This window comes from Corynebacterium sp. HMSC072G08 (assembly GCF_001809185.1).
In the GTDB taxonomy this organism is placed as follows: domain Bacteria; phylum Actinomycetota; class Actinomycetes; order Mycobacteriales; family Mycobacteriaceae; genus Corynebacterium; species Corynebacterium phoceense.
The window spans coordinates 54,666-112,336 of record NZ_KV796428.1 but is presented as its reverse complement, the minus strand read 5'-3'; the positions used below and the strand labels follow the sequence as shown (position 1 = coordinate 112,336).

43 protein-coding genes and 1 pseudogene (2 of these 44 cut by a window edge) are annotated in these 57,671 nt (G+C 62.9%); 25 read left to right on the top strand and 19 right to left on the bottom strand.

All coding sequences use genetic code 11. The annotated features are described in order from the left end of the window. Positions 1 to 1,064, top strand: the 3' portion of a protein-coding gene (ppc, locus tag HMPREF2559_RS07875; RefSeq protein WP_070540201.1) for a phosphoenolpyruvate carboxylase. The gene continues 1,657 nt to the left of window position 1, outside the view; 1,064 of the gene's 2,721 nt are visible here — the last part of the coding sequence; the start codon falls outside the window, past its left edge; its stop codon occupies positions 1,062 to 1,064. 76 nt (positions 1,065 to 1,140) lie between these two features. Here the strand turns inward: ppc and HMPREF2559_RS07870 are convergent, their stop codons facing one another. Further along, a complete protein-coding gene (locus HMPREF2559_RS07870; protein WP_066510811.1) occupies positions 1,141 to 2,331 on the bottom strand; it encodes a saccharopine dehydrogenase family protein in 1,191 nt (396 codons plus the stop codon). Between the two features lie 172 nt (positions 2,332 to 2,503). On the opposite strand from HMPREF2559_RS07870, the gene sucC reads away from it, so the two are divergent. Continuing rightward, complete coding sequence (gene sucC / locus HMPREF2559_RS07865; protein ID WP_066484947.1) at positions 2,504 to 3,718, top strand: ADP-forming succinate--CoA ligase subunit beta; 1,215 nt, start codon at positions 2,504 to 2,506, stop codon at positions 3,716 to 3,718. Between the two features lie 30 nt (positions 3,719 to 3,748). Then, on the top strand, positions 3,749 to 4,666 hold the full coding sequence (gene sucD / locus HMPREF2559_RS07860) for a succinate--CoA ligase subunit alpha (RefSeq protein ID WP_066484952.1): 918 nt from the start codon (positions 3,749 to 3,751) through the stop codon (positions 4,664 to 4,666). Between the two features lie 197 nt (positions 4,667 to 4,863). Here sucD and HMPREF2559_RS07855 read toward each other — a convergent pair whose 3' ends face one another. The 3 genes from HMPREF2559_RS07855 to HMPREF2559_RS07845 form a co-directional block, all read right to left on the bottom strand. Then, positions 4,864 to 6,939 carry a M3 family metallopeptidase gene (locus HMPREF2559_RS07855; protein ID WP_068801601.1) on the bottom strand — a complete coding sequence of 692 codons (2,076 nt, stop codon included), beginning with the start codon at positions 6,937 to 6,939 and terminating at the stop codon, positions 4,864 to 4,866. A gap of 45 nt (positions 6,940 to 6,984) precedes the next feature. Beyond that, positions 6,985 to 7,359, bottom strand: coding sequence for a hypothetical protein (locus HMPREF2559_RS07850; protein ID WP_066484959.1), 375 nt, complete (start codon positions 7,357 to 7,359; stop codon positions 6,985 to 6,987). Between the two features lie 222 nt (positions 7,360 to 7,581). Further along, positions 7,582 to 8,919: an amino acid permease gene (locus HMPREF2559_RS07845; RefSeq protein WP_246818465.1), complete on the bottom strand. Its 1,338-nt coding sequence runs from the start codon at positions 8,917 to 8,919 to the stop codon at positions 7,582 to 7,584. A 282-nt stretch (positions 8,920 to 9,201) separates the two neighbouring features. On the opposite strand from HMPREF2559_RS07845, the gene HMPREF2559_RS07840 reads away from it, so the two are divergent. After that, positions 9,202 to 10,602 carry a phytoene desaturase family protein gene (locus HMPREF2559_RS07840; protein WP_148138797.1) on the top strand — a complete coding sequence of 467 codons (1,401 nt, stop codon included), beginning with the start codon at positions 9,202 to 9,204 and terminating at the stop codon, positions 10,600 to 10,602. Here HMPREF2559_RS07840 and HMPREF2559_RS07835 read toward each other — a convergent pair. Continuing rightward, positions 10,599 to 13,562, bottom strand: coding sequence for a restriction endonuclease (locus tag HMPREF2559_RS07835; protein ID WP_070540198.1), 2,964 nt, complete (start codon positions 13,560 to 13,562; stop codon positions 10,599 to 10,601). The two genes, HMPREF2559_RS07840 and HMPREF2559_RS07835, sit on opposite strands and share 4 nt — an antisense overlap. A gap of 12 nt (positions 13,563 to 13,574) precedes the next feature. Then, the gene (locus HMPREF2559_RS13270; RefSeq protein WP_066484975.1) at positions 13,575 to 15,536 is read right to left on the bottom strand and encodes a site-specific DNA-methyltransferase; all 1,962 of its coding nucleotides are present in this window, start codon (positions 15,534 to 15,536) and stop codon (positions 13,575 to 13,577) included. A 188-nt stretch (positions 15,537 to 15,724) separates the two neighbouring features. Here HMPREF2559_RS13270 and HMPREF2559_RS07825 point away from each other — a divergent pair, with 188 nt between their 5' ends. Then, positions 15,725 to 16,531 carry a MerR family transcriptional regulator gene (locus tag HMPREF2559_RS07825; RefSeq protein ID WP_070540196.1) on the top strand — a complete coding sequence of 269 codons (807 nt, stop codon included), beginning with the start codon at positions 15,725 to 15,727 and terminating at the stop codon, positions 16,529 to 16,531. 158 nt (positions 16,532 to 16,689) lie between these two features. On the opposite strand, the gene HMPREF2559_RS07820 is transcribed toward HMPREF2559_RS07825, so the two are convergent. Further along, entirely contained in the window at positions 16,690 to 18,906 is a 2,217-nt protein-coding gene (locus tag HMPREF2559_RS07820; protein WP_066484980.1) for an NADP-dependent isocitrate dehydrogenase, read from the bottom strand. A 281-nt stretch (positions 18,907 to 19,187) separates the two neighbouring features. Here HMPREF2559_RS07820 and HMPREF2559_RS12770 point away from each other — a divergent pair, with 281 nt between their 5' ends. Continuing rightward, positions 19,188 to 19,595: a hypothetical protein gene (locus HMPREF2559_RS12770; RefSeq protein WP_148138796.1), complete on the top strand. Its 408-nt coding sequence runs from the start codon at positions 19,188 to 19,190 to the stop codon at positions 19,593 to 19,595. Then, the gene (locus tag HMPREF2559_RS07815; protein ID WP_068801595.1) at positions 19,582 to 20,805 is read left to right on the top strand and encodes an MFS transporter; all 1,224 of its coding nucleotides are present in this window, start codon (positions 19,582 to 19,584) and stop codon (positions 20,803 to 20,805) included. The genes HMPREF2559_RS12770 and HMPREF2559_RS07815 overlap by 14 nt, the downstream gene beginning before the upstream one ends. Before the next feature lie 54 nt (positions 20,806 to 20,859). On the opposite strand, the gene HMPREF2559_RS07810 is transcribed toward HMPREF2559_RS07815, so the two are convergent. The 5 genes and pseudogenes from HMPREF2559_RS07810 to HMPREF2559_RS07790 all read right to left on the bottom strand — a co-directional run bounded on the left by HMPREF2559_RS07810 (position 20,860) and on the right by HMPREF2559_RS07790 (position 25,939). Further along, entirely contained in the window at positions 20,860 to 21,777 is a 918-nt protein-coding gene (locus HMPREF2559_RS07810) for a siderophore-interacting protein (protein WP_066484984.1), read from the bottom strand. Positions 21,778 to 21,803: 26 nt separating this feature from the next. Continuing rightward, entirely contained in the window at positions 21,804 to 22,616 is an 813-nt protein-coding gene (locus HMPREF2559_RS07805) for an ABC transporter ATP-binding protein (RefSeq protein ID WP_066510845.1), read from the bottom strand. Between the two features lie 49 nt (positions 22,617 to 22,665). Then, positions 22,666 to 23,718, bottom strand: a complete 1,053-nt coding sequence (locus HMPREF2559_RS07800; protein WP_070540194.1) for a FecCD family ABC transporter permease — start codon at positions 23,716 to 23,718, stop codon at positions 22,666 to 22,668. Then, on the bottom strand, positions 23,715 to 24,812 hold the full coding sequence (locus HMPREF2559_RS07795; RefSeq protein ID WP_246817221.1) for a FecCD family ABC transporter permease: 1,098 nt from the start codon (positions 24,810 to 24,812) through the stop codon (positions 23,715 to 23,717). The genes HMPREF2559_RS07800 and HMPREF2559_RS07795 overlap by 4 nt, the downstream gene beginning before the upstream one ends. 18 nt (positions 24,813 to 24,830) lie before the next feature. Beyond that, positions 24,831 to 25,939, bottom strand: a pseudogene (locus tag HMPREF2559_RS07790) (iron-siderophore ABC transporter substrate-binding protein). A gap of 323 nt (positions 25,940 to 26,262) precedes the next feature. Here HMPREF2559_RS07790 and HMPREF2559_RS07785 point away from each other — a divergent pair. The 7 genes from HMPREF2559_RS07785 to HMPREF2559_RS07755 all read left to right on the top strand — a co-directional run bounded on the left by HMPREF2559_RS07785 (position 26,263) and on the right by HMPREF2559_RS07755 (position 32,592). Then, the gene (locus HMPREF2559_RS07785) at positions 26,263 to 27,450 is read left to right on the top strand and encodes an MFS transporter (RefSeq protein WP_082723170.1); all 1,188 of its coding nucleotides are present in this window, start codon (positions 26,263 to 26,265) and stop codon (positions 27,448 to 27,450) included. Between the two features lie 131 nt (positions 27,451 to 27,581). Continuing rightward, positions 27,582 to 27,866: a hypothetical protein gene (locus HMPREF2559_RS12465; RefSeq protein WP_066510857.1), complete on the top strand. Its 285-nt coding sequence runs from the start codon at positions 27,582 to 27,584 to the stop codon at positions 27,864 to 27,866. 10 nt (positions 27,867 to 27,876) lie between these two features. Next, positions 27,877 to 28,788 carry an exodeoxyribonuclease III gene (locus HMPREF2559_RS07775; RefSeq protein ID WP_066485011.1) on the top strand — a complete coding sequence of 304 codons (912 nt, stop codon included), beginning with the start codon at positions 27,877 to 27,879 and terminating at the stop codon, positions 28,786 to 28,788. 115 nt (positions 28,789 to 28,903) lie between these two features. Continuing rightward, positions 28,904 to 29,095 (top strand): hypothetical protein, encoded by a 192-nt coding sequence (locus tag HMPREF2559_RS07770; protein ID WP_066485014.1) that lies wholly within the window; start codon positions 28,904 to 28,906, stop codon positions 29,093 to 29,095. A 167-nt stretch (positions 29,096 to 29,262) separates the two neighbouring features. After that, the gene (gene trpS, locus HMPREF2559_RS07765; RefSeq protein ID WP_070540192.1) at positions 29,263 to 30,315 is read left to right on the top strand and encodes a tryptophan--tRNA ligase; all 1,053 of its coding nucleotides are present in this window, start codon (positions 29,263 to 29,265) and stop codon (positions 30,313 to 30,315) included. A 58-nt stretch (positions 30,316 to 30,373) separates the two neighbouring features. After that, entirely contained in the window at positions 30,374 to 31,468 is a 1,095-nt protein-coding gene (locus tag HMPREF2559_RS07760) for a YhjD/YihY/BrkB family envelope integrity protein (RefSeq protein WP_066510863.1), read from the top strand. A 161-nt stretch (positions 31,469 to 31,629) separates the two neighbouring features. Beyond that, the gene (locus HMPREF2559_RS07755; protein ID WP_066510876.1) at positions 31,630 to 32,592 is read left to right on the top strand and encodes an RDD family protein; all 963 of its coding nucleotides are present in this window, start codon (positions 31,630 to 31,632) and stop codon (positions 32,590 to 32,592) included. A gap of 48 nt (positions 32,593 to 32,640) precedes the next feature. On the opposite strand, the gene HMPREF2559_RS07750 is transcribed toward HMPREF2559_RS07755, so the two are convergent. Beyond that, on the bottom strand, positions 32,641 to 34,008 hold the full coding sequence (locus tag HMPREF2559_RS07750; protein ID WP_066511005.1) for a D-alanyl-D-alanine carboxypeptidase family protein: 1,368 nt from the start codon (positions 34,006 to 34,008) through the stop codon (positions 32,641 to 32,643). A gap of 39 nt (positions 34,009 to 34,047) precedes the next feature. On the opposite strand from HMPREF2559_RS07750, the gene HMPREF2559_RS07745 reads away from it, so the two are divergent. From HMPREF2559_RS07745 to HMPREF2559_RS07735, 3 genes are all read left to right on the top strand, one after another. Then, a complete protein-coding gene (locus HMPREF2559_RS07745) occupies positions 34,048 to 35,058 on the top strand; it encodes an amidohydrolase family protein (RefSeq protein WP_230384210.1) in 1,011 nt (336 codons plus the stop codon). 127 nt (positions 35,059 to 35,185) lie between these two features. Beyond that, a complete protein-coding gene (locus HMPREF2559_RS07740) occupies positions 35,186 to 35,695 on the top strand; it encodes a hypothetical protein (RefSeq protein WP_141759156.1) in 510 nt (169 codons plus the stop codon). A gap of 2 nt (positions 35,696 to 35,697) precedes the next feature. Further along, positions 35,698 to 36,741, top strand: a complete 1,044-nt coding sequence (locus tag HMPREF2559_RS07735; RefSeq protein ID WP_070540186.1) for an alpha/beta hydrolase — start codon at positions 35,698 to 35,700, stop codon at positions 36,739 to 36,741. A gap of 133 nt (positions 36,742 to 36,874) precedes the next feature. Here the strand turns inward: HMPREF2559_RS07735 and HMPREF2559_RS07730 are convergent, their stop codons facing one another. The 3 genes from HMPREF2559_RS07730 to HMPREF2559_RS12765 all read right to left on the bottom strand — a co-directional run bounded on the left by HMPREF2559_RS07730 (position 36,875) and on the right by HMPREF2559_RS12765 (position 39,492). After that, on the bottom strand, positions 36,875 to 38,113 hold the full coding sequence (locus tag HMPREF2559_RS07730) for a hypothetical protein (RefSeq protein ID WP_066485038.1): 1,239 nt from the start codon (positions 38,111 to 38,113) through the stop codon (positions 36,875 to 36,877). Between the two features lie 106 nt (positions 38,114 to 38,219). Next, complete coding sequence (locus tag HMPREF2559_RS07725; protein ID WP_066510883.1) at positions 38,220 to 39,185, bottom strand: C40 family peptidase; 966 nt, start codon at positions 39,183 to 39,185, stop codon at positions 38,220 to 38,222. Between the two features lie 4 nt (positions 39,186 to 39,189). Continuing rightward, a complete protein-coding gene (locus HMPREF2559_RS12765) occupies positions 39,190 to 39,492 on the bottom strand; it encodes a transducer protein Htr23 (RefSeq protein ID WP_141759155.1) in 303 nt (100 codons plus the stop codon). Positions 39,493 to 39,561: 69 nt separating this feature from the next. Between HMPREF2559_RS12765 and upp the strand changes: the two genes are divergently transcribed. The 4 genes from upp (at position 39,562) to HMPREF2559_RS07705 (ending at position 43,802) form a co-directional block, all read left to right on the top strand. Further along, the gene (gene upp / locus HMPREF2559_RS07720) at positions 39,562 to 40,197 is read left to right on the top strand and encodes a uracil phosphoribosyltransferase (RefSeq protein ID WP_066485047.1); all 636 of its coding nucleotides are present in this window, start codon (positions 39,562 to 39,564) and stop codon (positions 40,195 to 40,197) included. Positions 40,198 to 40,333: 136 nt separating this feature from the next. Continuing rightward, on the top strand, positions 40,334 to 40,726 hold the full coding sequence (locus HMPREF2559_RS07715; protein WP_066485050.1) for a helix-turn-helix domain-containing protein: 393 nt from the start codon (positions 40,334 to 40,336) through the stop codon (positions 40,724 to 40,726). Between the two features lie 89 nt (positions 40,727 to 40,815). After that, complete coding sequence (locus tag HMPREF2559_RS07710; RefSeq protein WP_083297808.1) at positions 40,816 to 42,066, top strand: amidohydrolase; 1,251 nt, start codon at positions 40,816 to 40,818, stop codon at positions 42,064 to 42,066. A gap of 275 nt (positions 42,067 to 42,341) precedes the next feature. After that, positions 42,342 to 43,802, top strand: a complete 1,461-nt coding sequence (locus HMPREF2559_RS07705; protein WP_371325679.1) for an NAD(P)H-quinone dehydrogenase — start codon at positions 42,342 to 42,344, stop codon at positions 43,800 to 43,802. Between the two features lie 218 nt (positions 43,803 to 44,020). On the opposite strand, the gene HMPREF2559_RS07700 is transcribed toward HMPREF2559_RS07705, so the two are convergent. Then, a complete protein-coding gene (locus HMPREF2559_RS07700) occupies positions 44,021 to 45,334 on the bottom strand; it encodes a short-chain fatty acyl-CoA regulator family protein (RefSeq protein WP_066510885.1) in 1,314 nt (437 codons plus the stop codon). Between the two features lie 221 nt (positions 45,335 to 45,555). On the opposite strand from HMPREF2559_RS07700, the gene HMPREF2559_RS07695 reads away from it, so the two are divergent. From HMPREF2559_RS07695 to HMPREF2559_RS07680, 4 genes are all read left to right on the top strand, one after another. After that, on the top strand, positions 45,556 to 47,079 hold the full coding sequence (locus tag HMPREF2559_RS07695) for an MmgE/PrpD family protein (RefSeq protein ID WP_070540182.1): 1,524 nt from the start codon (positions 45,556 to 45,558) through the stop codon (positions 47,077 to 47,079). Between the two features lies 1 nt (position 47,080). Continuing rightward, positions 47,081 to 48,010 (top strand): methylisocitrate lyase, encoded by a 930-nt coding sequence (gene prpB, locus HMPREF2559_RS07690; protein WP_066485079.1) that lies wholly within the window; start codon positions 47,081 to 47,083, stop codon positions 48,008 to 48,010. A 192-nt stretch (positions 48,011 to 48,202) separates the two neighbouring features. Continuing rightward, positions 48,203 to 49,354: a bifunctional 2-methylcitrate synthase/citrate synthase gene (locus HMPREF2559_RS07685; RefSeq protein ID WP_066485081.1), complete on the top strand. Its 1,152-nt coding sequence runs from the start codon at positions 48,203 to 48,205 to the stop codon at positions 49,352 to 49,354. A gap of 316 nt (positions 49,355 to 49,670) precedes the next feature. Further along, positions 49,671 to 53,102, top strand: a complete 3,432-nt coding sequence (locus HMPREF2559_RS07680; RefSeq protein ID WP_070540180.1) for a pyruvate carboxylase — start codon at positions 49,671 to 49,673, stop codon at positions 53,100 to 53,102. Between the two features lie 186 nt (positions 53,103 to 53,288). On the opposite strand, the gene HMPREF2559_RS07675 is transcribed toward HMPREF2559_RS07680, so the two are convergent. Together HMPREF2559_RS07675 and HMPREF2559_RS07670 are read right to left on the bottom strand one after the other, a co-directional pair. Continuing rightward, positions 53,289 to 56,105, bottom strand: coding sequence for a class I SAM-dependent DNA methyltransferase (locus tag HMPREF2559_RS07675; RefSeq protein ID WP_070540177.1), 2,817 nt, complete (start codon positions 56,103 to 56,105; stop codon positions 53,289 to 53,291). Between the two features lie 239 nt (positions 56,106 to 56,344). Beyond that, positions 56,345 to 57,671: the 3' portion of an acetyl/propionyl/methylcrotonyl-CoA carboxylase subunit alpha gene (locus HMPREF2559_RS07670; RefSeq protein WP_066485091.1), read on the bottom strand. The gene runs 452 nt beyond the window's last position; 1,327 of the gene's 1,779 nt are visible here — the last part of the coding sequence; the start codon falls outside the window, past its right edge — the gene reads right to left on this strand; it ends in the stop codon at positions 56,345 to 56,347.

Sequence of the window (57,671 nt, the reverse complement as noted above, 5' to 3'; positions counted from 1 at the left end):
GCGCTCGTGGCGACGTCCAGGAAGTCATGCTCGGCTACTCGGATTCCAACAAGGACGGCGGCTACCTTCAGGCGAACTGGTCGCTTTACGACGCGGAGCTCGAACTTGTCGAGCTGTGCCAGCGCCACAATGTTGAGCTGCGTCTGGCCCACGGCCGTGGCGGCGCCGTCGGCCGTGGCGGCGGCCCGACCTATGACGCCATCCTTGCCCAGCCCAAGGGTGCCGTCTCCGGTTCTGTTCGCATCACCGAGCAGGGTGAGGTCATCTCCGCGAAATACGGCGCGCCCGAGACCGCTCGCCGCCACCTCGAGGCCTTCGCGGCCGGCGCGCTCGAGGCCTCCCTCTTTGATACCGAACCCATCGCCGACCCAGAAGGTTCTTACGCGCTCATGCGCGAGCTCTCCGCGCGCTCCGGCGAAAAGTATCGTGAGCTCATCGGCGACCCGGGCTTTATCCAGTACTTCACCGAGTCCACTCCGCTCCACGAAATCGGCGACCTCAACCTCGGCTCCCGCCCCGCGGCCCGTAAGCAGACCACCGCGATTTCTGACCTCCGCGCCATCCCGTGGGTGCTCTCTTGGTCGCAGTCGCGTACCAACGTCCCCGGCTGGTTCGGCGTAGGCACCGCGCTTTCCGGTTGGGCAGGGGAGAACGCCGCGCGCTGGGATAAGCTGCGCGAGCTCTACCAGACCTGGCCCTTCTTCCGCGCCGTCTTGTCCAACATGGCGCAGGTCATGACCAAGGCGGAGATCGCCCTCGCGCGTCTCTACGCGAACCTCGTGAGCGACCAAGACGTGGCCGACCGCATCTACACGCTCATCGCTGACGAGTTTGAGCTCACCCGCGAGGTCTACCTCAAGGTCACCGGCAACGCGGACCTCACGGCGGAAAACCAGCGCCAGGCTCGCTCCCTGAAGCGCCGTTACCCGTACCTCCTGCCGCTCAACGCGGTCCAGCTTGAGCTGCTGCGCCGCTACCGCGCTGGCGACGACTCCTTCCTCGTCTCGAAGACCATCCAGGTGACGATGAACGGTCTCGCCACCGCCTTGCGCAACGCCGGCTAAGCCCGGGCGTAGCTGCAGAAGCTATCAACACAGCCCACAACGCGTCCCTCGCGGGGGCTGGGCGCTGTGGATGGGATTATTGGCGGACGCGGAATCGCATGCCGTGGGAATCCAATGCCTCTATATAAGGGGCGCCGAGCGCTGTTGCCGGCGTGAGGACGCCGCCTTCGCCAGGATGGTTCACGAGGGTGACGGCTGCTTCGGTGAGCATCATGGCGGTTGTCTTGTACCCTGGGTCGCCCTCGGCGGACACCTCGGTGACATAGACATGACCGTCTTCGTCTTTGCCGTAGTGGGCGATGGTGAAGCCACCCTTCTCAATGTCCTTGGGGCCGTCGCCTGGTTCGGGGATAAAGCGGGAGAGGGGCTTGCGCAGGCTGGGAATCATAATCAGTGCGAAGCCGGCGACTGTCGCGGCGTGGAGGAGCTGTGCTTTTGCTTGACCCAGGAGTCCTTGGCCGGTGGTCATCGCCTCGCGGTAGCGCAGGCGCTCGCCATAGGCGTGATTCATAAGCGAGTTGGAACGGCGCACGACGCGCGTATTGAACATGGCCATGAAGAATGGGCCGACCCATTGGCCCACGAGCTCGTCGTATTCCACGAAGCGGTCAGGCTCGGGGCCGAGGTCGGGCTCCTGCTTGTGGTCCGGCGAAAGGGAATGGGGGCTGTGGAGGATTGCGCCGCCCTTGGGCATGCGCTTCGCGTCGGCGCTGACTTCGCGCATGGAGTCGATCGTGCCGCCGGACAGGCCACCGGAGAGTCGTTCCACCGACATAGTGACCTCGGTGAGCGGGCGGTTCGCGTGCTGGTGGAGGTAGAACATGCCCATGTCGGAGGGAACGGAGTCGAATCCGCAGGAATGGACAATGCGGGCCCCGGTCTCCTGGGCGACCTCGTGCCAGTTGTCGATGCTGCGGCGGATGAAGAGCGCCTCGCCGCAGAGGTCTACGTAGCCGGTGCCGTTCTGGGCGCAGGCGGCGACCAGGTTATCGCCGTACCGCGTGTACGGGCCCACGGTTGTGATGATGACCTTCGCGCGCTTGGCGAGTGCATCCATGGCTTTGGCGTCCATGGCGTCGGCAACGATGACGGGGTAGCCCAGTTTCAATCCGTTGACTCGCCCGGCACCGCGGGCGGCAAGCGCCACCTTGAGTTCGGGATGGTTCGCCTTGATATAGCGGGCGGTGATTTTGCCGACGAAGCTCGAGGCTCCGAAAAGGATGATGTCAAAGTCGCGTTCCGACGTGAGATTTGTGTCCTGTGCCATAGCTGGTAAGTCTATCGAAGCGCGCGGGCATCGGGGTCGTGGAGTGGGCGGTTGAAGGGACGGGCAGGCGTGAAAGATTAACTTCTTTGCCAATTTCTCTGCAAAAGATGCTCGCAAAATTTAGGATAGGTGAGGCATGACACACTTCTAAGAACTTGTGAACGGAGGAATTGTGGATCTCTACGAGTACCAAGCTCGTGACCTCTTCGAAGCGCATGGAGTCCCCGTGCTGGGCGGCATCATGGCGACCTCGGCGCTGGAAGTGCAACGTGCCGCGGCAAAACTCATGAAGGCGGGCAGCGAGCTCGTTGTCGTCAAGGCCCAGGTGAAGGTCGGCGGACGCGGTAAAGCGGGCGGCGTGAAGGTCGCGCGTAGTCCAGAAGAAGCAGCAGCCGTTGCGGATGAGATTCTGGGTCTCGATATCAAGGGGCATGTTGTCCGCAAGGTGATGGTTGCCCAGGGTGCTGACATCGCTGAGGAGTATTACTTCTCGATTGTGCTCGACCGCACGAAGCGCCGGTACTTGGCCATGCTGTCCAAAGAGGGCGGAGTGGAAATCGAACAGCTCGCGCAGGAGCGTCCGCATGTGCTTATCCGCCGGAGCTTCTCGCCGCTCGACGGCATGACGGACACACTCGCGCGCGACATGGCGTACGAGGCCGGGTTCGATGAGGCGGATATCCCGCAGCTCGTGCCGGTCTTCAAGAAGCTGTACGAAGTCTACGTAGAGGAAGATGCCTCGCTCGTGGAGGTCAACCCACTGGTGAAAACCAACGATGGAAAGATTCTGGCGCTCGACGGTAAAGTCACCCTTGATGAGAACGCGAGCTTCCGCCATCCCGACCACGCTGAGTTGCAGGACCATTCGGCCACAGACCCGCTCGAGCTCAAGGCGCAGAAGATGGGGCTCAACTACGTCAAGCTCGACGGCAACGTCGGGATCATCGGCAACGGCGCTGGCCTCGTCATGTCCACGCTCGACGTCGTCGCGTACGCGGGGCACAAGCTCGCCGAGGGCGATGACGTCGCCGCCAAGCCCGCGAACTTCCTCGATATCGGTGGCGGCGCGAACGCGGAGGTCATGGCCAACGGTCTTGAGGTTATCCTCGGCGATCCCCAGGTCAAGTCGGTCTTCGTTAACGTCTTCGGCGGGATTACCGCCTGTGACGAGGTCGCCAAGGGCATCGTTCAAGCCTTTAAGATTCTCGCCGCCGATGGCATCGCGCCCAAGCCGCTCGTCGTGCGCTTCGACGGTAACAATGCGGAGCTGGGCCGGCAGATCCTCAAAGAAGCAGCGCTCGACCACCTCGAACAGGTCGACACCATGGATGCGGCTGCACTGCGCGCCGCGGAGCTCGCCTCCCGCACAAACCTTGTTGCTGTCTAACCCTATTCCGAGAACCAGAAAGAGACTTCTATGTCGATTTTCCTTGATGAAAACTCTGCCATCATCGTCCAGGGTATGACGGGTTCCGAAGGCATGAAGCACACCCAGCGCATGCTCGATTCGGGCTCTCGCATCGTCGGCGGTGTGAATCCCAAGAAGGCCGGCGAAGAGCTCGAGTTCAATGATGGCGTGACCATCCCCGTCTTCGGCTCCGTGCGTGAGGCCATGAAGGCCACCGGCGCGAACGTGTCTGTCATCTTTGTCCCCGCGAAGTTCACGAAGGCCGCAGTCGAGGAGGCCATCCACGCGGAAATGCCCCTCGTCGTCGTCATCACCGAGGGCGTGCCCGTGCGCGATACTGCGGAGTTCTTCGCGCTTGCCCGCGAGAAGGGCACCACCCGCATTATCGGCCCGAACTGCCCGGGGCTCATCACGCCGGGCGTCTCCAATGCTGGCATCATTCCCGCGAACACCGCGCCGAACCCCGGCAAGATCGGCCTCGTTTCTAAGTCCGGCACGCTCACGTACCAGATGATGTACGAGCTGGGTGACCTCGGATTTAGCACCTGCGTGGGCATCGGCGGCGACCCGATTATCGGCACGACGCACATCGCGGCGATCGAGGCCTTCCAAGCTGACCCGGACACCGAGGCCATCATCATGATCGGCGAGATTGGCGGTGACGCGGAGGAATACGCCGCCGAGTACATCCGCGACCACGTGACCAAGCCCGTCGTCGCCTATATTGCGGGCTTTACCGCGCCCGAGGGCAAGACCATGGGCCATGCCGGCGCCATCGTCTCGGGCGGTTCCGGCACCGCCGAGGGCAAAAAGTCCGCGCTCGAGGCCGCCGGCGTCAAGGTGGGTAAGACCCCCACTCAGGCCGCGGAGCTCATGCGCGAGATCCTCGTCGGCTCGTCCGCGAGCTTGACCTCGGCGAGCCGCTAGCTTTCCGATGCCGCCGCGCGCTGGGCCGTCCCTAGCGCGCAGCGTGGGCATGGCGTGAACATGCTGTTCACAGCCTCTATCGGTCGAATTTTCGGCGATTTATCGGTCGAATTTTCGGCGATTTATCGGTCGTATTTTCCGTCCTGAATCGGTCGAATTTTCCGTCTAGTCGGGCCTGTGTCGTTAGGCGTGTGCAGTTAGTCGGTGGCGCCGGACAGGCCGCGGCGGGCGAGCAGCGGGGCGACGTCCTTGTCGCGGCCGCGCAGCTCGCGGTAGGCCTCGGTGAAGTCGCGGGACGCGCCCTTGGACAGGACGAGGTCGCGGAAGCGCTGGCCGGCGGCGCGGGCGGCGGCATCGGAAGCCTCGGGGCCCGCGGCGTTTTCTTCCTTGAACCAGGAGAAGCCGTCGGCGTCGAGGACCTCGGCCCACAGGTAGGAGTAGTAGCCCGCGGAATAGCCGCCGGCGAAGATGTGATTGAAGTACGCGGAGCGGTAGCGCGGCGCGATGTGCGGGTTGTGCAGGCCAGCGTCGTCGAGGGCGGCGCGCTCGAAGGCGTCGATGGACTCTTGGGATGCGGCGATGGCGGCGGCATCGGCAGGCGTGAGGGAGTGCCAGGCAAGGTCGACGATGGAGGCAGCGAGATACTCGACGGTGCTAAAACCCTGACCGAAGGTCTGGGCCTCGCGGACCTTGGTGAGCAGCTCGTCCGGGATGACCTCGCCGGTCTCCACGTGGCGGGCGTAGCGCTTGACCATGGCCGGGTCGAGGGCCCAGTTCTCGTTGATCTGGGAGGGGAATTCTACCCAGTCGCGCGGGACGCGGGTGCCGGAGAAGGTGGGGTAGCGCACGTCGGAGAGCAGGCCGTGCAGTGCGTGACCGAACTCGTGGAAGACGGTGTGGAGCTCGTCTTGGCTCAAGCGTGGCTGGGAGCCGTCCGCGGGCTTGGTAAGACCCATGACGTTGACGATGACGGGCTTGGTGCCCAGCAGGTGGGACTGGCCCACGAACTCGCTCATCCACGCGCCGCCGCGCTTGGAGGGACGGCCGAAGTAGTCGGTGAGCAGCAGGCCGATGCCGCTATCGCGATCAGCGGTGGGGTCTTGGCCTTCGTCGAAGACCTCCCATACGCGCACGCCCTCGGCGTAGCCTTCGAGGTCCTCGCGCGGGACGACGGTGATGCCGTAGAGGCGGTGGGCCGCGGCGAAGACTCCATCCTTGAGAACGCGGTCGAGAGGGAAGTACTGGCGCAGCTCGTCCTCGTCGAGGGAGAAGTCGCGGGCGCGAACCTGGGATTCCCAGTAGGCCCAGTCCGCGGCACCGAAGTCCTCGTTGTGCAGGGTGGCTTCCTCGGCGAGCAGCTTTTCTTCGCCGGCGGCGTTAGCCTCGGCGGCAGGGGCGAGCTCGACGAGCATGCGGCGGGCGGCCTCGGCGGTCTGCGCGGTCTCCTCGGCGATGACGTAGTCCGCGTGGGTGTCGTAGCCGAGCAGCTGCGCGCGCTCGGCACGCAGGCGCGCCATCTCGGTGAGCACGCTCAGGTTATTCTCGCTGCCGCGGGCGCGCGAGGCCTCATAGACCTTGGCGCGGGCGGCCGGATCGGCCAGGCGCGCGAGCTCCGACTGGACGGTGGGCAGCTCGAGCGGGAGCACGTAGCCGTCTTGGCCTACCTCGTTGGCGTAGGCCTTGGCGGCCTCGATGCGATCGGCGGGCAGGCCTTTGAGCTCTTCCGCGCTGTCGAAGTGCACGGCGCGCTCGCGGGTGGACGCCATGAGGTTGCGGCCGAACTCCTCGGAGAGCGCCGAGAGGCGCTGGTTGATGGTGGAGAGCTGCTCTTTCTCTGCCGCGCCGAGGTCCGCGCCCTGGCGCGCAAAAGTCCGCAGCAGGTGCGCGTGGAGGCGTTGCGACTCCTCGTCGGCCGGCGGGGTCGCCTCTTTGAGGCGGGCGTAGAGGACCTCATTCTGGTAGATCGCATCCGAATGCGCGGCGACCTGCGGCCAGACCTCCGCGGCGATCTCTTCCATCTCGTCCGTGACATCCGTGCCCGACAGGTTGCCGAAGATGGAAAGCACGCGCTCTAAATCCTGGCCAGCGCGCTCGAGGGCCTCGACGGTGTTTTCCCACGTCGGGTCGGCCGTGTTGTCGACGATGGCCTTAATCTCCTCGTCGTGGCGGGTGAGTGCCTCGGCGATGGCGGGACGGAAGTGCTCGACCTTAATCTCCGCAAACGGCGGGAGCTGGTAGGGGAGCGTGGAGGGGGAAAGAAGTGGATTAGTCATGCGACTAATCTACCGATTTCCTCGTACCGGCGGCAGGAGAATCCCTTAAAACACGAGCTGTTCGGGCCAAGGAAGTTCGACCTTGTGGTCGTCGAAAGGAGCGACTTCGAGCTCCACCGGGATTCCGCCTGCGATGTGCAGCAGCACCATCGCCTCGGGGCAATCGGCGGTGAGCACGTAATCGGAGCCTTGCGGGACGGCCTTGCCGTTGGCGTCGCGACGCGGCTCCGGCGGCTCTTCACCTGCCGTGAGATAGACCGTGGGGCACGTGCCACATCCACAGTGCTTGTACACCTTGAGTTCCGGCACGCGCGCAGCAATGGCCTTGCGCTGCTCCGCGCTCAAGGAATGCATGGCGTCCGAGGCATGCGCCAGCATGGCGTAGACGACGTCGGATTCAGAAGAAAACAGGGGACGCATGATTATGCCTTTCGTAGGGGGTGCAGGATTCATACGCTAGCAGGGGCCCTCGACATGGGTTGGTGCGTGCGGTGTGCGGCAGGGACGTGACCGTTAGAAGAGGAATTTTCTGCGTCAGAAGCAAGAAACAGGCAAAGAATTGAATTTTTGCATATATCTAGGTCATGGACTCGGAGGAGACGTGAAAACAGCGAATTCAGGCCACAATCGAGGCTTGTGAGGTTAATGAAGCAAGAAAGCCTCTGAGTCGAGCAAAGAAATCTGCGTTGCTTGGCAACGCGGAGACGCCGAGGCCATGCGGGGACTCGGCGTCGAAAGGGTAAACGAAACGCTAGAACATCGTGACCACGGTTGTGGCCAGCACAATGAGACCATGACCGTGACGAAGACATTGGTGGCGCGGCCGCGGTACTGCTCGAGGGCTGGGACGTAGTGCACGCAGAGCATGGGCAGGAGGTAGGTGAGGAAGGTAAAGAAGATGCCGCCCACGAGCGTGATGAGGCTGAGAATCGAGGGGTTAAAGACTGCGGCCAGCGAGACCGTGACGAAGATAAAGAAGTACGTCCACAGGTCGAAGGCGCGGGGGCTAAGCCGGCGCGTGAGTCCCGGCATGGCGAGCTCTGCCAAGTACTGGGTGCCCTCGATGGTGCCCAGGGCGTGGCCGAAGTAGCTCGACGCCACCGCGCAGATGACGACGACGGGCGCCATGTAGGACAGGAACGGGTTGTCCGTGACGTTCGCGAAGTAGGAGAGGACGGGCAGGTTTTGAGCCTCGGCCTCAATCATGCCGTCGGCACCCATGGCTAGCGCGGAGGACCATACGAAGAACATGGTGAAGACCGTGAGCAGGATGGTCGAGTTGCGGATGGCATTCGCCGTGGGGCGGCCGTCCTTGTGCGCGGCGACGCAGAACTGCGAGAGGGCCGCGACGTAGGAGAACGCGAAGACAAGCACCGGCAGGATGAGCAGGATGGACGTGAGGATACCCAGCGCACTATGGTCGCCGGCCTGCATAAAGGATGCGAAATCCCACTGCGGGATGAGGTAGAGCGAGACCGCGCCCAAGGCAAAGATGAGCGGGTAGACCACGAGATTCGCCGCGGCGAGCATCACCTTGTTGCCAAAGGCGAGCGCTGCCGTCATCAGCCCCACGCACAGCGGCGCGAGGATCCACCGGGAGATCTCCGGCCCGTGGAATTGGTTGACGATGAGGCTTTCCACCGTGTTCGTAATGGAGACGCCGTAGATGAGCACCACGGGGAAGACGGTGAACCAGTACATGGCCGCGAGCAGAATGCCCTTATTGCGCCCGAAAAACTTGGTGAGCACCATGAGCACGTCCGCGCCGGGAATAGGCGAGTGGTTCATGATCCACGAGAACGCATGGTGCGAGAAATACGTCATCGGGCCGATGAGGAGCGTCGCGATGAGCAGCGGGATAAAACCAAAGCTGCCGGCCGAGATAGGAAGGAAGAGGATGCCCGCGCCCACGGCGGTGCCGAAGAGCGTGATGGTCCACTGCGCATTAAAGGAGCGCTTGGACGTCGTTCGTTGATCCACTATGACCTACAATTCTTTGCCGGTTTTCTTTCGTCGGATAATGCTACTCATTGTTCGATAATGTCTTGGTTCCGCCCCGCTCAGCGGACGCGGCAAAGGTCATCTCCCGCGGCGTGACGAGCCTGCGGCGATGGATACAGACAGACGCAGCGCGTTAGTCGAAAGCCGGATCCCGGACACGCCATCGAGAGGCGTTTATGCCGAGGTTGCTCGCCATAGTGCAGAGTAATGACGAGCAGCGTCGCCATTACTGGGGGCTTGGACTCGCTGTATTCTGGCCGCATGACCACTCTCCGCAGCGCCGCCGTCGTGGGCGCCGGGCCCAATGGCCTCACCGCCGCGGCGGTGCTGGCGCGCGCCGGGCTGCGTGTCGAGGTCTTCGAGGCTGGTCCCGCGCCGGGCGGCGCCGCGCGCAGCGTCCGCTTCTATGACCGGACGATTGACCTCGGCGCGGCCGCCCATCCCTTCGGCGTCGCGAGCCCAGCCTTCCGTGCGTTGGGTCTCGAGGACCACGGCCTCGAATGGGCCCACCCGCGTTATCCGCTCGCGCATCCCTTTGATGATGATCCTGCGGCCCTGCTGCATCGGGACCTCAACGCCACCGCGCGGCGTCTTGGCGTCGATGGTCCCGCCTGGCGTGCGCTGCACGCGCCCATTGCGCAGCTTTCCGATACCCACCTCGCCAACGTCCTGCGTCCCCTCACCGGCGTCCCGCCGCACCCGCTGGCCATGGCACGCTTCGGCGTGCGCGCCGCGCCGCCCGCGAGTGCGCAAGCCCGCGCACTCTTCCGGACGGAAGCAGCCCGCGCGCTCTTCATCGGCTCGGCACTCCACGCGCTGTGCTCGCCGACCCTGCCGTTCACGAGCGCTTTCGGCGTCCTCTTTGGCGCGCTGGGCATGACGACGGGGTGGCCCGTGGCGCGCGGCGGCTCCGGCGCCATTACCGATGCCCTGGCGAGTGTCCTCGCGACCCACGGCGGCGTTATCCACACTGCTCATCCCGTGACGGATATGCGGGAGCTCACCCGCTTCGATGCCGTCGTGCTCGCGCTCACCCCGCGCCAAGTGCTCGGCTTGCGCAACCTCATCGTGCCGGAACGCCGCGCACGGGTCTTGCGCGATTGGCGCTACGGCCCCGGTGCGTTCAAGATCGACTACGCACTCGATGGCCCAGTCCCGTGGCGGGACCCGGCGGTAGGGGAGGCCGGCACCGTTCACCTCGGCGGTACCGTGCCGGACCTCATCGCCGCCGAGCGCGCCATCGCGCGCGGCGAGATGCCCGCCCGCCCCGTCGTGCTCGTCGCCCAGCAGTCTGCCGCGGATCCTGGACGCGGCCACACGCTGTGGGCCTATGCCCACGTGCCTCACGGTTTCACTGGCTCAGCGCTCGAACACATCGAGGGACAGCTTGAGCGCTTCGCGCCGGGGTTCACTGCCCACGTGCTCGCCCGCCGCGTCATGAGTCCGACGGACCTCGAGACATGGAATCCCAACCTCGTGGGCGGCGACATCGCCGGCGGCGCCATGACCGGCACGCAGCTGTTCCTACGCCCCGGTTTTGTGCGCAACCCTTACCAGCTCACGCAACGGGTGTTCCTCGCGTCTGCCGCCACCGCGCCCGGCGGTGGTGTGCACGGCATGCCGGGGTGGCACGCCGCGCACGCGGTGTTGCACAGCGCCTAGATATTCCAGTGCCCTGGGGCGTTCTTGGAATAGTTCACGCCTATCGCTGCAAAGTGGACCTCTGCTGCATCAATCTTCGCTTGTTCGCTGGCGCGGATCTTGTTTCGATCCATCGTGGACTTGGTTTCGCGAATCATATACAGCTTGTCTTCGCCGTCCACACGCTTAACAATCGCCCAGTCCGGGTTATACGGGCCGACGGGAGTGTCGATCTTGAACTTCGGGGGCAGTTTCACAAATAGCTTGATGTCGTCGTTGCCGTCGAGCAGCTTGGCGAACTGCCGCTCCGTGTCAGAGTCATAGACCACGTAGTCATAGTCTGTCTTTGTCTTGTTCTTGACCTCATAGAGGTTTTCGAGGAAGTGCTGCTTTTCTTTCACTCCGTCTTCGCGCAGCTCCGACAAGGAATAGACGCTGCCATCGATTTTCTCGTATTGCACGCCCTTGGTCACAAGCATTGAAAGCTCGGTCTGGATGATGGTGCGCACCATTGCAACGAAGTCATTCGGATTACCGATGAACTCGTCGAGCCGATCGCTTTGTAGAAGGATATCGATAATTGTCCTGCGGGTGAGCGACGTCGCCTCTTGGAGCTCCGTCACGATATCTGGGAGCTGGAAGCTCCCTCGGAGGTCGGTGGCGCGCGGACTACTAGTTTCTTCGCCCTCCGTGCCGCCACGGGAGATGGTCAGCTTGGCCTTGGTCACCTGCACTCGCAGCGGCTCGATCTCTGGGGCATTCTTGATCCCTTCGACCGCGTTTTCAATGAGCTCATCGCGATCGACGGAGACGCTGAAGGTTGTGCGCTGAGTGATGGTCTTCCAGAACTCTGTGAACTCGGGAGACTCGAAATACAGTTCCTTGTTGAGCGTGCGTGTCGTGCGATGACGGATAGGTTTGATATGAGTTCCGATGCTCGCGCGCTTCATGAGGGCAAGCACTTCGTTTTCAACGTCACTGAACTCGTCGCTGAGCTCAAGGGCGAAGCCGTCAGCATTGGGGGTGAAATCCTTGGTAAGGCGACCGTCCTCGTCGAGGAAACCGCGGTCGTTCAGCTCCTCCCAAATACGCTCCGAGGTTGCGTAGCCGATGTTTTTATCGTCCTCGGAGTCCGGCCGTCGAATCTTCGCAAAGTGGCCCTTGCCAATGAAGCCGATGGCAACGCCCGCCTTCGTGTATTCCTTTTGGAGATTGCTGGCGAACTGTTGGTAGGACTCGTTGGCGACGACGGTTAACTGCGCGACGGATTGATCGGACAGCCGCACGCCGTCCTGGTCCACAGGTAGACGCAGACCGCGGCCGATCGTCTGGCGACGTTCGGTCTCCGAGCCCATCTCGCGCAGCGTACAAATCTGGAAGACGTTAGGGTTGTCCCAGCCTTCGCGCAGCGCCGAGTGAGAGAAGATGAAGCGTACAGGTTCGTCCTCGCTGAGCAGGCGCGCCTTGTCTTTCATGATGAGGTCGTAGGAGTCCTCGTCATTCTTCGATGTGCCGCTCGTATCGTCGTAGACGCCTTTCTTAATCTGTGAGAAGTACGCGCGGCGCAGCTCGACGGGATCTTGCGGCAGCAACTCTTCGTAACGAGGAGACCGCGCACGTTCTTCGATAAATAGCTCGTCGAACCACTGCGCGAATTTGCCGTTCGCGGTGTCATTGTCGGCGCCATCGCCGAGGTAGCTGTGGACCCTGTCGACGAAGAAGAGGCTGAGCACCTTGATGCCTTGCTCGCGCAGCATCGACTCACGGCGGAAGTGCTCACGGATGGTTTCTCGGATCATTTCGCGGTACACAGCGTCGTCATTGGAACCGATGGACTCGCCGACACGAAGGATGCCGTGGTGGGTAAGTTCCACGAAGCCGCCCGCGTCGAGGTTGATCTCGTTGATGCGCCAGTTGTTCTCGTACGCCGGGTTACCCGTGACTTTCGCTAGATCCTGGTTCGTTGTGACGTTCTTTTCCTGACGTTTGAACGAACCGTCCTTCTTGCGGCAGTCGAGTTCGAGACGGGCTTGCCACGGCTGGCTCTTCACCGACACCACCTTGATATACGGCTTGGCGTCGTTTCCATGCTCCGTGGTCTCCGCCACGACGATTTGCTTGACCAGTCCTAGCTCGTGCGCGTCGACCGGATCGAGCCGGTAGACCACGTTGCGGGTCTCGCGGTGCGTCGCGCTGTAGCGCAGCATGAACGCAGGGTTGAGTCCCTCGAGCGAGGTCTTCGCAAGATCGGACTCCATGTTCTGCGGTTCGTCGAGGATGAGGACGGGTTGCGTCGCGCGGAGGAAATCGATGGGGCGCAGGCCGTTGAGCTTGTCACGAGTCTGGTGCATGATGAGGCGGTCGCCCTTGCTGCGCACAGAGCTAATCGTCATGATCATGATCTGAATGCTGGTGGACGTCGCAAAGGACTGGACTTGCTCGGCGTCCTTGCCGCTGTAGACCACGTGATCGAAGGGCTGATCCGGGTAGAGCTGCCGGAAGTGATCGGCCATGAGCTCGATGCTCGTTTTCACGCCCTCGCGAATCGCAACGCTGGGGACGAGGATGATGAACTTGGTGAAGTTGTACTTCCGTGCGAGCTCGAACACGGTACGCAGATAGACGTAGGTCTTACCCGTACCGGTCTCCATCTCAATATCGAACTGCCGCCCATCCTTGAGCTCAGTGGCAGGCTCTAGCCCATTGTGATTCTGGATCTCCTGCAGATTGCGCAGGATTTGGTCGTCACCCACCACCAGGTTATTGCCCACTGCGCCGATCTCTGCACTGACATCGATGTTAAAGAGAGCGTCGTCCTCTTCTCCGTCGAGGGTCGTCGCTGCCAGGTCGACAGGCTGGCTTGGAAGGTTCAAAGAAGAGACGAGGCTGCCGGCATCTTTCGGCTGTCCCTTGAACAACTCCGTGACCGAGTTGATGGCGGCGAGCTGATAGTCCTGCTTCGGATCAAACTTGAATTTCATGATGAGTGCTCCTTACACAGTCCGCAGCTCGACGTTGTGTGTTGCACAGATCTGCACCACATTGGTCTTCAGCTCGTCGTCTCCCTGGAAAGCATCCTCCAGAATGATGAACTCAGCTGGCGCAGTCGCGACGGCTGCTCGTAGTTGCTCGACGCTCGGTTTTACATGCTCGTTAAGGTACAGCAGGAGGCAGGTGCGGTCCTCCCCGGCGGCGGCATGCTGCTCCCCAACGATGGTGTACGGCAGGTCATCGATGTCGATGTCGCGAATCGATTCGACGAGAGAGCGCCCCTGCTTGAGGAGGATTTCCACGAGGAGATCCTCGGGATCCGCATTGTCATTGCTGCTGCCGCGCAGGTCGATCAGGGTCTGGCTCAGCGTCTCGGCGTCGATTCCTGGCTGGGGCTGCCACTTCTTAAAGTTGGTATCGGCGAGCGTGTAAGAGCGGAACCCAGCATCGAATTCTTCGGCGGCACGCCTTACGCGTTCGCGAGACAACGAGGAAATCGTCGGTTCGAGTTTCAGCTCCGTGCAGAACTTATACCCTTCCTTTTGCTCCTTGTTCTTCTCATGCAACGGCTCCGGAAGCTGCACCAGAATGAAGCGCCGGTTGCCACCATCTTCGGAGTTCTGTTTCATGACGGCGTGACCCGTTGAGCCAGAGCCCGCGAAGAAGTCGAGCACGATGTCGTTGCTCGCTGGCTGCGTGGTCAGCGCCAGAATGCGCTGCAAGAGCTTGAGCGGTTTCTGGCCATTTCGGAAGCCTTTGACGCCGTTGGTTTCCTTGTTGAGGTTGATAGTGGAGATATCCGTCCACAGATCGCAGAGCGACTCTTTCAGATAATCGCTGAGGAAGAGCATCTGCTTGCCTTCCCACCAGATGTACTCGATGCCCGTGGGAGACGTCACGCGTGCAATAGGAGTGTCGAAGGCCATGTCGCTGAGCGAAGCGTTGTTGGTGCGATAGACAACGCGCTCCGCGTTCTCGACCTTAAACTTCCGTACAGCGTCTGCAGTAGTGGGAAGTCCCTGCTCGACCATGGCGTCTTTGACGGAGGTGAGAACCCATTCCTCGGCCGGGGCGCTGGGGTTGATAATAATTTTGTTGTAGTACTTGAGGTACTTGTCCAGCGTTCCATCAGCAGAGCCACTCTTGGGGACGTCGACACGATTGAGCGATGCCCGCGTGTGGTCGCGCGTGCAGAGCACCACATATTCCTTGATTTTGGGCAGGCGCTTGTCGACGTGCGACATCTTCACGCCCGAGGTCTCACTCGATTTCACGGGAATGGTGTTGATGACGTTGTCCTCACCGAAGATCTCGCGGCACATGGTCACGAGGTTGGAAAGCTCGCTGTCATCGATGCTGATAGCGATGTAACCGTCAGGAGTAAGCAGATTGCGCGCAAGTTTGAGTCGCGGATAGAGCATGTTGAGCCAGTTGGAGTGGTACCGGCCTTCGGACTCGGCATTTGTGGAGAGCTTCTTGCCGTCGCTGCTCGTCTGCTGCGACCACCCGAGATAGTTCCTGATGCCGTCTTTGAAGTTATCCGGATAGATGAAGTCATGGCCCGTGTTGTACGGAGGATCGATGTAAATGAGCTTGATGTGGCCGTGATAGTGCTTCTGGAGCACCTTGAGGACCTCGAGGTTATCGCCTTCGATGAAGGCATTCGTCGCAGAGTCCCAGTTCCTGGACTTGCCCTTTTCCGGACGCAGCGTTGCAGAAGTGGGCAGCTGGGCGGCACGCATGGCGCGCTTCTTCCCCGGCCAGAACAAGCCAAAGCGCTCCGCAGTTCCGGATGCGTCGCCGCCTAGAAGCTCAGTGAGCTTGTCGATGTCGATGGTGCCGTCGGCGACGGCTTCAGGGACAAGGTGTGCCAACTGCGCAGCGAGCTCGGTGCGGAAGTCCGGACTAACGCCCGATACCTCGTGAATCGTGTCCGTATCGGTGTTCAGGGCGTCCTGGGCCATGAAATGTCTCCTTTGCGTGTTCGACCTGTGCGCCCTTACCAGGATAGGGAGCTAGGCGACATAGGCGCGGAAAGTTCGCATTTCTTTTCTACGATTGGGATGCCTGCAGTCGATTCCGTGCTCATGACGTCACGCGCGTGACGCTTAAGACTTGACCCTCACGTAGCGTAAGGGACTGTGATGGGTTCATGAGCAACGACAACAAGTTTGACGGCGAGGGCCGCGGTGTTAGCGATGCCGCAGCCGTCCTCGGCGTGTCCGTGCGCACCCTGCACTATTGGGAAGAACGCGGACTTGTGGTGCCGAGCGCTCGTACGTGGGCGAACTACCGCGTGTATTCCGACGCAGACATCGCACGGGCACAGCGCGTGCTGATCTACCGTGCGACGGGCATGGCACTCGCCGATATTGCGCGGGTACTCGACGCTGAGGGAACGTCCCTCGAGCACCTCGCTCGACAACGCGCATTGCTCATGGACAAACGGCACAAGCTCGACGAGATGCTTGATGCCCTCGACTATCTCATGGAGGAAGAAATGAAGGATACGAATCTCAGCGTTGACGAAATCGCCACGGTGCTGGGCGACGCTCACTTTGCCGAGCACCACGAGGAAGCAGAAGAGCGCTACGGCGGCTCGGATGATTGGGCGATATCGCAGAAGAACGCTGCGCAGCGCACGGCGGAGGACTGGGCAGACCTCAAGTCGCGCACCGATGAACTCGAGGTCCGCTTGGCGGCGGCATGCGGGGCCGGCACGACGCCAGAGTCCGAGGAAGCTCGTGCGCTCGTTGAGGAACACCGCACGCTGCTGTGCGAGCATTTCCCGGTAAGCCCCGCGAAGCACGTTCTCATCGCGCGCGGATACACCGCTGACCCGCGCTTTCGAGCTCACTACGACGAGCGGCAGGCTGGGTTAGCGGAGTGGCTGCAGGCCGCGATCAATGCGGCTGCGGCAGCGCAGGGTGTCGACCCGGACGCAGCCGTGTGGGAATAGCCGTGTGGGAATGACCGAAGCCCGCTCGCGGCCTTGGGCCGCGACGGTGACGCGGTGCTGCGCGGGGCCCAAAGGGGCATCGGCAAGCTCAGAAAACGGGGGACGACCCCACCTCCCGGGAATGAGGGAGGTGGGGCCGAGTCTGTGGAGAAGAAGGACTACTTCTTCAGTGCGTCGATGATCTCGTTGTACGCAGCGACCGGGCGCATGACAGCGTTGAGCTTGTCCTCGTCCGGAGCGTAGTAGCCGCCGAGGTCAGCCGGCTGGCCCTGGTTGTCGATGAGGGCCTGAGCGATCTCATCAGCCTTGTCTTCGAGAGCCTTGGCAATCGGAGCGAAGTGCTCGGCGAGCTCAGCGTCATCAGACTGCGCAGCCAGTTCCTTGGCCCAGTTGAGGGTGAGGAAGAAGTGGGAGCCGCGGTTGTCGATCTCGCCGACCTTGCGGGACGGGGACTTGCCCTCGTCGAGCAGGGTCTCCGTAGCCTTGTCGAGAGCGGCGGCGAGGACGCCAGCCTTCTCGTTGCCGTGAGCGTTGAGCTCGTGGCGGAAGGACTCGGCCAGGGCGAGGAACTCGCCGAGGGAGTCCCAACGCAGGTGGTTTTCTTCCTCGACCTGCTGGACGTGCTTCGGAGCGGATCCGCCTGCACCGGTCTCGAAGAGGCCGCCGCCAGCCATGAGCGGAACGACGGAGAGCATCTTCGCGGAGGTGCCCAGCTCGAGGATGGGGAAGAGGTCCGTGTTGTAGTCACGCAGAACGTTACCGGTCACGGAGATGGTGTCCTCGCCCTTGCGGATGCGCTCGACGGACGCCTTGGTTGCGGAGACCGGATCCATGATCTCGATGTCGAGACCCTCGGTGTCGTGGTCCTGCAGGTACTTCTTCACCAGCTCAGTGATGTTGCGGTCGTGGCCGCGCTCCGGGTCGAGCCAGAAGATGGCCTTCATGCCGGACAGGCGAGCGCGGTTGACGGCCAGCTTGACCCAGTCCTGGATCGGGGCGTCCTTGGTCTGGCATGCGCGCCAGATGTCGCCAGCCTCGACGTCGTGCTCGATGAGCACATCGCCAGCGGAGTTGACGACCTGGACCTTGCCGTCAGCAGCAATCTTGAAGGTCTTATTGTGGGAGCCGTACTCCTCCGCCTTCTGCGCCATGAGGCCGACGTTCGGGACGGTACCCATGGTGGTCGGGTCGAAGGCGCCGTTGGCCTTGCAGTCCTCGATGACGGCCTGGTAAACGCCAGCGTAGGAGGAGTCCGGGATGACAGCCAGGGTGTCCTGCTCCTCGTTGTTCTTGTTCCACATGTGGCCGGAGGTGCGGATCATGGCCGGCATGGAGGCGTCGATGATGACGTCAGACGGAACGTGCAGGTTGGTGATGCCCTTGTCAGAGTTGACCATGGCCAGGTCCGGGCCGTTTTCGAGGGCAGCGTCGAAGGCAGCCTTGATCTCCGCACCGTTCTCGAGGTTCTCGAGGCCCGCGTAGATGGCGCCCAGGCCGTTTTCGCCGTTGAGGCCAGCGGCGAAGAGCTCCTCGCCGTACTTGTCGAAGACGTCAGCGAAGAAGGCGCGGACAACGTGGCCGAAGAGGATGGGGTCAGAGACCTTCATCATGGTGGCCTTGAGGTGAGCGGAGAAGAGGACGCCCTCTTCCTTGGCCCGCGAGACTGCGTCTCGCAGGAAATCGTCCAAGGCCTTGGCCGACATGAAGGTGCCGTCGATGACCTCGCCCTCGAGGACCTTGAGGCCGTCGAGGAGGATCGTTTCGTTCTGATCGGCGGAGCCGATCAGCTTGATGGTCAGGGTGTCAGCGGCCGGCATGATGACGGACTTCTCGTTGTGGCGGAAGTCGTTGTCAGCCATGGTGGCAACGTTGGTCTTGGAATCAGCGGTCCAAGCGCCCATGCGGTGCGGGTTCTTCTTAGCGAAGTTCTTCACGGCGATGGGGGCGCGGCGGTCAGAGTTGCCCTCGCGCAGAACCGGGTTGACGGCGGAGCCCTTGACAGAGTCGTAGGCGGCGGCGATGGCCTTCTCTTCCTCGGTGGACGGGTTATCCGGGTAATCCGGGAGCTTGTAGCCCTCAGCCTGGAGCTCGGCGATGGCCTTCTTCAGCTGAACCAGGGACGCCGAGATGTTCGGCAGCTTGATGATGTTGGCTTCCGGCGTCTTAGCGAGCTTGCCCAGCTCTGCCAGAGCGTCATCGACCTTCTGGTCGCCGAGGGTCTCCGGGAACTGTGCCAGGATGCGGCCGGCCAGGGAGATGTCGCGGGTCTCGACCTCGATACCAGCGGTGGAGGCGAAGGCCTCAACGACGGGCTTGAACGAGTAGGTAGCCAGCAGCGGAGCTTCGTCCGTGCGGGTCCAGATGATCTTTGCCATGATTCTCCTAAATAAAGTTGAAAAAATCTTCGACGCTTAAGAATACCTGTTGTACGGTGTGCCTGCGACACGTTGGGTGGGTTTTGTGAGCGTGGTTAACCCCGTTTGAGCGGGGCGTAGTGCACATAGCTCGCAGTGAGTCTGGCATAGATAGAAGAGTGTGCGATGTGTTCGTGTAATGGAGATGTACGGGCTTAGCTTTTAAGTATCGAACCCCCTTGGAATGTGAAATGTGTATCATTACTATCGCTGGAGTACTTCCGTCACATAGAGGAGCGTTGATGTTCACGTTCGAAACGTTTCCCGAAATAGTTGCAGTAGGGGGTTCGACCCCTTCTAGGCTTCAAGGTCGAGAAGCCGTTGCCGACAGTAAAGTTTCAATCCGGCTTGCTAATAAGAAGTCTTTGGAGAAATGTCTTCATCAGCTTGAGGTGTCCGACGCTCGGCTGGTTGAACGAGGCCCAAGGGTTCCGGACCCGTATGATTGGCAGTTCGTTATCAAAGAAGTTTTCCAAGATGGAGACGCGGTCGTCTACTCTGGAGTTGCTTGGTACGACATCGACTATTTCAATGAAAAAGAGTGTATTTCAAGACCCGCGACATTCCACTATGTTCAGTTCTATGGGGGCAGACCAAGCCGATGTATCGGTCGAGCATTGGATAAAATCAGCCTAAATGCAGCTCTTTAGAAGAGGTGGCGGCGAAGGGCTTTGTTTGGCTTATGCTTTGACCGCCACCTATTTTTTAATGTCAATGTGCGGGGCTATGACTAGCCTCTCAATTTCGCTCCACTTCGCCGAGCTTAATAAGGGTGAACTGTTAGTAGCGGGCATCTTTATCTCCGGAACCTGCGCCCAAGTTTTCGCAGTCCCCTTTCTGAGCCCGCTCTTCAACAAATTCAGCAGCTACCACATAGCGCTTTCTGCTCTGATTTTGGACCTATTGGGCTTATTGTCAATGGCAGCCTATCCAGAGCCAGTGGTTCTCATTCTCGGAAACCTCGTCACTGCATGTTTAAGTGGACTTTCAATCCCCTCCATTTTTGTCATTGTTGACTCGCGAGCCGGCGAAGGACAACAAGCGAAAGTCTTCTCCCTCTTAGATACAGCGCGCCTTGGCGGCGGATTCCTCGGGCCACCGCTAGGAGGAGTACTTCTTGACCAGAGAAACTTGCAGACAGCTCTCTTCGTTGAAGCTTGCGCCGTGGCATTCTCGCTGTTTGTCTTTTTCATCCTTTACACATTTACGTCCAGAGACAATCCACTTTCGCCTCAGGATGGAGAAGCCGCGCCGAGCTTTTTTCAAAAGGTGCTCGAAGCTCCTTCTCTCTTGCTAAAAAATAAAAGCTCTAGGTCCGCGCTAACCAGTATTTGGGGAGCGATCATCTGTACCTCGGTTTTCAACGTTGCGCTTGTCTTCTATGTGACAAAAACCCTCCACGCCAGCGGTACGTTGTATGCGATCGTTGCTCAGGCTTTTATCGTGGGCCGCATCTTTGGCGCACGGTTTTCAGCTCGCCTCAACTCAAATAACGCCAAAAAGGTCCTGACCGGGGCGGGTTTCACTATGGGGTGTTTTATAGCCTTACCTGGAATTATTCCCTCATTATGGCTCTGTATTCCGTGCTTCTTTCTTGGGGGAGTCTGTAATGCCGCTCAAGTGGCCGCACTACGAATCGTTATTGTCGGAGCGGTACCTGAGGGGGTTAAGCCCAAAGCGCTTTCTACAATGGGATCAATTAATAGCTCCGCGATGCTCATTGGATACATCATTGGGGCGCCGCTAGTAAGCACTATCGGCCCAGCTGCGGCGCTTGTCGTATCCGGAATCGGCACCTCTGTACTCACAGTAGGACCAGCCCTAAAAACTATCGTGTACAACGCCCTCGACAACAACTAGGTCCACGACATTCAATATGTCGTCAAAGTAGTGAGCGAGACTAATTAAAGAGGGTTAGTTTTCGGCGCGGCCGCGCTTCCAGTAGCCCATGAAGGACACTTGCTCGCGGGGGACGCCAACCTGCTTGACGAGCATGCGACGCATGGTGGTCACCAGCGTGGACTCGCCGGCGATCCAGAAGTAGGCGTCAGGAGCCGGCGAGGCGGTGTGGGCATCGGAGCTGGCGTCGAGGGGTTCGCCGGAGGCCGAGAAAACGGGGGTTTCCCACACCGTTTCCTCTGGACTCATTCCGGTGGGGGAGTACTCGGGAACCTCGGTTTTAAGCAGCTGCGCGGCGGCGGTGAGGAGTGCCTCGCCGTGCGGGCGGGTGCCGCGCGCGTAGTAGCGCACGTCCACGCCGTTGGGCGCGGCGAGGATCTGCTGGTCCTGGGCGTAGGGGACCTCAATGTGGGCAGTGCCGGTGAGTCCCACAGGAGTTGACGGCCATTCATCGATGATGCGCGCGATGGCGGGTAGGGCCGTCTCGTCGCCGAAGAGATGAATCTGGGAGGCGGAACCTGGAGAGAACTCGATGCCGCCACCGGAGGCATCGGAAAGCGGCGGCGCGATGACGAGGATTTCATCGCCGGGGCGCGCGGCCTGAGCCCACGCGCAGGCGGGGCCCGTCGCGCCAGGGGCGGTGTGCAGGACGAAGTCCACGTCAATCTCACTGCCCACATGGTTGCGCACGGAGTAGGTGCGCATGGGGCCGCGCGCGGCGGGATCGAGACTGCGCCAGTGGTCGAACCAATTGGCATCGCCCTCGGGAAGCGCAGGCAGTCCTTGAGATCCAGGGAAAATGAGCTTAATGCGCAGGTCGCGGGTGGGGCCGGCGGGGCCCATGTCTTCCAAGCCACCCAGGCGGATGCGCTGGAACGACGGGGAAATGCGCTGAGTGGAGACCACGTGGGCGCGGAAGGCGAGGAAAGGCATAGCTTCCTTTCTACTAGGCGAGTTGATTAGTGGGTGGTGGATGGGGTGGAGACGCGATGGCGGCCGATGGGCATGACTGCGGGTGCGCCGGAGACGGGATCGCGCACGATGGTGGAGTCGATGCCGAAGACCGCGCGGACGGTGTCTTCGGTGACGACGTCTGCAGGAGTGCCGTGGGCGAGGACTCTGCCGTGGGAGACGGCGATGAGCTCGTCCGAATAGCGCGCGGCGAGGTTGAGATCGTGGAGGACCATGACGATGGTGGTCCCGCGTTCCTCGTTGAGGTCGACGAGGAGATCGAGGACGTCGAGTTGATGCTTGACGTCGAGGTATGTCGTGGGCTCGTCGAGGAACAGCACGTCGGTGCGCTGTGCGAGCGCCATGGCGATCCACACGCGCTGGCGTTGGCCGCCGGAGAGTTCGTCGACGCTGCGCTCGGTAAGTTCTGTGAGACCGGTGGCCGCGAGGGACTGGGCGACGATGTCGTAATCCGCCTGCGACCACTGGCCGAGGAAATTCTGGTGCGGCGAGCGGCCGCGGCCGACGAGTTCGGCGACGGTGATGCCTTCGGGCGCGGTGGGGGATTGCGGCAAGAGCCCCAGGGTGCGCGCAAGTTCCTTGGTGGGAACCGACGAGATGTCGCGGCCGTCGAGGAGGACTGAACCGCCCGCGGGCTTGAGCAGACGCGAGAGCGTGTGGAGCAGCGTCGACTTACCGCAACCGTTGGGTCCGATGATGGAGGTGATGCGGCCCGGCGTGACGGTGAGACTGAGATCGTCCAGGATGGGCGTGCCGCCGTAGCCGACGGTGAGCGAATCCGCGCGGAGTTCGGAGTGCATGGAAGCTCTTTTCTTTGTAGGTGGGTTTATCGGGCGTTGCGTTGTGTTGTTACCGGCGGGCGCGGGTGAGCAGATAGATGAGGAAAGGCGCGCCGAGGGCGCCGGTAATGACGCCCACGGGGTAGCGGGTACCCAAGGCGAATTGCCCCGCGAGATCGGAGGCGAGGACGAGGACAGCGCCGATGAGACCGGCGGGCAGCGGAGAGGTGAGCCCTCCCGGGTAGAGCCGAGTGGCGATGGGTCCGGACATAAAGGCCACGAAGGCGACGGGGCCAGCAGTGGCGGTGCCCACGGCGATCAGCGTGACGGCGCCGGCGATGAGTGCGACCCGCACGACGCCCAGGCGCAGGCCGAGGCCGGTGGCGAGGGCATCGCCAAGCCGGAGTACCGCGAGTTGGTGGCGGCCGATTGTCATAAGCGGTACGCAGAGCGCGACGGTGAGAAGCAGCGGGGCGCCGCGCTCCCAGCTCATCGTGTTGAGAGAGCCGGTGATCCAGCGGGTGGCGGTTCCGAGGTCCCATGCCGCGGCGCGGGAGAGCTGGTACGTCACCCAGGAATTGAGGATGGCGGAGATGCCAATTCCGATGAGAATGAGCCGGGTACCGGAGAAACCTGACTTGAGGCTGAGCAGGTAGATCACCGCGGCGGCGACGAGTGAGGCGGCGAGCGACAAGGCCGAGACGGCGGTCTGTGACCAATGGAAGGCGACGATGCCCGTGACGCCCGCGGCGGAGGCCGCCGAGGAGATGCCGATGATGTCAGGCGAGGCAAGCTGATTGCGCAGCATGGTTTGGAAGGTGGTTCCTGCGATGCCAAACGCGAGGCCCACGGCGACGGCGACGGTGGCGCGCGGCAGGCGCAGCTCGCCGACGCTAAAGGACGCGCCGGGGACGGTCTGCCCGGCGATGACGCGGGCGATGTCGCCGAGCGAGTAGGTCACCTCCCCGAAGACGAGGCTGGCGAGCCATAGGCCGCCGACGAGGAGGACCAGGACAGTGGTGCGCAGAGCGTGCGAACGTGCACGACTACGGCGGGCGGCGCGGATGTCGTGGGCGAGTTCGTGCTGCGTGCGGGGCGCGGGCGTGGTGGTCGTGGAGGTCATGCGAGTTCTCGTATCTTCGTGCGGCGGATGATCCAGATAAATAGCGGAGCGCCGAGGAAGGGCATGAGGATGCCCACGGCGAGCTCTTCGGGCCGGGCGATAAGCCGACCCACCGTGTCCGCGACGGTGAGGACGACCGCACCGCCGAGCGCGCACGCTGGCAGGAGGACGCGGTGATCGGTGCCCACGAGCACGCGCATGAGATGCGGGACGATGAGCCCGATGAAGGCGATGGGGCCGGCAAGCGCCGTTGCACAGCCGCAGAGGATAACCGCGCCGATGGTTGCGAGAAGCCGCGTGCGGGCGGCATGGAATCCCAGACCGCTGGCGAGACTATCGCCCAGCGCTAGGGCGTTGAGCCCGTGCGCGCAGTAGGCGGCGATGCCGGCGCCGAGGAGTAACAGCGGGGCCGCGGCGGCGAGGTGTGGCCATTGCGCGCCGCCCACGGAGCCGATCTGCCAGAAGCGGAAGGTATCCATGACGTCGGCGCGGGGGAGCACGATGGCAGAGACGAGGCTGGAGATGGCCGCCGCAGTGGCCGCGCCCGCGAGCGCCAGCTTGAGCGGCGTCGCTCCGCCGCGGCCGAGCGATCCCACCGCGTAGACGAAGGTCGCGGCCAAGAAGGAACCGACGATGGCCACGGCCATGGTGCTGAATGGGCGGACGAGCCCGAAGAACGTGATGCCAGTGACGACGGCGAGCGATGCCCCAGCGAGCACCCCGAAGATGCCGGGATCGGCGAGCGGATTGCGGGTGACGCCTTGAAAGACCGTGCCCGCGACGGCGAGGCTTGCGCCAACGAGGACGGCAAGGATCGTGCGCGGCACGCGGACATAGGCTGCCGCCTGCGCCGCAGTGTCAGCGTGTCCCTGCAACGCGGCGAGGGCGTCGGTCACGCCGATGACGCGGACGCCAAACATGACAGACGCAACGACGGCGAGTACGAGCGCGAGGAGCGTGCCGGCGAGGACAAGGCTGGCGCGGCGGGCGTGCGTGCGGGTGCCTGAGTCCGGGCCTGAATCGGTGCTTGGGCGGGGACGCGGGCGGTTCGGGGATTCGGTGGTCTCGGGAAGACGGGGCATCTGGTGCGTCACGGCGGGTTACTGTGCTGGTTACTGGGCGGCGTCGTTGAGGAGTGAGAAGTAGTCGTCGATGGTGGCCGGAATGGACAGCGGCGACTCGTTGGATGCGGCACCCAGCGGTCCCTCCGGCAGCCAGGCGACGTGGCCATTCTTGATGGCGGGGATCTTGGACAGCAGCGGGTCTTTTTGCATGTCCTTGAGCGCCTGGGCGTCGGCCTCCGCGCTGCCCTGGGAGTAGGAGACGAAGAGATCGACGTCCTCGAAGAGCTCTGGCTGCTCCGCGGAGACCTCGACCCAGAAGGAGTCGGCGCCCTCGGTGTTGTCCTTGACCACCTGCGGCACGGCGAGGCCGTGGTTGGCGAGGAAGCCCATGCGGGGATCCTCGGTGGTGTAAAGCCCACCTTGGACGGATCGGAGGCGCCGCCGAAGGAGGTAAACAGCACCTTCTTGTCCTTGAGATCGGGGTAAGAGTCCAAGGTCGAAGAGACCTCTTTATCGAGGGCAGCGAGCAGCTCTTTGCCCTCGTCCTCCTTGCCCAGGGCCTTCGCATTCATAGTGACCATGTCCTCCATCGAGGTGGTCCACGGCTGGGTGGGGTAGGCGACGACGGGTGCGATCTTGGACAACGTGTCGTAATCCTCCTGCGTGAGTCCCGAGTAGGAGGCGAGGATGACGTCCGGCTTGGTTTCCGCGACCTGCTCGTAGGGAATGCCGTCCGTCTCATCGAAGAGAACAGGGGTCTCCGAGCCGAGCTCGGTTAGCTTGTCTTCGACCCAGAGCAGGATGCCATTGCCATCGTCGTCGCCCCACGTCACCTTCGACATGCCCACGGGGGCGATGCCGAGGGCCAGCGGTACTTCGTGGTTGCCCCAGCCTACGGTGGCGACGCGCTGCGGGGCGGCCTCGATGGTGGTCTCGCCGAAGGCGTGCTGGACGGTGACGGGGAACGCCGCGGCGGAGTCAGAGGAGGACTGTGCGTTGGGCGCGGATTGGGAGTCAGAGCCGCCAGGGGTGGCGGAATCCGCGGACGAGCATCCGGTGAGCGCGAGCGAGAGACACGTGAGCCCAGCGAGCGTTGCGGTAAGCGGGCGCGCACCGAGACGTGAGAACGTGCGAGCGGAGGAACGTGCGTGAGCCATAATCAGAGACATCCTTCATGGTAAGTAAGGCTTGCATTGTTTAGGTGAGCCTACACTACCGCCTACGGCCTGTGGGAAAGAAAGGCGCAGCCTACCGGGGGATATCGGGCGGGCGGTGAGTGCACCATGTCACACGTGGTGAGTCATGTCTGATTCGTCGTGAATGTCGCTTCCAACTTACGAAGAGCACTCATAATTAGCTAACGTCCTTGCTCGTGACTGACTCCTCCGCAAAGACTGACCAGCGTAAGCATCCCCGCGACCCCAACGCCCCGCGCGTGCCGCGCCAGACCGAGATTTCCTCGACGCGCCGCACCCTCGTCATGCTTGCCATGGCGCTGGGCGCATTCGCTATCGGCACGACCGAGTTCGTGTCCATGGGCTTGCTGCCGCTTATCGCGCACGATTTCGGGATGTCTGAGGACTCCGCGTCGATTCTTATCTCTCTCTACGCGCTCGGTGTCGTGGTGGGCGCGCCGGTGATCTCCGCGGTGACAGGCAAGCTCCCGCGCCGCCGCCTGATCCTGCTGCTCATCGCGTTCCTGCTCGTGGGCAACCTCTTTACGGCGTTGGCGCCCAACTTTGCGGTGCTCGTCATCGCCCGCTTTGTTGCTGGCCTGCCGCATGGCGCGTATTTCTCCGTGGCCAACCTGTCCGCGGCCTCCATGTCCCCGGCGGGCGACCGCGGTAAGGCCATGGCGTTTGTGGGCATGGGCCTGGCTGTCGCCACCGTCGTGGGTGTGCCGGCCGCACAGGCGCTCGGCCAGGCCATGACGTGGCACGCGGCGTACCTCCTGGTGGTCATCATTGCGCTCGCGACGATGGTCCTGCTTTACTTCCTCATGCCACACATGACGAAGATGCAACAGACCTCCCTGGCCACGGAGATGGGCGCGTTGAAGAACTCCCAGGTGTGGCTCACGGTCTTCATGGGCATCGCCGGTTTCGCGGTCATGTTCTCCATCTACACTTACATCACGTGGACCATGACGGAGGTCGCTGGCATGGACGCGAAGTGGACGTGGGCCGTGCTCATGGCCTACGGCATTGGCATGACGCTGGGCAATGGCGCCGGCGGTGCCATGGCAGACCGCAACATGGACGGCGCCATCCTCATCGCGCTCACGTGCATGCTGGGCCTGGCCGTCGCCTTCTACTTCGCCGCGCACAATGCATGGACCGGAGCCCTCGTCTTCGGCGTCCTCGCTTTCTTCGGCTCCGTCCTCGTGCCCTCGCTGCAGCTGCGCCTCATGGAGGTCGCCGGTGATGCCCAGGCGCTCGCCTCTGCGCTCAACCAGTCGGCCCTTAACATCGCGAACGCGATGGGCGCCGCCATCGGCGGCATTGTCGTGGGCGCCGGTTTCTCCTACAACTCGACGGCGCTGGCCGGTGCCGCGCTTGCCCTCGTGGGCGTTTCCCTGTGGTTCGTCACGATGTGGGATAAGCGCCGCATCATGCGTCGCGACCCGGAGGCGTTTGCGCCCAAGGTCAAGATCGTCGAGCAAAGCTAAAACGCACTCACTCGCACTGTACGCAAGGACACCATATACAAGGACACCACGCGGATAGTCGAAGAATCCCAGCCCACCGGCCGGGCGCCCCGCCGCCGGCTCCACCGCCGCCCCATTCCCGCCAGACGGAGATGGGGCGGCGTCGCCGTACCATCGCCATGCTCGCCATGGCACTCGGCGCCTTCGCGCTCGGTACCACGGAATTTACCTCCATGGGCTTGCTGCCACTCATCGCGGCGGACTTCGGGGTGAGTGAGGACACCGCCTCGGCCATCATTTCGGCCTACGCGCTCGGTGTGGTTGTCGGCGCGGGCTTGGGCTTCGGCTCGCCGGCGCTTGCTGGCGCCGCGCTCTCAGCCGCCGCCGTCGTCCTCTGCGTCGTGGCCGCGCGCTTGGCCCGCTCGTCCGCCCGCTAGAGTAGGCGGCATGACTTTTACCATCGCTTCCGTCAACGTCAATGGCATCCGCGCCGCTTGCAAGCAGCGCAACGAACTCAACCCGGGCATGAACGCCTGGTTGGCCCAGACCCCGGCGGACGTTGTGCTCATGCAGGAAGTGCGCGCGAACCCCAAGGAGACGGAGAAGGCCCTGGCGCCGTCGCTCGAGGCGGGCTGGCACCTGGTTCAGGCTGAGTCGGATGCCAAGGGCCGCGCTGGCGTGGGCATCCTCTCCCGCACGGAGCTTTCCGATGTCTCTGTGGGTTTCGGTTCCTTTGCATCTTCCGGTCGCTACATCGAGGCCACCGTCGCCAACGGCGAGCGCGTCGCCTCCCTCTACCTGCCCAGCGGCGACACGGACTCGCCCAAGCTGGATGAGAAGTACCGCTTCCTGGACGAGTTCGCGGATGTGCTCGAGGAGCGTGCCAACGAGTTTCCACAGATGGTCATCGGCGGGGACTGGAATATCTGCCACCGCGCGCAGGACCTGAAGAACAACAAGGCGAACGAGAAGAAGGCTGGCCACCTGCCGGAGGAGCGCGCCTTCATGGACTTCGTCTTTGGCGCATTCCCGGATTCTGAGCCGCAGGTCAAGGCGCGCCTGGGCGAGTACCACGGCGTGGTGGAGTACGCGACGAAGACGGATTGGGCGGCTCGCGCGGCCGGCCATGAGCCGGTGTGGTTTGACGCCGCGCGTCGCCTCCAGCCGGAGCTGGAAGGCCCGTACACGTGGTGGACCTACCGTGGTCAGGCCTTCAATAACGACGCAGGGTGGCGCATCGATTATCAAGCCGCGACCCGTGCGATGCTCGACCGCGCCGTGCGCACCTGGGTCGACAAGGCCCCGAGCGTCGAGGAACGCTGGTCCGATCACTCGCCGCTTGTGGTGGAGTACCGCTAAGGCTACCCCCGCGCGAGCGGCCGAAAGCGGGCATTAATGGATTGAAGCGTGTGCCGGGTGTTAAACTCTGTGACGTCTATATCATTCTTTCCTCGCGAGAACTTGGAGCAACTGCATGGCACGCGCAGCAATTGAATTCATCCTCGGCGCTGTTATCTTGGCCGCCGCCATCTGGTGGTTTAGCGTCGAAGGCCCGTCCTTCCTGTCCCTGGCACCGATGGTCCTCATGGGCGTAGGCGGCGCACTCATGGTCGCTGGTTTCTCTAACGCGCTGGATACCCACAGCCCGACCAAGCGCAAGATCTAGTTCTCGCGTTCACGACGCTGAGCCGCCCTTCCCGTTTCGGGAGGGGCGGCTTTCGCTCTGTGGGGGAGTTGCGCACGCCGGTGGGTGTTGACATAAAGAATGGCCGTGTAGCGCGAGGCTAACCCTGGGCCTTGCACGCAGGAGGCCGCGCACTACACTGAATGACTATGACTGAACAGAATTCTGCAGCAACCGCGGGGAGCACCGACGCCGCGACGCACCGCGTCCTCTCCGGTATCCAGCCCACGGCGGATTCCTACCATTTGGGTAATTACCTGGGAGCCCTCAAGCAGTGGATTGACTTGCAGGATTCCTTCGAGGCCTTTTACTTCATCCCGGACCTGCACGCCATCACGGTGGAGCAGGATCCCGAGGCGCTGCGCCAGCGCACCATCGCCGGTGCCGCCCAGCTCATCGCCCTGGGCATCGATCCGGAGAAGTCCACGCTCTTCGTGCAGTCCCACGTTCCGCAGCACACGGAGCTCACCTGGGTCCTGCAGTGCCTCACCGGTTTTGGCGAGGCCTCACGCATGACGCAGTTCAAGGACAAGTCCGCCAAGCAAGGCTCGGACCGCACCTCCGTGGGCCTGTTTACCTACCCCATGCTCATGGCGGCGGACATCCTGCTGTACTCGCCGGACTTCGTGCCGGTGGGGGAGGACCAGCGCCAGCACCTCGAGCTCACGCGCAACTTGGCCGAGCGCTTCAACGCCAAGTATGGCGAGACCTTCCGCGTGCCCGAGCCGTTCATCCCGGAGGGCTCCGCGAAAATCTACGACCTTCAAGATCCGACCTCTAAGATGTCGAAGTCGGGTTCGAACCCGAAGGGCATCATCAACTTGCTCGACGATCCGAAGACCTCGGCCAAACGCATCAAGTCCGCCGTCACGGATGATCTGGGTTCTGTCGCCTTCGACCGTGAGACCCAGCCGGGCGTGTCCAACCTCCTTATCATCCAGTCCGCGCTTACCGGCGAATCCGTGGATGCCCTGGTCGAGAAGTACGCAGGTCAGGGCTATGGTCACCTCAAGGTCGACACTGCCGATGCCCTCCAAGCGTTCACCACGCCGCTCAAGGCACGCTATGAGGAACTCATGGCGGACCGCGGCGAGCTCGAGTCCATCCTTGCCCGCGGCGCGGAGCGCGCGCAGGAGATCGCGCAGCCCCTGCTCGATAACGTTTATGACAAGGTTGGCTTCCTCCGCCCCCGCCGTGGCTAGGACCACGATATTCTAGGACGAGTAACTTATTTCTTTCTAAGAAAGGACTCTCGTCCGCATGACAGCAGCGTCATCTCCGTCTACGAAGAACGACGAGGCACGCACCGACGTGTACGGCATTGAACGCGCATATGATGACGAGCCAGGTGCCGTCGACAAAGTGCGTGAGCGTTCGCCCTTCGTCGACCACATCATGCGCACGCTCGATCGGTACGGGTCTGAGGGCGGCAACCAGTTCGCCGCAGCCACCACGTACTACTCGGTGCTCGCTATCTTCCCGTTGCTCATGCTGCTTACCGCGGGTGCGGCAACGGTCTTGGCATCGCGCCCCGATCTTTTTCAGCAATTGCAGGACCGCATCACCGAGTCTGTCTCGGGTGATTTAGGCTCGACACTCAACGAGGTTCTTGAAACCGCCGTCGATCAGCGCGGCGCCATGTTCGGCATCGGTGGTCTGACCACCCTGTGGTCCGGCTTGGGATGGATGAACAACCTGCGCGTTGGTATCTCCGCGATGTGGAAGATCGACGCGAATGAAGGCGGCACCTTCATTCAAAAGAAGCTTAGCGACTTGCTCGGCCTCATCGGTTTGCTCGTCGCGCTCGTCATCGCCTTCGGCGTTACCGCAGCCGGTTCGTCTGGACTCACGCAGAAGGTTTTCGACTGGGTGGGCATTGAATCTTTCCCCGGCATGAATATCGTGATCTTCCTCGTCGGCCTAGTGGTCGGTCTCATTGCGAACTTCCTCGTGTTCGGGTGGCTCATTGTCATCCTGCCGCGCACTAAGGTGCCGAAGAAGTCCGGCCTCATGGGTGCCCTTATCGGCGCCGTGGCCTTTGAGGTCCTCAAGCAGCTGTCCACCGTCATCATGTCCTCTGCTGCAGGCAACCCGGCGGGCGCCGTCTTCGGCCCCGTCATTGTCCTCATGGTTGTCATGTACCTCGTCTGGCGCGTGGTGCTCTATGTCTCAGCCTGGACGGCGACGACGGAGGAGTCTCTCGTCAACGCCGAGGACGTGGACGTCCCCGCACCGGCGATTATTCGTGTGCGCAACGAGATGAAGAGCGGTCCGTCCACGGGCACCACGCTGGGCATTGGCGCGGCTCTCGGCGCGGTGGGCGCCGGTCTCGTGGCCCTGCTCCGCCGCAAGTAGCTCATCCGCACGTCACCCCGCCGTTCGCTCGAGCGAGTCGTGGCGCGGGCGATAAAATAGCGCCACAAACACACCCAGCAGAGTCTCTGCGGCACCCCGCGCGGCGCTCTCGCAGCGCGATGGGGTGCGCAGTGCAGCAACGAAAGGATCCGTGAGCGTCCATGCATGCACCGAACCTCTACACCCACTTTGGTCTTGATCCGCAGGAGAACTCGACTGCTCTGGGCGTATTGCTTTCGGCGCGCGACGCGCGCCTGTCTCAGCAGGGCTATTCCACGTCGGCGGATACGCGGCGTGAGACGAATATCGGCTACGGCATCCTAGGCAACGACGAGGCCCGCGCGCTTTACGATGAAGCGCTCCGCGCTGGCCGTGGCGTCACGTGGGCGCAGTTGCAGTACCTCTGCGACTTTGGCACGTGGCCACAGGACTACACGGGGTGGACGGAACCCGACCACGACACTAACGCGCAGGCCGCCAGCGCCCCGCAGCCGCACCAGCACGCACAGCCGGGCCCTGCGCAGAACCCTTATGGCCAGTACGCCCAGCTCGATCAACCTGCGGTGAACCCGTACGGTTCTTCTCTTAACTTCGCACACACGCCGGGCGTGGGGCCGAATAACAACGTGCCCAGCCCCGCGCACCCAGTGTGGGGACAGCCCACCGGCGTCGTGGATTACGGCGCGGTCGCGCAACGCGCCACGCCCGGCACTCGCTGGGCAATGGGCATCGTGGACGGTTTCCTTGCCACGATGGTCGGCGGTGCGGTGCTTGCGCCGCTCAGCGTATTCGGCGACAGCGGAGACGCCATCGCTGCGCTCCTCTTCTTCGTCGTCTTCTCGGCGTACTTCATCCTCCCCGAGGTGCTCTGGGGCGGCAGCCCCATCAAGCTGGCGGCAGGCTACGAGGTGCGCGACGTCGACACGCACGAGCGGCTTAGCCCGCGACAGGCGATGAAACGAAACTGGTTCCGCCTCGTCAACATCGTGCCGGGACTCGGCCAGCTCGTCGGTTTCATTGGTGGACTCATCAGCGTCGGCACCATCTCGCCCGATAACGGCATGCTGGGTGCCCACGATCGCTTCGCCCATGCCGAAGTGGTCAAGCGTTCGTCGCGCCGCTAGACATACGAATGTTCATCCGGGAGCCGCGGCATGTGCGCGGGACAAAGGCTAGCGCTTGTGGTGGCGACCCGTCGTCCCGCGGAGCGTGAGCACCGCGGCGATAAGCGCGAAGAGCCCGACGAGGCCCACGATGAGCCAGCTCATCCACGGCTTGAGATCGTCGAGGACTGGGTCGTAGGCGTGTGCGCGCGCTGAGGTGGTGGGGGCATCGGAAGGCTCCGCGGCGTTGGGCGCCACAGGGTCCTGCGTGGCCGTCACCGTGGGGGTCGCGGAAGGATCCTCGGCGGGTGCCAGCGTGCCCACGCCCTGGCCGGGGCGGACGTCATAAGACTCGTGGAGCAGTTTTTGGGCCTGCTCCCACGCGCGGGGGCCGTGCTCCACGGTGGTATTGAGGATGATCGCCATGAGGCGACGGCCGCCGTGGTTGACGGCGCCGACGAAGGTATGGTGCGCGTCATCCGTGTATCCGGTTTTGCCGCCGATGCCCTCCGGATCGTTCATGAGCAGGCCGTTGTCGTTCCACAGCTCATAGCCGGGCAGGTCGCCGTAGCCGGGGAAGTCGACGTGATCCGTGTTGACCAGGCGCGCGAAGGTGGGGTTGCGGTACGCGGCCTGGTAGATGAGGCCTAGGTCGTAGGCCGAGGTGGACATGCCTGGCGCGTCGAGACCGGAGTAGCTCGCGGCGACGGTGTCGGTGGTGCCCAGCTCGTGGGCCTTCTTATTGACCTTGTCGAGGGTCGCCTTATCGCCGCCCAGGGCTTGGGCGAGCGCGTGCGCGGCATCGTTGCCTGAGGCCATGACGAGGCCTTGAAGAAGTTGCTCGATGGTGTAGACACCGCCCTCGCCAATGCCCACGGCGGAGCCGTCCGCGTTCGCGTCCTCCGCGGTGGCGGTGTATTTCTGGTTGAGGTCGAGTTCCTCGATGGCGACGAGTGCGAGGAGCACCTTGATGATGGACGCCGGGCGGTAACGCCCGTGCGGATCCTTCATCGCGATGATCTCGCCTGAGTCAACGTCTGCGACGAGGAACGCCGCGGCAAGGACGTCCTTGTCCACCGTGAAACCCTTCGGCGCTTTCACGCCGCAGTCGCTGGTCTGCGTAGCCGGCAGGGGAGTGGGCGCAGGTTGGCCCGGCGCGAGACGCTCCGAGGTCGTCACCGGCTCTGGCGGCACGAGGGACTGCGGACACGTATCCGTGTTGGGTGCCTCCGTGCGGTAGGTCGGGGTGACGGACTCTTCTGTGGCGTCGCCTTCCTCGCCCGCCTGGTCGCCAGCGGGGCCGCCTGCGGGGTCGCCTGGGGCCGGTGCCGTGGCGGCAGGATCCTCCTGCGCACGGGCGGGGGCGGGGCTGAGGACTGGGGCGCTGAGCGCCGCGGAACACACCGCGGCGAGCGACAGGGTGGCGAGCTTTTTCATGACGTGAAACATCTTAGGCGCCCGCCTACGATGGTGGGCATGCATGACGCACCTTTGATTAGCCCGGAAAATAAGGACTCGGACCGCGACACCTTCGCTGGCCTGCCGAAAGTCACCCTCCAAGAGCATGTGCCTTCCGATGCCGCCACTCCCGCAGACCTCACGGCGGCCACGGCCGCCGCGGTGGCGGCGTTGGCCGCCGATAATGTCGTCTACGCGGAGCTGCGTCTCCATGCGGAGACTTATCCTTTCAGCGCGCAGGAGGCTGTCGATGCCGCGCTTGCCGGGCTCGATCACGCGGGGATCGACGCCCGCCTCGTGATCATGGGCTTGCGTGGGTCCACCACCCTGCAGGAGTTGGCCGCGCTAACCGTCGCCGCCGCACGCAAGGACAAGGCTGACCGCGGCACCGAGGGCGCCCGCGTCGTCGGCTTTGCTCTGGGCGGCGATGTGGCGCAGCCCTTACCGGATTTGGACGCGCTCGTTGCCACCCTGCGCAGGGGCTTCCTTCCTTTCGAGCTTCACGCTGACGGCGAGCTCGACGATGTTGCTGCGGGCGTGCAGGCGGGCGTGAACCGTCTCTCCCACGCGACGGCGCTGGTAGATGACTTCACCGCGAACCTTGACGGCATCGCTCCGGGCGAGGTCTCCGGCTGGGTGTGCGACCGACGCATCCCGGTGACCTTTAGCCCCGCGGTAGAAATCATGCGCGGCCAACTCGAGGAGTTGTCCGATCACCCCTTGCCGCTTCTGCAGCAGCTGGGCTTTACGTGCACTATCTCTGCCGGACTGCCGGAGGTGGGCACGCTCACCGACCAGTTCGTCGCGCTCAACGAGACGTTTAGCTACGGTCTCGAGGAGTTCTTCGACCTCACCGTCAAGGCCGTGGAGAACGCCTTCGCTCCGCAGGTCGTGCGTGAGAAGCTCCTGGAGACGACCATCCTGCCGGCCTACGAGGAACTCGGCGACCCCGAATTCGCCGAGGACGCTCTCTTCCGCGGCGAGGACGCGGACGGTGCTAGCGACCACGATCACGGTCATACGCACTAGCCCGATGTCTCGCGCCCGGCACGCTTCCTGAAGACGGCCTGCCAGGAACCGACGAACACGCTGTTCAATGCGCCAGTGGCGCCGCGGTGGGGTGCCATCGCGCCGTGACGCGTGTTCAATGGGGGGCATGTCTTCAGCGTCAAACACTGCGTCTTCGGTGCTTATCATCCTGCCTGGCGAGGGGGCCTTTGATGCCGCTGCCTTCGTCGACACGCACCGTACTGCGAAGGCGGCTGGGCACTATGTTGTGCTTGCCACACCGGGCGGGGTACAGCCACAGGTAGACGAGACCGCGCTCCAATCCTTGGGCCCTGACGCGGCGACGCGGGTGCGCGGCTATCTGGAGGAGTGCACCCTCGCGTTGCTGAGCCCCCGCGCGCTGCACACCGTGGACGAGGCCTCCTTTGCCCAGGTGATTATCCTGGGCGAGCCCGCCGTGGGGCAGGAGATTCACCGCTTCGCCGCCACACGCCGCGCTGCGCGACGACCACTCACGGTTCTGGGCGGTGAACGCGCCACGACCGCGCAGCCCCCTGGCTCCACAGAATCCGCGACACCGGCGGCGCCGGATGCGCCTGATGCCGACGTCGTTTCCCTCGATGCCGTGCGCCGTTGCCGCACCCACACGAAAGAATAGTGATGTCCCTTACCTGTTCCCGCTTCGCCTCCCGCGCCCTCGTCAGTGCCGGGGTCCTTGGCGCGCTCGGCGCAGCCGCCGCTCTGGTGCCGCAATGGCGGGCTGACCGCAGCGCCGTCTCGCCGACGCTGCGCACGCCCGCGACGTGGGTCCCGTTTACGAATGTGCCAGGCGCAGTGGCTATGACGATCGCAGGACTGGGGCGCCGCGCCGTCATGGCGCAGCCCACCGGCGACGATGTGCAGGCCTCCCGCCTGCGTGTGCAGTCACCCGAGGGCGTGTCCTGCGACGTACACGTGCTCGTGCCGGACTCTGTGGATGCCGCGGCGGATGCACCCGACTGGGGCGACATACCGGTCATGGTGTGGACGCACGGTGGCGGACATTTGGTCGGTGCGCCGGAGATGTATGACACTCGCAACGCGGCCATCGCGCGAGCGCTGGGCGCCATCATCGTGGCACCGTATTACCCCAAGGCCCCGGCGAATCCCTTCCCGGCGGACTTTGACGTCTGCTACGCGGCGCTGCGCTGGGCACAGGAACGCACCTCCGGCCCCGTGGCGGTGTGTGGCGATAGCGCCGGCGGTGGACTAGCCGCAGGCCTTGCACAACGCGCGTTCGATGAGGGCCATCCCATTGTCTTCAACGGGCTGGTCTATCCCATGCTCGACCACCGCACGGGACAGCGCCCCGTCGAGGGCGGGCGCGGGCACTTTGTCTGGACGGCTAACTTCAACCGTGCGGCGTGGGCTGCGTACCTCGGCGCTGATCACCTTGAGAGGGAGCCGGAACCCTATGCGTCCCCCGTCGAGCGCGGCGACTTTACCGGCATGCCGCCGACGTGGATTTCCATCGGCACGCTCGATCTCTTCTACGACGAGTCGCGTGCCTACGCGGACAAGCTGCGGGAGGCGGGCGTTCCCGTCGACTTCGTGGAGGTTCCCGGTGCCTACCATGGCTTTGACGCGCTCGTGCCGAAGTCACCGGAGACTGCCCAGCTCACCGCAAACCTCATCGCGGCGCTGCGGCCGTACCTGCTTCCCTAAAGCGCGGAGGAGAACATGTAGTCGCACAGCAAACGCCCGCTGCCCACGTCGATGACGTGGGGCAGCGGGCGTTCGGTGTTCGCACGGCGCCGGGGTGACCGACGCAGTGCTCTAGCAGCGGTTATCGTGCTGTTTAGAACTTGGAGAAGCGCTTGATGAGCATCTCTTCCAGGCTGCGCCAAGCGGAGGAATGATCGCTGTATGGCTTGGACGGCACGTAACCAGCATGCTCCGTGGAGCCGAGCATATAACCCAGGTAGTCCTGGAAGCGCGGGTTCGCCAACATGAAGGAGTTAATCGAGTCGTCGCCGGCCCAGTCTGCGGCGTCCGCGCAGATTTCGTAGGCACGAGCGAGCTGGTCGTTGTCCACGGCCTCCGGACCTTGCTCGATGTCGCGCACGAGGTTGTTAAACGTGTACTGGTTGTCCGGGTGAACCTGGACCTCAAGCTCGCCGGCGTTGGCGGCGGTGATGATGTCCTCCCACGTGGACACATGGGCGAGGTCATGGTCATCGTTTTCCATGATCCAGCGCACGAGCTGCTTCGGGGTGGGGAAGGAGTAAATCTCGCCCCATTTGCCCAGGAAGACCGGGCGCTCGCCCAGATAGGTGCGCAGCGTGTAGACGGTCTTACGGTCGATGGTGATCTTCACCGGGTCGATACCAGCGGCGGCCCACACCGACTTGTCGTACGGATCCGCGGCGGCGGCTTCGGCCTTGCGGGCTTCCTCGTCCTCCTGACGCTTCTTGGCCGCGGCAGCGGTGGCGGCGGAGATACGCGCGGCGGCGTCGGTCACCTTATCCTCACTGAAGTCCGTGGTGGGAACGACCTTGACGTGCTTGTCGAGGTCTTCGATGATCTCTTTCCAGTTGGTGAGGATGACGCGGCCCACGCCGGACCACTCGCGCAGGCCTTCATCGCCCGTGTAGTGCTCAGAGCCGCGCACCGTGTTGCGCAGGATGGAGTGCGTGGCGAAGAAGATGGTGGTGTGCTCGGCACCCGCGACCGAGGCGAGAGCCTCGGCGACCTCCAAGTCACGTGCGACGGTGGACACGGCCTCGTGGCCGGGGCGCTCCGCCAGCTTGGCAGGCATGCCGATGAGGTCGTAGTCATCGCGCGGCGCGACGGAGACGCGGTTCGCGGGCCGCGAGTTGAAAGCTTCCCAGTTGGGGTGATCCAGCAAGTCGTGACGCTGGCCTGACTCCAAGAACGTCAGCAGCTCGGCCTCGGTGCGGAAGAGGAGGATCGACTCATCATCGCCCAAGAAGGCTTGCCACTCCGTGCCGTTCTGGCGCCACTTCGGGGCCCACAGGGTATAAAAGTCGCCCTCAGTCAGCGAGAGCTTAATCGGTACGATTGCGCGGGTGCTCATAAAAGCTCAGTCTACCCAACCGTGCGCGACGGATGCGCACGCGATCGCACTAGAGCAGAAGCGGCTTGTACCCATGCCGAGGCTGCGCCCATAAACTTCGGTGGAATTAGCCGGTCGGTCGCCAAAAGCCCTTAAACGCCATGCCCATGTTGGTGGTGCGCAGCGGGTTGGTCTGGACGGGGCTTCCGGCCTCGACGATCTGGCCGTCACCGGCATACATGGCCACGTGGCCGTCCCAGACGACGAGGTCCCCGGGCTGGAGCTCTGCGGCGGTGACTTGGCGGCCTACCGTTTGCTGCTCGGCAAGGCGCGGCAATTCGATGCCCGCCTGGCGCCACGCCCATTGCGTCAATCCGGAGCAGTCGTAGCCACCGGCGCCGGTCCCGCCCCAGGTATACGGAGTGCCGATTTGCGACAGCGCCGCGTTGACGGCGGCCTGACCTTGCGCGGAACTGCTGGAGCTGCTGGTGGCCGGACGTGCACTGCTGCCAGCGGTGGTGTCTTCCAGCGCAGCGGGGCGAATCTCGGGCGCGGCGGAGGGCGCGGGCGCGCCGGGAAGTGCACGGGACTGCTCCGACTTGAGCGAGTCTTTGGCGACGTGGCCTTCCTCGCTTACGGCCGAGGCGACGGCGCGACCGGCTATCTCTAGAAGGGGACGGGCGAGCGGAATGAGCTCATGGACGAGTTGCATAATGCGCTGCCCGGCCTCCGCGAGGCCACGCATGGCCAGCCCTTGCAGGGCGGCGCGGGCAGCCATCTGTGCAGCCGGATTGGGAATGAGCAAGCCCAGCGCCATGGGTACCGCCTCTTGGAGAAGTCGCAGGCCCAAGGCGAAGAGGTCACGAATGCACCCAAAAGCGAGTTGGCGGGCCTCGCGCTGCAGCTTTTCAATCTGCGCCGAGTCCGCTCGTAGCGAGTCCACGGCACGCAGGATCTTCTCTGGTGTGCCATCCGTGATGCGGGCCAGTTCGTGCACGCTCGAGACATCCGGCATGCGTGGCGTGGGGACGGCGGGAAGCTCGGCGGGACGCAGCGCCGAAATCTGGCGAATGGCGTCCATGATGACCATCATGAGCTCATCCCTCCGTTCCTGGACGTGGGGGGACGTTCTCGTTGGCGAAAGCCGCAGCGCCATCGCTGTCCACGGTGAGTGCTGCGTGCGTTGTCACGACGGCGACTTCTGCGAGATGTGCCAAGTCGGAGCGCATCATTTCGTCACGCGCGGCAACATTGTGAAACGCTGCGGTGAGCGCCGAACAGAAGTCACTGAGGCAGCCGCCCGGCAGTGAGGGCAGTGCCAAAGGTTGGGGTAGCGACTGTTGATCGAGGTCACGGGCAAGAGAGCGGGTTACTTCGGGGTCCAAGGTAAAAGTGTTCATGCCTCATTGGACTGTGCTGCGCGCCGAAAGGTTCCCACAAAATTTAAAAAAGCTTTTAGAGTAGGGGGCATGGATATCCACGTTGTAGACCACCCACTGGCTGCCTCCCGCCTCACGCTCATGCGCGACGCGCGCAGCGATAACGCCGCCTTCCGCGCTGCTTTGAAAGACTTGGGCACCATGCTCGTCTACGAAGCCGCGCGCGACCTGCCCGTTGAGCACTTTGACTGCGTGACCCCCGTGGACACCGCGCAAGGCACGCGCCTGCAAGACCCGCCGATCATCGTTCCCATCATCCGCGCTGGCCTGGGCATGATTGACCCCGCCTTGTCCATGATTCCGGATGCACAGGTTGGTTTCATCGGCATGGCCCGCGACGAGGAAACGCACGAGCCGGTGCCGTATCTCGAGGCGCTGCCGGAAGATCTGTCAGGCCGTACGGTCTTCGTTGTGGATCCCATGCTTGCCACGGGTGGTTCGCTGCTCCACGCCCTGCGTCTGCTTGCCGCGCGTGGTGCGACGAATATCACGGCTATTTGCATGGTCTCGGCACAGGAAGGCGTGGATGCACTGGCCAACTCCGGTCTGCCGGTGCGTCTCGTGACCGCCGTCATCGACCCTTCGCTCGACGAAGACGCGTACATCGTGCCGGGGTTGGGCGACGCTGGCGACCGCCTCTACGGACCACGCAATATTGACCTTTAAGCCGCAAGCAGCGGCCGCTGAGCTGCGGTGACGTAAGTGTTTCGCCGCAGCGGTGGCGCGTTCGTGGCCGTCGTTTTAGAATCCCGGGGTAGAAAGCCCGCGCTGGGGTGCGCGGGTCCGACTACTCGGGGGACACATGACTTTCGCTGTCGAACGACTCATGTGGTCAAGCTATGGCCACGGCTTTTCCATCACGCTCCAAGCGCTGCGCGAGGGCAGGAAGATCTCGCAGCAAGCGCTCGCAGACATCACGGGCTTATCGCGCAACCAGATTTCGAACCTAGAGCGAAACGATCATTACGGGGAGGGGCTCGCGGACCCACGCTTGTCCACCATCTATAAGCTGGCGCTCGGGCTTGAAGTCCCGCCGGCATCGTTGCTTCCTGGTGCGGCGCGCATGGTGGAGGAAATCTGCGCGCTGGATGGAGAGGATGACTGGACGCTCCTCGTGAAGCCGGAACACATCGCACCGTTTCCATCGGATTACGTGAATCGCCGGCGTTTTAGCGGGAAGTGGGCTTTCGAATAGCCCGGGGTTGGCCGCATTAAAACCGGGCCAGATTTTCTGTACCGCTTGGTCTAGTCTAGACTCGTTGGGAAAGACCCAGGAGGTACCTCATGAACGCTCGACCGAGCTCGCATTACGCTCACGCGGATACGTCGATTGACGTCTTCGGCGAGGGGCCGGGCGATGTCTCGCGTTTCGTGGCGGCCTGGTTCGATGCGCACCGCGCCGAGGTCATCGGCTGGCGCCGCCACATTCACCGCCACCCAGAGACGTCGAATAACGAAGTCGAGACCACGCGCTACATCGCGAAGATTCTGGAGGAGTGGGGCGTGGAGCCGCACCTGTTCCCAGAGACCGGTCTCATGGCCGACCTGGGCCCGGACAGCGAGCAGGGCCGCGTGGCCTTCCGTGCGGATATCGACGCGCTGCCCATCCAAGAAGTCACGGGGCTGGAATTTACGTCACTGAACAAGGGAGTCTCCCACTCCTGCGGGCATGACGTCCACACCACGGTCGTGCTGGGGCTCACCTGCGCGCTGAAGGAATACGACGAGCAGCACGGTCTGCCTGTCGGCGTGCGCGTTATCTTCCAGCCGGCGGAGGAGACGTGGGCAGGGGGTGCCACGGACGTCGTGTCCTGGGGCGCGCTCGAGGGAGTGCACTCCATCTTTGCCATTCACGCCGAGCCCAAGCTGCGCGTGGGACGCATCGGCGTGCGCGCGGGGGCTATCACCTCGGCCACGGACGTCGTCGAGCTTGAGGTCAAGGGACCGGGTGGCCACACGTCCCGCCCGCACTTGTCCGCGGACGTCATCTTTGCCCTTGCCAAGGTCGTGACCGACCTGCCGGGGCTGCTGTCGCGCCGGGTGGATCCGCGCACCGGTACCGTGCTGGTCTTCGGCCAGATCAATTCTGGTTTTGCGCCCAACGCGATGCCGGAGACGGGCACGCTCACCGGCACCATGCGCACGGCGGACATCACCGTGTGGCGCGGCATGCAAAAGCTTTTCAGCGAACTTGTCCAACAGGTCCTCGCTCCCCTCGGCGTGGAGTACGACCTGCAGTATCATCGCGGCGTGCCGCCGGTGCTCAACGACGACGTGGCGACGGCCGCGCTCACCGCGGCGGCCGCGGCCATCGATCCGCAGTGCGTGGCCCAGGCCCCGCAGTCTTCGGGCGGCGAGGATTTCTCGTGGTACCTCGAGCATGTCCCAGGCTCCATGGCGCGCCTGGGCTGCTGGTCTGGCGAGGGCGAGCAGTATGACCTGCATATGGGCGATCTCATCGTGGACGAGCGCGCCCTCGGTGTGGGCATTAAGCTCTTCGGATCCGTCGTCGATCAATTCGCGGCAGCAGAGTAAACCGCTCCACGGAACTGGCGGTCGAAGCTCAGCCGCGTTACCCAGCGTGCGGGAGGTGACCTGCGGGCACTACACTGTGGGATGAGTGTGCCTGCCTCACGGTGGTCGTATAATGCGCATGCGTTTCCACGTTCGGAAGCGCGGCGGAGATCTGTGCGTCCGTGGCGGAGGCAAAGCACCAAGGCATTACCGGCGAGGACCAGGTTGATACTGGAGTTAGCCGCATTCCCCATGACGTGTTTGACGTGAGATCTCATAAGGAGCGAGAAATAAAAGTGACCCAGGATAAGGCTGCTGCTCAGACTGCCCAGGTGACCGAAGACACCCCGCGCATTGTCATCATCGGCGGTGGCCCCGCCGGGTACGAGGCCGCAACGGCCGGCGCCAAGTACGGCGCCCACATCACGCTCATTGAGGAGCAGGGGCCCGGTGGTTCCTCCGTGCTCCTCGACTGCGTTCCGTCTAAGTCCTTCATCGCCGGCGCGAACATTCAGACGGACTTCCGCCGTGCGGATGCGATGGGGCTTAACGATCAGCTCAGCTCGCTGCAGCTGAAGCTCGATGCTCTTAACGAGCGCGTCCAAGCACTGGCCGCGAACCAGTCTGCGGACGTGCGCGCGGGCCTGGAGAAGATCGGCGTGAAGGTTATCGACGGCCGCGCGAAGTTCTCTGAGGACCAGACTGGCGTGCGCGGCGCGCACCACTTCGTCGACGTTACGCATGCCGACGGCACCGAGGAGCAGCTCGAGGCGGACCTCGTCCTCGTTGCTACAGGCGCCACCCCGCGCATCCTGCCGGGCGCACAGCCGGACGGGGAGCGCATCCTCACCTGGCAGCAGGTCTATGACCTCAAGGAGGAGCCGGAGCACCTCATCGTCGTCGGTTCCGGCGTCACCGGTGCCGAGTTTGTTTCCGCCTTCGCGGAGATGGGCGTCAAGGTCACCATGGTCGCTTCCCGCGACCGCATTCTGCCGCATGATGACGCCGATGCCGCAGATGTGCTCGAGACCGTCCTCGCCGAGCGCGGCGTGGAACTGGAGAAGAATTGCCGCGTGGAGTCTGTCGTGCGCACCGAGGACGGCAACGTCGTGGTGAAGACCCAGGACGGCCGCGAGATCCATGGCTCCCACGTCATCATGTCCATCGGCTCTGTCCCCAACACCAAGGACTTGGGCCTCGAACACGTCGGAGTCCACACCCAGAAGTCCGGCCACATCAAGGTCGACCGCGTCTCGCGCACCAATGTTGACGGCATTTACGCGGCGGGCGATTGCTCGGATCTCTTCCCGCTCGCCTCCGTCGCCGCCATGCAGGGCCGCATCGCGATGTACCACGCGCTGGGCGAGGGCGTGTCCCCGCTGCGCCTGAAGACCGTGGCCACCGCCGTGTTCACCCGCCCCGAGATCGCCGCCGTGGGCTTCACCCAGGCCGAGATTGAGGCAGGCGAGGTTGCCGCGCGCACCATCATGATGCCGCTCAACACCAACCCGCGCGCGAAGATGCGCTCCCTTAACCACGGCTTTGTCAAGCTCTTCTGCCGCGCCACCTCCGGCCGCGTCATTGGCGGCGTCATCGTCGCGCCGACCGCCTCGGAGCTCATTTTGCCCATCGCCGTTGCCGTGACCAACCAGCTCACGGTCAACCAGCTCGCAGACTCGTTTGCGGTCTACCCATCGTTGTCGGGCACCATCACGGAGGCGGCGCGCCGCCTCGTTGCGCACGACGATCTGTCCTAATCAGGGACCCAAGGTGCTCAGCCCACGCTCCAAGAGCGTGGGCTTTGTCGTGCGCAGAGCTTGCCGATGCCCCCTGATGCGCCATCGATTTATCTCCGAGGTTTCCGCATACCGGTGAGCTGTGGGACCGCCTCGGTGCCGCGCGCGGCGAGACGGGCTGTGAGGTGGAGGGGAAAGGGGGCATCGGCAAGCTGGCGCAAGCGTGTCGAGCCTGCGCCTTAAATGGTGTCGTACGCCTGGTCCGCCGTGGTATTGAGATTCAGGCGGATGGTGCGGCCCAGCTGCGGGAAGGCGCGCTGCGGGCAGTCGGTACGCGGGCAAGCGAGACAGCCGGGGCCGATAGGCGTGGCGGCGGAGGGGGAGAGGTTGAGGGCGTCCGCGTAAACAAGCCGATCGGCCTGCGTGATGTCGCAGCCAAGCCCCACTACGAACTCCTTGCGCGGGGTGCCGAAGGATTTGGCGGGACCCTGGACGTGCCGGGCAATCCAGAGGTAGGTGTGGCCATCGGGCATGGAGGCGACCTGGCGGGTGATGCGGTTGGGGGTCTCGAAGGCGCGGTGGACGACCCAGAGCGGGCACGTGCCGCCGGAGCGGGCGAAGTGGAAACTCGTGGAGGACTGGCGTTTGGAGATATTGCCGGCGCGGTCTGTGCGAATGAAGGAGAAGGGCACACCCGTGTTGCCGGGGCGCTGGAGAGTGGACAGGCGCTGGGCAGTGGTCTCGAATCCGGTGCCGAAGTCACCGGCGAGCATGTCAATGTCGTAGCGGGATTCCTCTGCCTTGGCGAGGAACTCGTTATATGGCATGGTCACCGCGGCGCCGAAGTACTGGCCGAGGCCCAGCCTGCCGATGTCGCGCGCGACGCCTTCGGGCAACTCGGAGACGAGGTTGTCGCAGAGGTCTTGATAGGCGAGCAGGCAGTACTGGAGCGACATTTCGAACACGAGCTGGGCCTCGGTGAGCCCGCCGCGCAGATTGAGCTCGCGGCGGACCGGATCGAATTCGCGGCGAGGGCCGGTGCGGCCAAAGCGCACCGAGACGCCGAGTTCCTCTTCGAGGAGCGAGGCAAGGCGAGCCCGACGGAAAACGCGCTGGCCAAGCTGGCCGGCGAGTTCCTCCGCGAGAACATCGAGTTCATGGATGTAGTTGTGCGCGTTATAGAAAAACTCGCGGACGGCTTCGAAGGGGCCTTCTTGCTCGCGGGGGACGAGGGCGGCGGCGCGGGTGAGTCCCGGCATGAGCTCAGGAAACCGGCCGGCGAGGTCTGCCAATGTGTCTTCTTCCGCGCCGGGGAAGAGGAGGCGCAGCTCCGTGATGGCATGCAAATCTTTTTCTGTGGAGAAGTAGCTGGGGTCCACATTAAAGCGCTGCGATAGCTGCATGAGCACGGTCACAGTGAGTGGCCGTTGGTCGTTTTCGAGCTGGTTGAGGTAGCTCGTGGATAGCCCCAAAGTCTTGGCCATGGCGACTTGCGTCAGCCCGCGTTGCTTGCGGAGCGCGTGGATTCGTGCCCCCGCGTAGTGCTTGCTCATGGATGGTGCTCCTTCAGATCTGCGTCCTGGCTGCGAGTTTTACAGCTTTTACAGAGTATGCATAATAATGCCACAAATTTACGCAAAGGTCACTTGTGGCCTAGGGCACGTCGAAAAAAGTAATGTGATTGCTATCGCAACAACGCGGTGCCACAGTGCGTCGCTCGCTTTCCTTGCGATGCACTCCACGCTTCCACACTTAAAAAGGAGTTTAAATTCCGGTGATTAATCACGAAGTACGCACCCACAAGTCCGCCGAGGATTTCCCGATTGAGGAGCACCTCGCCTACAAGATCGCCAAGGTTGCCGCGGACAAGGTCGAGGTTCCGGCCGACACCAAGGACATGATCATCAACCGCATCATCGACAACGCCTCCGTTGCTATGGCGTCCGTCGTCCGCGGCCCGGTCACCTCCGCCCGCGTCATGGCTCAGTCGCATCCTCATTCTTCGGATGCGAGCGGCAACGGGTCCACCGTCTTCGGTGTTGATGGTAAGTACTCCGCCGAGTGGGCCGCACTCGCCAACGGCACCGCCGTCCGCGAGCTCGACTACCACGACACCTTCCTCGCCGCCGAGTACTCCCACCCGGGCGACAACATCCCGCCGATCCTTGCCGTCGCACAGCACAAGGGCCTCACCGGCAAGGAACTCATCCGCGGTATCGCTACCGGCTACGAGATCCAGGTCGACCTCGTCAAGGGCATGTGCCTTCACGAGTGGAAGATTGACCACGTCGCTCACCTCGGCCCGTCCGTCGCCGCTGGTATCGGTACCATGCTGAACCTCGATGTCGACACCATCTACCAGGCCATCGGCCAGGCTCTCCACACCACCACCGCGACCCGCCAGTCCCGCAAGGGCCTGATTTCCTCCTGGAAGGCCTCCGCTCCGGCATTCGCCGGCAAGATGGCCATCGAGGCTGTCGACCGCGCGATGCGCGGCGAGGGCGCCCCGGCTCCCATCTGGGAAGGTGAGGACGGCTTCATCGCATGGATGCTGCACTCCCCGGAGCGCACCTACACCATCCCGCTGCCGGCCGAGGGCGAAGAAAAGCGCGCCATCCTCGACACCTACACCAAGGAGCACTCCGCGGAGTACCAGGCACAGGCCCAGATCGACATGGCCTTCGCGCTGAAGAAGCGCCTCGCCGAGGAGGGCCGCGACCTGGCGGACATCGAGTCCATCGTCCTCCACACCTCGCACCACACCCATTACGTCATCGGTACCGGTGCGAACGACCCGCAGAAGATGGACCCGGACGCATCGCGCGAGACGCTCGACCACTCCATCATGTACATCTTCGCCGTTGCCCTCGAGGACGGCGACTGGGACTACGAGCACTCCTACTCCGACGAGCGCAAGCACCGCCCGGAGACCATCGAGCTGTGGCACAAGATCTCCACCGTCGAGGATCCTGAGTGGACCCGCCGCTACCACTCCAACGACCTTTCCGAGAAGGCGTTCGGCGGCAAGGCCGTCATCACCTTCAAGGACGGCACCGTTATCGAGGACGAGCGCGCCGTCGCTGATGCTCACCCGCTCGGCGCCCGTCCGTTCGGCCGCGAGGAGTACATCAACAAGTTCAAGAAGCTGGCCGCAGGCAAGGTCTCCGAGGAAGAGCAGGAGCGCTTCCTCGCCGCCGTCCAGGACCTCGAGAACCTCACCGACCTGAACGAGCTCAACGTCCATGTCACCCCGGACCACCTCGCGAAGGCCCCCAAGAAGCCGGAAGGAATTTTCTAACATGGCTGGACTGTTTGGTTCTACCAAGACCAACGCCGAGAAGCGCGCGGAGTTCCGCGCCTCCCTGGAGGGGCCGGGTTTGACCCGCCTCCCGGGTGCCTTCAACCCGCTCACCGCGCGTCTTATCCAGGACATCGGCGGCTTCGAAGGCGTCTACATTTCGGGCGCCGTCCTCGCTAACGACCTGGGCCTGCCGGACATCGGCCTCACCACTCTCACTGAGGTCGCCCACCGCTCCGGCCAGATTGCTCGCGCCACCGACCTGCCGGTCCTCGTCGACGCTGACACCGGCTTCGGTGAGCCGATGTCCTCGGCTCGCACGGTGGTGGCCCTTGAGGACGCTGGCCTCGCCGGCATGCACCTTGAGGACCAGGTCAACCCGAAGCGGTGTGGCCACCTCGACGGCAAGGAAGTTGTCCCGACCGACCTCATGGTCCGCCGCATCTCCGCCGCGGTCAACGAGCGCCGCGACCCCAACTTCATCATCTGCGCCCGTACGGACGCCGCCGGCATCCACGGCATCGACGACGCCATCGAACGCGCTAAGGCCTACGCCGACGCTGGAGCCGACATGATCTTCACCGAGGCCCTCTATTCCAAGGAGGACTTCGAGAAGTTCCGCGCCGCTGTCGATACCCCGCTCCTGGCGAACATGACGGAGTTCGGCAAGACCGAGCTGCTGTCCGCCAAGGAAATCGAGGACCTGGGCTACAACGCTGTCATCTGGCCGGTGTCCACCTTCCGTGTCGCCATGGGCGCCACCGAAGAGTTCCTCCGCTTCATGGAGAAAGAGGGCAACCAGACTGAGTGGCTCGAGCGCATGCAGCACCGTTCTCGCCTGTACGAACTTGTTCGCTACAACGAGTACAACGCTTTCGACCAGGCGGTGTTCACCTACTCCAAGGACTCCTACAAGCCGACCTTCGAGTAAAACCCCGGCTCCTGCCGACCGGCGCTTCGCCGGTATGACGAGCTACTGCGTTCGAAGCGCGGAACCCCGTGCCTCGAGCGCACAGCGGCGAACCTTCTTGGAACGTCGTTCCTTCAATCCAAGTAAAAGAACCGCGCCACGGTTCGTGGCGTCTTTCGTCCCACACACTTTTCCAAGCACAAGGAGAACACAATGTCTGAGAACACCCCCGAAATCCGCAAGGGCCTGTACGGCGTCGTCGTTGACGAGACCGCCGTCTCCAAGGTCGTCCCGGAGACCAACTCCCTGACCTACCGTGGTTACCCCGTTCAGGAGCTGGCACGCTACTGCTCCTTCGAAGAGGTTGCCTACCTTTTGTGGAACGGCGAGCTTCCGACTCAGGAGGAGCTCATCCGCTTCTCTGCACGTGAGAAGGCTCTGCGCCACCTGGACCGCCACCTTATCGACCTCATCATGTCGATGCCGCTGTCCTGCCACCCGATGGACGTCCTGCGCACCGCCATCTCCTTCATCGGCGCTCAGGATCCGGAGGCCTACACCAAGAACTCCGAGCACATCCGTCGTACCGCTCTCGAGCTGATGGCCAAGATCCCGACCATCATCGCGCTCGACATCCGTCGTCGCCGCGGTGAAGGCTACATCCAGCCGTCGCGTAAGAAGGGCTTTGCCGAGAACTTCCTGTGGATGGTCTTCGGTGAGGAAGAGGGCTCCCCGGCCAACTCCCGCGCCGACATCGAGGCCTTCGACAAGTCGCTCATCCTCTACGCTGAGCACTCCTTCAACGCCTCCACCTTCACCGCGCGCGTCATCACCTCCACGATGTCCGACACCTACTCCGCAGTCGTCGGTGCTATCGGCGCCCTCAAGGGCCCGCTGCACGGTGGTGCGAACGAGGCCGTCATGCACAACTTCATTGAGGTTGGCGACCCGGCGAAGACCGAAGAGTGGACCCTCAACAAGCTCAAGAACAAGGAGCTCGTGATGGGCTTCGGTCACCGCGTCTACAAGAACGGTGACTCCCGCGTTCCGACCATGGAGGCCGCTTTCCGCGAGCTGGCCAAGGAGCACGGCCAGGAGCAGTGGGTGGAGATGTACGAAATCATGGCAAAGACCATGTACGACAACACCTCCATCAAGATTCAGCCGAACCTCGATTTCCCGACGGGCCCGGCGTACCACATCCTGGGCTTCGACATCGAGTTCTTCACCCCGATCTTCGTGATGTCCCGTATCACCGGTTGGACCGCACACATCGTGGAGCAGAACGAGAACAACTCGCTCATCCGCCCGCTGTCTGCCTACAACGGTGAGGCTCAGCGCTCCGTTCCGCCGAAGCAGTTCTAATCGCCGCCTGTGGCGCCGGGGTATTCCTGGCGTCACCCCGGAGGGAACGACGTTTCCTATGACCTATCTGTAACGGAACCCCCTACACTCCTCCGTTGCCCCTGAATTTCCCCGGCCGGCGCCAGACTTTATACGTCGGGCGTCCGGCCTTCGGGACGTTTTACCCCCCTTTAGTACCAATAGTGTGGGATCGTGTTCGCATCGTGCATCACGCACTACTAATCTGAGATGTGGATCACCCGTGCTGGCATTAGTTTTCTGAACTACCTCGTAGCAACGTGAACCAATGACCACAATCCGAAAGGAACCTACTGCAGTGTCTGCCACCGCGTTACCGACGTTCAACAAGGTGCTTGTAGCCAACCGCGGCGAAATTGCTGTCCGTGCCTTCCGTGCCGCTTTCGAAATTGGCGCGAAGACCGTTGCAATTTACCCACGTGAGGATCGCAACTCCTTCCACCGTGCATTCGCCAACGAAGCCGTTCGCATTGGCGCCGAGGGTGCCCCGGTGAAGGCCTACCTCGATATCGATGAGGTGATTCGTGCCGCCAAGAAGTCGGGCGCGGATGCCATCTATCCGGGTTACGGCTTCCTCTCTGAGCGCGCGGACCTTGCCCGTGCCTGCAACGAGGCCGGAATCAAGTTCATTGGACCCACTCCGGAGACCCTGGACCTCACCGGCGATAAGGCCGCTGCGGTGCACGCCGCTCAGGAGGCGGGCCTGCCGACCTTGAAGGACTCCGAGCCGTCCACTGACGTGGACAAGCTCGTCGAGTACTCCAAGGACTTCACCTACCCGCTGTTCGTCAAGGCAGTCGCAGGCGGCGGCGGACGCGGCATGCGTTTCATCGAGAACGAGTCTGAGCTGCGCGAGAAGTGCGCGGAGGCCTCCCGCGAGGCCGAGGCTGCCTTCGGCGACGGTCACGTCTACCTTGAGACCGCCGTGATTAAGCCGCAGCACATCGAGGTCCAGATCCTCGCCGATAGCCAGGGCAACGTCATCCACCTCTTCGAACGTGACTGCTCCGTGCAGCGTCGTCACCAGAAGGTCGTGGAGATCGCTCCGGCTCCGACGCTGGATCCGGAACTGCGTGACCGCATCTGTGCGGACGCCGTGAAGTTCTGCCAGCACATCAACTACGAGGGCGCTGGCACTGTCGAGTTCCTCGTGGACGAGCGCGGCAACCACGTCTTCATCGAGATGAACCCCCGTGTCCAGGTCGAGCACACCGTTACCGAGGAAATCACCGGTGTCGACATCGTGAAGTCGCAGATGCACATCGCTGCGGGCGCGTCCCTCGAGCAGCTTGGTCTGCACCAGGAGGATATCCACATCACCGGCGCGGCCCTGCAGTGCCGTATTACGACTGAAGACCCGAACAACGGTTTCCGCCCGGATACCGGCACCCTGACCACGTACCGCTCTCCGGGTGGTGCGGGCGTGCGTCTCGATGGCGCGACTGCCGTCGGCGCCGAGATTTCCCCGAACTTCGACTCCCTGCTGGTGAAGATGACCTGCCGTGGCGTCACTTTCAAGCAGGCTGTCGCCCGTGCACAGCGCGCCCTCAACGAGTTCACCGTCGCCGGCGTTGCCACCAACATCGGCTTCCTGCGCGCCCTGTTGCGCGAGCCGGACTTCACCGAGACCCGCGTCGACACCAGCTTTATCGCGTCCCACCCGGACCTGCTCAAGGCTCCGCCGGCTGTGGACGAGTCCGGCCGTATCATCGACTACATCGCGGACGTCACCGTGAACAAGCCGAATGGCACGCGTCCGACCGCGCTTCGTCCGTTCGACAAGCTCCCAGAATTCGATCGCAACTCTGAGCTGCCGCGTGGTTCTCGTGACGATCTGCTTGAGCTGGGTCCGAAGGCTTGGGCAGAAAAGATCCGCAATCAGCAGGCTCTCGGCGTTACGGACACGACATTCCGTGACGCGCACCAGTCGCTGCTCGCCACCCGTGTGCGCGGTACTGACCTCGTCTCCGCCGCGGAGGCCGTGGCCCGCATGACCCCGTCCCTCTACTCGGTGGAGGCGTGGGGCGGAGCGACCTACGATGTCGCGATGCGCTTCCTCAAGGAGGACCCGTGGGTTCGCCTTGACCTGCTGCGTGAGGCCATGCCGAACCAGAATATTCAGATGTTGCTGCGCGGCCGCAATACGGTTGGCTACTCGCCGTACTCGGACAAGGTGTGCCACGCCTTTGTGGACGAAGCCGCCAAGTCTGGTGTCGATATCTTCCGTATCTTCGACGCCCTCAACGATGTGAGCCAGATGCGTCCGGCTATCGAGGCTGTCCTTGAGAATGACAAGTCCGTGGCTGAGGTTGCCATGGCGTACTCCGGCGATATGTGCTCTCCGAATGAGAAGCTCTACACGCTGGATTACTACCTCAAGCTCGCCGAGGAAATCGTGGGCACGGGTGCACACGTGCTGGCTATCAAGGACATGGCGGGCCTGCTGCGTCCGGAGTCTGCCTCCAAGCTGGTCATGGCACTGCGCAAGGAATTCGACCTGCCGGTGCACGTCCACACCCACGACACTGCGGGTGGCCAGATGGCGACCTACTACGCGGCGGCGCTGTCCGGTGCCGATGTCGTCGACGGTGCCTCCGCTCCGTTGGCCGGTACCACGTCGCAGCCGTCCCTGTCTGCTATTGTCGCGGCATTCTCCAACTCCGCGCGTGACACTGGCCTCGACCTCAAGGCCGTCTCCGACCTGGAGCCGTACTGGGAGGCCGTCCGCCAGCTCTACAAGCCGTTCGAGAAGGGTATTCCTGGCCCGACTGGCCGCGTGTACCGCCACGAGATCCCGGGCGGTCAGCTGTCCAACCTGCGCGCTCAGGCGACCGCTCTGGGCCTCGAGGACCGCTTCGAGGTCATCGAGGACACCTACGCCGCCGTCAACGAGATGCTCGGCCGTCCGACCAAGGTCACCCCGTCTTCCAAGGTCGTGGGCGACCTCGCCCTGCAGCTTGTGGGCGCTGGCGTGGACCCGGCCGAGTTCGAAGCTAACCCGTCCAAGTACGACATCCCGGACTCCGTCATCGCCTTCCTGCGTGGCGAACTCGGTACTCCTCCGGGCGGCTGGCCGGAGCTGCGCGACCGTGTCCTCGAAGGCCGTACCCCGGGCGAAGTCACGGTCAAGGAGGTCCCAGAGGAGGAGCTGCCGCACCTCAACTCGGATAACTCCCAGGAGCGCCGTGACTCCCTCAACCGCCTGCTCTTCCCGAAGCAGTTCGAGGAGTTCAACGAGTTCCGCCGCAAGTACGGCAACACGGAAGCTCTGACGGACACCGTGTTCCTCTACGGTCTGGAAGAAGGCCACGAGTACGTGGTTCACTACTTCGCTGAAGGTTCCAACGACCGCGCTGACCTCAAGCCGATTACTGTGCGCCTCGATGCACTCGGCGAGGCCGACGAGAAGGGTATGCGCAACGTTGTCCTGACGGTCAACGGTCAGATTCGCCCGATGAAGGTCCGCGACAATAACGTCGAATCCACCGTCGCCTCCGTCGAGAAGGCCGACCCGAGCAACGAGGGCCACGTCGCCGCTCCGTTCGCTGGTGTGGTTAACCCGACCGTTTCTGCGGGCGACGAGGTCAAGGCCGGTGACCAGGTAGCCGTCATCGAGGCCATGAAGATGGAAGCCTCCATCTCCGCGACCAAGGATGGCGTCATCGAGCGTGTCGCCATTGGCAAGGCCACCAAGGTAGAGGGCGGCGACCTCATTGCCGTCATTAAGTAATACCAGGTAGCTCACCCAGCGTACAGCCCATCGAACCTGCAGGTCCGGTGGGCTGTCATCATGGCGCAGGAGGCTGCCGATGCCGCCTAAATCCCTTCAGCACACAGTGCGAGTCGTCTTTGGCCCGCGTTAAAACTGCGCTTTTGACTATAGCTGTCCGGCGTTGGGTGAGACTTTCTTTTCCTGCTAGGAAGCCTTTTCAGCTTTCTCTACGGCTTGCGAGTAGAGCTTGAATAGGTGCTCCACGATGGTCTTTTCTTCGCAACCGGGTTCTAGACCATAGGCACGCTCGACAGCTGCATCCAGTGCCGCGTGAGCCTTAGTGAGCTCGGGGTACATCCAGTCGTTGTCGGGGTCATACATTTGCGCGATGGTCGAGTCTGGGTACTGGGCTCGTGCGTCGAGCACGGCCTGGCCGAGCTGGGCAATTTCTGCTTCCTGTTCGGGCGTGACATCTGGCCAGATGAGGTTGTTATAAGTGTCCTTGCTTGAATACTGGTAGTCCGACTTCAAGCGGCCACTGGTGGTCCTCATCCACGCGTTATGTACGCGAGAATGGATAAATGCGAATACATATAGGGAACCATCTGCGATTAGCCGTACGGCGTTGCTCGCGAACTCGCCGGGTTGGAGGAACCCAACAGGTATGTATTTCCTGCGCTCTGATGAAGTCTGTGGCAAGAGAATGGTAGTAGTCGTTGGGATATTCTCGACATGGAATCTCTTAGGGCGAGCTGCGAGCTTCCGTGTGCCAGCGCTGGAACTTTGTTCGCGGTAATCTCGAACGGCCTTTATACGTTCCTTGACGAGGGGCAGTCTATTCAGCTCGGCTGTCGAAGCTTCTCCGACCCATAGCACCCAGCGCTCAATGCCTTGGATGAACTCGCGGGACCCGTACCAGCGGTGAAAGAATGGATCGGACTTTGGTTCAGCTCTTAAGAACTGGTCCTTCTCCTCCTGTGTGAACAGATAATTACCACCGTCAATCGGTTTGTTACCAATCCCCATACTGGGTACATCTGAGAGCGGCTTAGACCGGCTCCATACGAAGACCTCGGGCGCGTCTTTGAGGTAAGCGTTTAGTTGTTTCGGGTGGCTTATTTCAGGCTCGCCCGTCACGGTGGGGTAGTGGAAGAGTGTCTTTGGTCCTCCGAGCTTGGAGAAGCCGACAATGACGCAGTAGACGGCTGCTTGGTCTGCTGCGCCGTTGGTCCATTTGAACGTGTCGTGTGCGAAGTCGATGCGGATGCCCATGTCCCAGATACGGCTCCATACGTTGGCGACTTGCTCACCTTGGCAGATGCTGTTGGTTGAGACAAAGGCTGCGCGGATGTCGTGGTTGCCTAAGTACTTGGCGGCTTTGGCGTACCAGCCGCCTACGTAGTCGATGTTGCCCAGGTTCTTCGTCGCACCGATGGACTTGAACGTGGCCTGTAGCTCGGCCTTTTGCTCCTTGGACTGGTTGCGCGCGCCCAAAAACGGTGGGTTTCCAATAACGAAGCTGCACTGGTCCGGTTCAAGGACGTCTGCCCAGTCGAGCTGTAGCGCGTTGCCAAGCATGATGTTCGCAGAGTCGCGCAGCGGAAGGTTATCGATGTTTGCTGAGGTGAGAATCTCGGTCTCCGCGTCGGCTTGTAGCTTGGCAATCCAAAGCGCAGTCTGCGCGACCGATACCGCGAAGTCGTTGATCTCAATGCCGTAGAACTGGCTAATATGCACCTTGATCTGTGAGGACTCACCGCCAAAATCGAGCGCGGTCTGGTCATTCGCTAACTCAGAGAGCACCTTGTTTTCCAAGCGGCGCAGACTGATATAGGTCTCAGTGAGGAAGTTGCCCGAACCACAAGCAGGGTCGAAAAAGGTCAGGCTGGCAAGTTTATCGTGGTAGCGCTTGAGGTTGTTGCGCCGTTTGACTGCACCCACACCCGGCTCATTGATGATGTCTGTCAGCTCATCGGTCAACGCATCCAAAAACAGCGGGTCAATGACCTTGTGAATGTTCTCAGGACTGGTGTAGTGCATACCCCCTTGGTGACGAGTTTCAGGATTGAGTGTGGACTCAAAGACACCACCGAAGATCGTTGGGCTAATGTGCGACCAGTCCGTATCCGCCGACAGCTCGGTAATGAGCAGCTCGCGAATTTCGTCTGTGAAGTTAGGGATCTCAACATCTGTGCCTGTGAACAGGCCACCGTTGACGTAGGGCATGACCGCAAGTGCCTGCTCATCATACGGGTCACGCTGGTCTAACGGTGTATCGAGCTGGATAAACAGGCGCTTGAGGGCGAGACGCAACGCGGACGCATTGAAAGGGGCTAAGTAGTTCAACACCGCGTTCTTCGGGAAGATGCCCGCGTCCTCGGCAAACAGGCAGAACACCAAGCGCACACACAACACGTTGAGTGCATGCTGGGATGCGGCAGAATCCGGGTCAACGTACTGCTCGCGCAGCAGCTTGTAGAGCTTGCCGATAAGCTCGCCAGCTTGCAGTGATGCCTTCTGCTCGCGTCGGGCACGTTGCGCCTGCGGGTTGACCAGGAAGTCGAGAAGATGCAGCTGCTCGGGCAGCTCTTCAAGCTTGAAGGACTCATACTCGGTTTCTGGAAAGTCATCATCAAGATGATGAATGCGGAACTCACCGAAGTTACAGATGACAATGTAGTCCGGGCGCTTGGAGTTACGCTGCTGGTCCGCATAGCGCTTAGCCTGCTGGTACGGCGTCACCATCGTGCCCTGGCGCGGCTCCGGCTTGTCCATGTCGATGCCGAGCGACTTCTGCTCAATGAACGTCTTCGCATCGGGGACCACAACATCAATCCAGCCTGCGCCAGAGGTACGAGACTCAAAATGCAACGCCGTGGTCTGATTTCCCATCCCCAGCACCTCGGAGCACAAATCAATCCAAAACTGTTGGGTATCTGACTTTTCAGCACCCCGGTCTTTCCACCGCGAAGCGAAATCTCTAGCAGCAGCAACACGCTGCGCATGTGTCATCTCAGCCATGTAGGCAATTGTCTCATGCGCACGACAGACACAAGGCCGAAACACCGAATCTGTGCGAGGGACGGGTGGGCGGTGTCAAGTGCGATTGCGCAGAGTTGCAGAAATGATTCTGCCGCCGCGTGCAGGGGAGCAAGCGGCGGCAGAGGTGGTGGCAACGAGGCACTGGCAAGCGATGCCCCGGCATGCTGCGGGCTTGGGCGAGGGGGCATCGGCAAGCGATGCCGCCAGGGCAGGATGTTCTATTTGATGTCGAGGATGGGCTCGCCCTTGTTGATCTGGGTGCCGTTCTCGACCTTGAGGTCCTTTACGGTGCCAGACTTGTGGGCCTTGACGGGGTTTTCCATCTTCATGGCCTCGAGGACTACGACGACGTCGCCTTCATTGACCTCGGCGCCTTCTTCGACGTTGACCTTGATGACGGTGCCCTGCATGGGCGCTGCTACGGTATCGCCGGAGACGGCTGCCTTGGCGCCGCCACCGCGACGCTTCTTCGTCTTCTTACGTCCGCCGGTGTTGCCGAAGAAGAGATTGCCCGGCAGGGCGACCTCGACGCGGCGTCCGCCGATTTCGACGACGAACTTCTGGCCGGGTTCGTTGTCTTCTGCCGACGCGCCAGCGTCGGCGTCCGGATCTGTGTACGGCGGCAGGCCGTTGACCCACTCTTCCTCGATCCACTTGGTGTAGACGCCGAAGGAGCCGTCTTCTGCGGTAAACGCGGGGTCCTCGACGATGGCGCGGTCGAAGGGGATGACGGTGGGCAGGCCGGTGACGGTGTACTCGGCCAGGGCACGGCGGGCGCGCTGCAGGGCCTGCTCGCGGTCCTCGCCCCAGACGATGAGCTTGGCGAGCATGGAGTCGAAGTTGCCGCCCACGACGGTGCCGGCTTGGACGCCGGAGTCGACGCGCACGCCGGGACCGGCGGGCTCGGAGTACTGGACGATGGTGCCCGGTGCCGGGATGAAGCCCGCGGCAGCGTCCTCGCCGTTGATGCGGAACTCAAAGGCGTGGCCGCGCGGAGCGGGATCCTCGGTGATCTCCAGTGGCAGGCCCTCGGCGATACGGAACTGCTGGCGCACGAGGTCGAAGCCGGTGGTCTCCTCGGTGACCGGGTGCTCGACCTGCAGACGGGTATTGACCTCAAGGAAGGAGATGAGACCGTCGGAGCCGACGAGGTACTCGACGGTGCCGGCGCCGTAGTAGCCAGCCTCGCGGCAGATGCGCTTGGCAGACTCGTGGATGGTGGCGCGCTGCTCATCGGTGAGGAACGGGGCTGGGGCCTCCTCGACGAGCTTTTGGAAGCGGCGCTGCAGGGAGCAGTCGCGAGTACCCATGACGATGACGTTGCCGTGCTGGTCGGCGAGGACCTGGGCCTCGACGTGGCGGGCCTTGTCGAGGTAGCGCTCGACGAAGCACTCGCCGCGGCCGAAGGCGGCGGTGGCTTCACGGGTGGCAGACTCGAAGAGCTCGGCGACCTCGTCGCGCTCGTAGGCGACCTTCATGCCGCGTCCGCCGCCGCCGAAGGCGGCCTTGATGGCGATGGGCAGGCCGTGCTGGTCAGCGAAGGCC

What these genes read in the sequence shown, in the direction of transcription:
- HMPREF2559_RS07870 (WP_066510811.1), bottom strand. Translation starts at nt 2,331, where the DNA reads ATGGCACAGGACACAAATCTCACGTCGGAACGCGACTTTGACATCATC.
- sucD (WP_066484952.1), top strand. Translation starts at nt 3,749, where the DNA reads ATGTCGATTTTCCTTGATGAAAACTCTGCCATCATCGTCCAGGGTATG.
- HMPREF2559_RS07855 (WP_068801601.1), bottom strand. Translation starts at nt 6,939, where the DNA reads ATGACTAATCCACTTCTTTCCCCCTCCACGCTCCCCTACCAGCTCCCG.
- HMPREF2559_RS07850 (WP_066484959.1), bottom strand. Translation starts at nt 7,359, where the DNA reads ATGCGTCCCCTGTTTTCTTCTGAATCCGACGTCGTCTACGCCATGCTG.
- HMPREF2559_RS07840 (WP_148138797.1), top strand. Translation starts at nt 9,202, where the DNA reads ATGACCACTCTCCGCAGCGCCGCCGTCGTGGGCGCCGGGCCCAATGGC.
- HMPREF2559_RS07835 (WP_070540198.1), bottom strand. Translation starts at nt 13,562, where the DNA reads ATGAAATTCAAGTTTGATCCGAAGCAGGACTATCAGCTCGCCGCCATC.
- HMPREF2559_RS13270 (WP_066484975.1), bottom strand. Translation starts at nt 15,536, where the DNA reads ATGGCCCAGGACGCCCTGAACACCGATACGGACACGATTCACGAGGTA.
- HMPREF2559_RS07825 (WP_070540196.1), top strand. Translation starts at nt 15,725, where the DNA reads ATGAGCAACGACAACAAGTTTGACGGCGAGGGCCGCGGTGTTAGCGAT.
- HMPREF2559_RS07820 (WP_066484980.1), bottom strand. Translation starts at nt 18,906, where the DNA reads ATGGCAAAGATCATCTGGACCCGCACGGACGAAGCTCCGCTGCTGGCT.
- HMPREF2559_RS12770 (WP_148138796.1), top strand. Translation starts at nt 19,188, where the DNA reads ATGTTCACGTTCGAAACGTTTCCCGAAATAGTTGCAGTAGGGGGTTCG.
- HMPREF2559_RS07815 (WP_068801595.1), top strand. Translation starts at nt 19,582, where the DNA reads ATGCAGCTCTTTAGAAGAGGTGGCGGCGAAGGGCTTTGTTTGGCTTAT.
- HMPREF2559_RS07810 (WP_066484984.1), bottom strand. Translation starts at nt 21,777, where the DNA reads ATGCCTTTCCTCGCCTTCCGCGCCCACGTGGTCTCCACTCAGCGCATT.
- HMPREF2559_RS07805 (WP_066510845.1), bottom strand. Translation starts at nt 22,616, where the DNA reads ATGCACTCCGAACTCCGCGCGGATTCGCTCACCGTCGGCTACGGCGGC.
- HMPREF2559_RS07800 (WP_070540194.1), bottom strand. Translation starts at nt 23,718, where the DNA reads ATGACCTCCACGACCACCACGCCCGCGCCCCGCACGCAGCACGAACTC.
- HMPREF2559_RS07785 (WP_082723170.1), top strand. Translation starts at nt 26,263, where the DNA reads ATGCTTGCCATGGCGCTGGGCGCATTCGCTATCGGCACGACCGAGTTC.
- HMPREF2559_RS12465 (WP_066510857.1), top strand. Translation starts at nt 27,582, where the DNA reads ATGGGGCGGCGTCGCCGTACCATCGCCATGCTCGCCATGGCACTCGGC.
- HMPREF2559_RS07775 (WP_066485011.1), top strand. Translation starts at nt 27,877, where the DNA reads ATGACTTTTACCATCGCTTCCGTCAACGTCAATGGCATCCGCGCCGCT.
- HMPREF2559_RS07770 (WP_066485014.1), top strand. Translation starts at nt 28,904, where the DNA reads ATGGCACGCGCAGCAATTGAATTCATCCTCGGCGCTGTTATCTTGGCC.
- trpS (WP_070540192.1), top strand. Translation starts at nt 29,263, where the DNA reads ATGACTGAACAGAATTCTGCAGCAACCGCGGGGAGCACCGACGCCGCG.
- HMPREF2559_RS07760 (WP_066510863.1), top strand. Translation starts at nt 30,374, where the DNA reads ATGACAGCAGCGTCATCTCCGTCTACGAAGAACGACGAGGCACGCACC.
- HMPREF2559_RS07755 (WP_066510876.1), top strand. Translation starts at nt 31,630, where the DNA reads ATGCATGCACCGAACCTCTACACCCACTTTGGTCTTGATCCGCAGGAG.
- HMPREF2559_RS07750 (WP_066511005.1), bottom strand. Translation starts at nt 34,008, where the DNA reads ATGAAAAAGCTCGCCACCCTGTCGCTCGCCGCGGTGTGTTCCGCGGCG.
- HMPREF2559_RS07745 (WP_230384210.1), top strand. Translation starts at nt 34,048, where the DNA reads ATGCATGACGCACCTTTGATTAGCCCGGAAAATAAGGACTCGGACCGC.
- HMPREF2559_RS07740 (WP_141759156.1), top strand. Translation starts at nt 35,186, where the DNA reads ATGTCTTCAGCGTCAAACACTGCGTCTTCGGTGCTTATCATCCTGCCT.
- HMPREF2559_RS07735 (WP_070540186.1), top strand. Translation starts at nt 35,698, where the DNA reads ATGTCCCTTACCTGTTCCCGCTTCGCCTCCCGCGCCCTCGTCAGTGCC.
- HMPREF2559_RS07730 (WP_066485038.1), bottom strand. Translation starts at nt 38,113, where the DNA reads ATGAGCACCCGCGCAATCGTACCGATTAAGCTCTCGCTGACTGAGGGC.
- HMPREF2559_RS07725 (WP_066510883.1), bottom strand. Translation starts at nt 39,185, where the DNA reads ATGATGGTCATCATGGACGCCATTCGCCAGATTTCGGCGCTGCGTCCC.
- HMPREF2559_RS12765 (WP_141759155.1), bottom strand. Translation starts at nt 39,492, where the DNA reads ATGAACACTTTTACCTTGGACCCCGAAGTAACCCGCTCTCTTGCCCGT.
- upp (WP_066485047.1), top strand. Translation starts at nt 39,562, where the DNA reads ATGGATATCCACGTTGTAGACCACCCACTGGCTGCCTCCCGCCTCACG.
- HMPREF2559_RS07715 (WP_066485050.1), top strand. Translation starts at nt 40,334, where the DNA reads ATGACTTTCGCTGTCGAACGACTCATGTGGTCAAGCTATGGCCACGGC.
- HMPREF2559_RS07710 (WP_083297808.1), top strand. Translation starts at nt 40,816, where the DNA reads ATGAACGCTCGACCGAGCTCGCATTACGCTCACGCGGATACGTCGATT.
- HMPREF2559_RS07700 (WP_066510885.1), bottom strand. Translation starts at nt 45,334, where the DNA reads ATGAGCAAGCACTACGCGGGGGCACGAATCCACGCGCTCCGCAAGCAA.
- prpB (WP_066485079.1), top strand. Translation starts at nt 47,081, where the DNA reads ATGGCTGGACTGTTTGGTTCTACCAAGACCAACGCCGAGAAGCGCGCG.
- HMPREF2559_RS07685 (WP_066485081.1), top strand. Translation starts at nt 48,203, where the DNA reads ATGTCTGAGAACACCCCCGAAATCCGCAAGGGCCTGTACGGCGTCGTC.
- HMPREF2559_RS07675 (WP_070540177.1), bottom strand. Translation starts at nt 56,105, where the DNA reads ATGGCTGAGATGACACATGCGCAGCGTGTTGCTGCTGCTAGAGATTTC.